At 64.5% G+C, this 57244-nt stretch carries 50 protein-coding genes (1 of these 50 running past the window's edge); 19 read left to right on the top strand and 31 right to left on the bottom strand.

All coding sequences use genetic code 11. The annotated features are described in order from the left end of the window. The 4 genes from KMZ68_RS03500 to KMZ68_RS03485 form a co-directional block, all read right to left on the bottom strand. A protein-coding gene (locus tag KMZ68_RS03500) for an ATP-binding protein (RefSeq protein ID WP_215614512.1) crosses the window boundary here: on the bottom strand, window positions 1-766 show its 5' portion. The gene continues 536 nt to the left of window position 1, outside the view; only the first 766 of its 1302 coding nucleotides appear in the window; its start codon is at window positions 764-766; its stop codon lies beyond the left edge, outside the window. 29 nt (window positions 767-795) lie between these two features. After that, complete coding sequence (locus tag KMZ68_RS03495) at window positions 796-1854, bottom strand: lysylphosphatidylglycerol synthase domain-containing protein (RefSeq protein WP_215614511.1); 1059 nt, start codon at window positions 1852-1854, stop codon at window positions 796-798. A gap of 257 nt (window positions 1855-2111) precedes the next feature. After that, on the bottom strand, window positions 2112-2408 hold the full coding sequence (locus tag KMZ68_RS03490; protein WP_215614510.1) for a hypothetical protein: 297 nt from the start codon (window positions 2406-2408) through the stop codon (window positions 2112-2114). A 5-nt stretch (window positions 2409-2413) separates the two neighbouring features. Next, window positions 2414-3808 carry an OmpA family protein gene (locus KMZ68_RS03485; RefSeq protein ID WP_215614509.1) on the bottom strand — a complete coding sequence of 465 codons (1395 nt, stop codon included), beginning with the start codon at window positions 3806-3808 and terminating at the stop codon, window positions 2414-2416. Between the two features lie 251 nt (window positions 3809-4059). Here KMZ68_RS03485 and KMZ68_RS03480 point away from each other — a divergent pair, with 251 nt between their 5' ends. Both KMZ68_RS03480 and KMZ68_RS03475 read left to right on the top strand, forming a co-directional pair. Further along, entirely contained in the window at window positions 4060-5118 is a 1059-nt protein-coding gene (locus KMZ68_RS03480) for a polysaccharide deacetylase family protein (RefSeq protein ID WP_215614508.1), read from the top strand. 206 nt (window positions 5119-5324) lie between these two features. Further along, window positions 5325-6131: an SDR family oxidoreductase gene (locus KMZ68_RS03475; protein WP_215614507.1), complete on the top strand. Its 807-nt coding sequence runs from the start codon at window positions 5325-5327 to the stop codon at window positions 6129-6131. 80 nt (window positions 6132-6211) lie between these two features. On the opposite strand, the gene boxB (KMZ68_RS03470) is transcribed toward KMZ68_RS03475, so the two are convergent. From boxB (KMZ68_RS03470) to KMZ68_RS03440, 7 genes are all read right to left on the bottom strand, one after another. Then, window positions 6212-7663, bottom strand: a complete 1452-nt coding sequence (gene boxB / locus KMZ68_RS03470; RefSeq protein ID WP_215614506.1) for a benzoyl-CoA 2,3-epoxidase subunit BoxB — start codon at window positions 7661-7663, stop codon at window positions 6212-6214. 65 nt (window positions 7664-7728) lie between these two features. Then, window positions 7729-8934: a benzoyl-CoA 2,3-epoxidase subunit BoxA gene (boxA, locus tag KMZ68_RS03465; protein ID WP_215614505.1), complete on the bottom strand. Its 1206-nt coding sequence runs from the start codon at window positions 8932-8934 to the stop codon at window positions 7729-7731. Window positions 8935-8953: 19 nt separating this feature from the next. Further along, window positions 8954-10408, bottom strand: a complete 1455-nt coding sequence (gene boxB, locus KMZ68_RS03460) for a benzoyl-CoA 2,3-epoxidase subunit BoxB (protein ID WP_215614504.1) — start codon at window positions 10406-10408, stop codon at window positions 8954-8956. Between the two features lie 83 nt (window positions 10409-10491). Continuing rightward, the gene (gene boxC, locus KMZ68_RS03455; protein WP_215614503.1) at window positions 10492-12180 is read right to left on the bottom strand and encodes a 2,3-epoxybenzoyl-CoA dihydrolase; all 1689 of its coding nucleotides are present in this window, start codon (window positions 12178-12180) and stop codon (window positions 10492-10494) included. Between the two features lie 107 nt (window positions 12181-12287). After that, on the bottom strand, window positions 12288-12812 hold the full coding sequence (locus tag KMZ68_RS03450) for a DUF309 domain-containing protein (RefSeq protein WP_215614502.1): 525 nt from the start codon (window positions 12810-12812) through the stop codon (window positions 12288-12290). 24 nt (window positions 12813-12836) lie between these two features. Further along, complete coding sequence (locus tag KMZ68_RS03445) at window positions 12837-13655, bottom strand: alpha/beta fold hydrolase (RefSeq protein ID WP_215614501.1); 819 nt, start codon at window positions 13653-13655, stop codon at window positions 12837-12839. A 189-nt stretch (window positions 13656-13844) separates the two neighbouring features. Next, complete coding sequence (locus KMZ68_RS03440; RefSeq protein ID WP_215614500.1) at window positions 13845-15389, bottom strand: benzoate-CoA ligase family protein; 1545 nt, start codon at window positions 15387-15389, stop codon at window positions 13845-13847. Between the two features lie 159 nt (window positions 15390-15548). On the opposite strand from KMZ68_RS03440, the gene KMZ68_RS03435 reads away from it, so the two are divergent. After that, on the top strand, window positions 15549-16448 hold the full coding sequence (locus tag KMZ68_RS03435; protein WP_215614499.1) for a helix-turn-helix transcriptional regulator: 900 nt from the start codon (window positions 15549-15551) through the stop codon (window positions 16446-16448). Between the two features lie 217 nt (window positions 16449-16665). Here the strand turns inward: KMZ68_RS03435 and KMZ68_RS03430 are convergent, their stop codons facing one another. Together KMZ68_RS03430 and KMZ68_RS03425 are read right to left on the bottom strand one after the other, a co-directional pair. Continuing rightward, complete coding sequence (locus tag KMZ68_RS03430; protein ID WP_215614498.1) at window positions 16666-17010, bottom strand: 5-carboxymethyl-2-hydroxymuconate Delta-isomerase; 345 nt, start codon at window positions 17008-17010, stop codon at window positions 16666-16668. A 43-nt stretch (window positions 17011-17053) separates the two neighbouring features. Continuing rightward, window positions 17054-17839 (bottom strand): IclR family transcriptional regulator domain-containing protein, encoded by a 786-nt coding sequence (locus KMZ68_RS03425; protein WP_215614497.1) that lies wholly within the window; start codon window positions 17837-17839, stop codon window positions 17054-17056. A 118-nt stretch (window positions 17840-17957) separates the two neighbouring features. On the opposite strand from KMZ68_RS03425, the gene KMZ68_RS03420 reads away from it, so the two are divergent. The 3 genes from KMZ68_RS03420 (at window position 17958) to KMZ68_RS03410 (ending at window position 22201) form a co-directional block, all read left to right on the top strand. Continuing rightward, window positions 17958-19313, top strand: coding sequence for an aromatic ring-hydroxylating dioxygenase subunit alpha (locus KMZ68_RS03420; protein ID WP_215614496.1), 1356 nt, complete (start codon window positions 17958-17960; stop codon window positions 19311-19313). A gap of 159 nt (window positions 19314-19472) precedes the next feature. Next, on the top strand, window positions 19473-20909 hold the full coding sequence (locus tag KMZ68_RS03415) for a glutamine synthetase family protein (RefSeq protein ID WP_215614495.1): 1437 nt from the start codon (window positions 19473-19475) through the stop codon (window positions 20907-20909). Window positions 20910-21076: 167 nt separating this feature from the next. After that, entirely contained in the window at window positions 21077-22201 is a 1125-nt protein-coding gene (locus KMZ68_RS03410) for a hypothetical protein (protein ID WP_215614494.1), read from the top strand. A 67-nt stretch (window positions 22202-22268) separates the two neighbouring features. On the opposite strand, the gene KMZ68_RS03405 is transcribed toward KMZ68_RS03410, so the two are convergent. The 5 genes from KMZ68_RS03405 to KMZ68_RS03385 all read right to left on the bottom strand — a co-directional run bounded on the left by KMZ68_RS03405 (window position 22269) and on the right by KMZ68_RS03385 (window position 27083). Then, window positions 22269-22988 carry an ABC transporter ATP-binding protein gene (locus tag KMZ68_RS03405; RefSeq protein ID WP_215614493.1) on the bottom strand — a complete coding sequence of 240 codons (720 nt, stop codon included), beginning with the start codon at window positions 22986-22988 and terminating at the stop codon, window positions 22269-22271. Next, complete coding sequence (locus KMZ68_RS03400) at window positions 22981-23748, bottom strand: ABC transporter ATP-binding protein (protein WP_215614492.1); 768 nt, start codon at window positions 23746-23748, stop codon at window positions 22981-22983. Before KMZ68_RS03400 ends, KMZ68_RS03405 begins: the two co-directional genes overlap by 8 nt. Further along, on the bottom strand, window positions 23741-24688 hold the full coding sequence (locus tag KMZ68_RS03395) for a branched-chain amino acid ABC transporter permease (RefSeq protein WP_215614491.1): 948 nt from the start codon (window positions 24686-24688) through the stop codon (window positions 23741-23743). The genes KMZ68_RS03400 and KMZ68_RS03395 overlap by 8 nt, the downstream gene beginning before the upstream one ends. Beyond that, a complete protein-coding gene (locus KMZ68_RS03390; RefSeq protein ID WP_215614490.1) occupies window positions 24685-25602 on the bottom strand; it encodes a branched-chain amino acid ABC transporter permease in 918 nt (305 codons plus the stop codon). Before KMZ68_RS03390 ends, KMZ68_RS03395 begins: the two co-directional genes overlap by 4 nt. A 308-nt stretch (window positions 25603-25910) precedes the next feature. Next, the gene (locus KMZ68_RS03385; RefSeq protein WP_215614489.1) at window positions 25911-27083 is read right to left on the bottom strand and encodes an ABC transporter substrate-binding protein; all 1173 of its coding nucleotides are present in this window, start codon (window positions 27081-27083) and stop codon (window positions 25911-25913) included. A gap of 375 nt (window positions 27084-27458) precedes the next feature. Here KMZ68_RS03385 and KMZ68_RS03380 point away from each other — a divergent pair, with 375 nt between their 5' ends. Together KMZ68_RS03380 and KMZ68_RS03375 are read left to right on the top strand one after the other, a co-directional pair. Beyond that, complete coding sequence (locus KMZ68_RS03380) at window positions 27459-27698, top strand: hypothetical protein (protein WP_215614488.1); 240 nt, start codon at window positions 27459-27461, stop codon at window positions 27696-27698. A gap of 179 nt (window positions 27699-27877) precedes the next feature. After that, window positions 27878-29161, top strand: coding sequence for an NAD(P)/FAD-dependent oxidoreductase (locus tag KMZ68_RS03375; protein WP_215614487.1), 1284 nt, complete (start codon window positions 27878-27880; stop codon window positions 29159-29161). A gap of 137 nt (window positions 29162-29298) precedes the next feature. Here KMZ68_RS03375 and KMZ68_RS03370 read toward each other — a convergent pair whose 3' ends face one another. Together KMZ68_RS03370 and KMZ68_RS03365 are read right to left on the bottom strand one after the other, a co-directional pair. Beyond that, window positions 29299-31164, bottom strand: a complete 1866-nt coding sequence (locus KMZ68_RS03370) for a feruloyl-CoA synthase (RefSeq protein ID WP_249779511.1) — start codon at window positions 31162-31164, stop codon at window positions 29299-29301. Between the two features lie 130 nt (window positions 31165-31294). After that, entirely contained in the window at window positions 31295-32506 is a 1212-nt protein-coding gene (locus tag KMZ68_RS03365; RefSeq protein WP_215616176.1) for an ABC transporter substrate-binding protein, read from the bottom strand. Between the two features lie 126 nt (window positions 32507-32632). Here KMZ68_RS03365 and KMZ68_RS03360 point away from each other — a divergent pair, with 126 nt between their 5' ends. Then, window positions 32633-33262 carry a MarR family winged helix-turn-helix transcriptional regulator gene (locus KMZ68_RS03360; RefSeq protein ID WP_249779510.1) on the top strand — a complete coding sequence of 210 codons (630 nt, stop codon included), beginning with the start codon at window positions 32633-32635 and terminating at the stop codon, window positions 33260-33262. A 54-nt stretch (window positions 33263-33316) separates the two neighbouring features. Here KMZ68_RS03360 and KMZ68_RS03355 read toward each other — a convergent pair whose 3' ends face one another. Then, entirely contained in the window at window positions 33317-33796 is a 480-nt protein-coding gene (locus tag KMZ68_RS03355) for an SRPBCC family protein (protein ID WP_215614486.1), read from the bottom strand. 277 nt (window positions 33797-34073) lie between these two features. Here KMZ68_RS03355 and KMZ68_RS03350 point away from each other — a divergent pair, with 277 nt between their 5' ends. The 3 genes from KMZ68_RS03350 (at window position 34074) to atzF (ending at window position 38263) form a co-directional block, all read left to right on the top strand. Beyond that, window positions 34074-34793: a cysteine hydrolase family protein gene (locus KMZ68_RS03350; protein ID WP_215614485.1), complete on the top strand. Its 720-nt coding sequence runs from the start codon at window positions 34074-34076 to the stop codon at window positions 34791-34793. After that, window positions 34790-36442 (top strand): regulator, encoded by a 1653-nt coding sequence (locus KMZ68_RS03345; protein ID WP_215614484.1) that lies wholly within the window; start codon window positions 34790-34792, stop codon window positions 36440-36442. The genes KMZ68_RS03350 and KMZ68_RS03345 overlap by 4 nt, the downstream gene beginning before the upstream one ends. Window positions 36443-36514: 72 nt before the next feature. After that, a complete protein-coding gene (gene atzF, locus KMZ68_RS03340) occupies window positions 36515-38263 on the top strand; it encodes an allophanate hydrolase (protein ID WP_249779608.1) in 1749 nt (582 codons plus the stop codon). Window positions 38264-38331: 68 nt separating this feature from the next. Here the strand turns inward: atzF and KMZ68_RS03335 are convergent, their stop codons facing one another. From KMZ68_RS03335 to ugpB, 10 genes are all read right to left on the bottom strand, one after another. Then, window positions 38332-39069 (bottom strand): GntR family transcriptional regulator, encoded by a 738-nt coding sequence (locus KMZ68_RS03335; RefSeq protein ID WP_215614482.1) that lies wholly within the window; start codon window positions 39067-39069, stop codon window positions 38332-38334. Continuing rightward, the gene (hpxZ, locus tag KMZ68_RS03330; RefSeq protein ID WP_215614481.1) at window positions 39066-39470 is read right to left on the bottom strand and encodes an oxalurate catabolism protein HpxZ; all 405 of its coding nucleotides are present in this window, start codon (window positions 39468-39470) and stop codon (window positions 39066-39068) included. Before hpxZ ends, KMZ68_RS03335 begins: the two co-directional genes overlap by 4 nt. A gap of 1 nt (window position 39471) precedes the next feature. Then, the gene (locus KMZ68_RS03325) at window positions 39472-40869 is read right to left on the bottom strand and encodes an AtzE family amidohydrolase (protein ID WP_215614480.1); all 1398 of its coding nucleotides are present in this window, start codon (window positions 40867-40869) and stop codon (window positions 39472-39474) included. A 7-nt stretch (window positions 40870-40876) separates the two neighbouring features. Further along, the gene (locus KMZ68_RS03320) at window positions 40877-41059 is read right to left on the bottom strand and encodes a DUF4089 domain-containing protein (RefSeq protein ID WP_215614479.1); all 183 of its coding nucleotides are present in this window, start codon (window positions 41057-41059) and stop codon (window positions 40877-40879) included. Window positions 41060-41077: 18 nt separating this feature from the next. Next, window positions 41078-42928: a dipeptide ABC transporter ATP-binding protein gene (locus KMZ68_RS03315; RefSeq protein WP_215614478.1), complete on the bottom strand. Its 1851-nt coding sequence runs from the start codon at window positions 42926-42928 to the stop codon at window positions 41078-41080. Between the two features lie 93 nt (window positions 42929-43021). Next, the gene (locus tag KMZ68_RS03310; RefSeq protein ID WP_215614477.1) at window positions 43022-43921 is read right to left on the bottom strand and encodes an ABC transporter permease; all 900 of its coding nucleotides are present in this window, start codon (window positions 43919-43921) and stop codon (window positions 43022-43024) included. A 10-nt stretch (window positions 43922-43931) separates the two neighbouring features. After that, the gene (locus tag KMZ68_RS03305; protein ID WP_215614476.1) at window positions 43932-44945 is read right to left on the bottom strand and encodes an ABC transporter permease; all 1014 of its coding nucleotides are present in this window, start codon (window positions 44943-44945) and stop codon (window positions 43932-43934) included. 94 nt (window positions 44946-45039) lie between these two features. Next, the gene (locus KMZ68_RS03300) at window positions 45040-46659 is read right to left on the bottom strand and encodes an ABC transporter substrate-binding protein (RefSeq protein WP_215614475.1); all 1620 of its coding nucleotides are present in this window, start codon (window positions 46657-46659) and stop codon (window positions 45040-45042) included. Between the two features lie 259 nt (window positions 46660-46918). Further along, window positions 46919-47869 carry an aminoglycoside phosphotransferase family protein gene (locus KMZ68_RS03295; protein ID WP_215614474.1) on the bottom strand — a complete coding sequence of 317 codons (951 nt, stop codon included), beginning with the start codon at window positions 47867-47869 and terminating at the stop codon, window positions 46919-46921. A gap of 150 nt (window positions 47870-48019) precedes the next feature. Continuing rightward, window positions 48020-49348 carry a sn-glycerol-3-phosphate ABC transporter substrate-binding protein UgpB gene (ugpB, locus tag KMZ68_RS03290; RefSeq protein ID WP_215614473.1) on the bottom strand — a complete coding sequence of 443 codons (1329 nt, stop codon included), beginning with the start codon at window positions 49346-49348 and terminating at the stop codon, window positions 48020-48022. A gap of 217 nt (window positions 49349-49565) precedes the next feature. Here ugpB and KMZ68_RS03285 point away from each other — a divergent pair, with 217 nt between their 5' ends. The 7 genes from KMZ68_RS03285 (at window position 49566) to KMZ68_RS03255 (ending at window position 57145) form a co-directional block, all read left to right on the top strand. Then, window positions 49566-50561 (top strand): TRAP transporter substrate-binding protein, encoded by a 996-nt coding sequence (locus KMZ68_RS03285; protein ID WP_215616173.1) that lies wholly within the window; start codon window positions 49566-49568, stop codon window positions 50559-50561. 97 nt (window positions 50562-50658) lie between these two features. Beyond that, entirely contained in the window at window positions 50659-52653 is a 1995-nt protein-coding gene (locus KMZ68_RS03280) for a sensor histidine kinase (RefSeq protein WP_215616174.1), read from the top strand. After that, on the top strand, window positions 52623-54368 hold the full coding sequence (locus KMZ68_RS03275; RefSeq protein WP_215604658.1) for an ATP-binding response regulator: 1746 nt from the start codon (window positions 52623-52625) through the stop codon (window positions 54366-54368). The genes KMZ68_RS03280 and KMZ68_RS03275 overlap by 31 nt, the downstream gene beginning before the upstream one ends. Then, the gene (locus KMZ68_RS03270) at window positions 54365-55108 is read left to right on the top strand and encodes a response regulator (RefSeq protein WP_215614472.1); all 744 of its coding nucleotides are present in this window, start codon (window positions 54365-54367) and stop codon (window positions 55106-55108) included. The genes KMZ68_RS03275 and KMZ68_RS03270 overlap by 4 nt, the downstream gene beginning before the upstream one ends. Before the next feature lie 381 nt (window positions 55109-55489). After that, window positions 55490-56101, top strand: coding sequence for a sigma-70 family RNA polymerase sigma factor (locus KMZ68_RS03265; protein ID WP_215606538.1), 612 nt, complete (start codon window positions 55490-55492; stop codon window positions 56099-56101). A 177-nt stretch (window positions 56102-56278) separates the two neighbouring features. Next, window positions 56279-56482: a hypothetical protein gene (locus KMZ68_RS03260; protein ID WP_215614471.1), complete on the top strand. Its 204-nt coding sequence runs from the start codon at window positions 56279-56281 to the stop codon at window positions 56480-56482. A gap of 183 nt (window positions 56483-56665) precedes the next feature. Then, entirely contained in the window at window positions 56666-57145 is a 480-nt protein-coding gene (locus tag KMZ68_RS03255; RefSeq protein ID WP_215614470.1) for a hypothetical protein, read from the top strand. Window positions 57146-57244 lie beyond the last annotated feature (99 nt).

Here is a 57244-nt window from a genome sequence, read left to right as displayed (position 1 = left end):
GGTCGTCGATCAGCCGCGCCATCCGCGTGGCCTGGGCGTGCATGATGCCGAGAAAGCGCTCGCGCGCCTTGGCGTCGTCCCTGGCCGGGCCCTGCAGCGTGTCGATGAAGCCCGACAGCGCCGCCAGCGGCGTGCGCAGTTCATGGCTGGCATTGGCGACGAAATCGGCGCGCATCTCCTCGACCCGGCGCAGCGGCGTCTGGTCGTGGAACGTCATCAGCATGCATTTTTCGGTGCCGCCGAACAGCGTCGGCACCGGCACCGGGGTGATGATCAGCTCCATCCAGCGGTCGACCGGCACATGATCGAGATAGGTCGCGCGCCTGGATTCCGTGGTGGCGATGGCCTCGCGCAATGCGGTGATGATCTCGGGCGAGCGCAGCGCGAATTGCGCGAGCTCGTTCTTGCGCAGCGCCGGCGCAAGCTGCGCCGCCGCCGCATTGAGGTGGAGGACGCGGCCGGCGCGGTCGAGCAGCACGGCCGGATCCGGCATGCCGGCGACGACGGCGCTGACGGCTGCGGCTTCGACCGGATTGGCCGCGCGGACATCTTCCCGGGACGCCACGTCGCCATGCAGCCGCCACGGCACCAGCGCAGCCGCGCCGATGCAGAAGAAAACCGCCGCGGCACGCAACGGCGCCAGGTCGCCGAATACGACCAGCACCGTCAGAGCGAGAGCCGCGGCCAGCAGGATGATGGCTGAATGCCGCAGCCGGTCCGGCCACGGCGAGAAAAAGGAAGCAGGAGAAGAATCGTGCAACGCCATCGGGCCGGCTCTCTTCCCGTTCGGGTAGGTCACGTGGTTCCGGTTTCCCCGCGCTCGCGCGCGTATACCGCCCCGTGTTTCGGCGTCACCTCGGGGCCGGGCTCCGCCCGGCGCAGCCGCTTCATCCGCGCGCCGAGGACGACTTCCCGGAACGTCAGCAGGATTACAGATATGACGAACGGCGCAAGGTAATAGAGAACGCGAAACAGCAGCATCCCCGCCAGCAGTTGTTCACGGTCCATCTGCCACAGGCCGACCAGCATGGCCGCGTCGAACACCCCGAGCCCGCCGGGGGAATGGCTGGCGAAGCCCAGAAGCGTCGCCGACACGAAGATCACCGCGACCACGACGAAGCCGACATTGGGTTCATCCGGCACCAGCACGTACATCGCCAGCGCGCAAAAGCTGAGATCGACGATGCCGATCGCGATCTGCAGCAGCGTCAGCGGCCCGCCCGGCAGCGTCACGGTCCAGGGCCCGCGGCCGACCCCCCTCGGTTGCACCCAGACCCAGGCCACATAGGACACCAGCCCGATGATGACGGCGAACGCGGCCAGCCGGTTCAGCCAGGGCGGCAGCTGGTCGATCGAGGCTGCGGCTTCCGGATGATAGGCGATGCCGAGCCCGAGCACCGCGGCATTGCCCAGCCAGAATGTCAGGCCGGCCAGGAAGCAGATCTTGGCGACGTCGATCGCATTCAATCCCCATGCGGAATAGATCCGGTAGCGCACCGCGCCGCCGGTAAAGACGCTGGCGCCGACATTATGCCCGATCGAATAGGAGGTAAACGCGGCGAGCGCGTTGACGCGGTAGGGAACCTCGCAATGGCCGATCGCGCGGACCGCGAACAGGTCATAGAATGTCAGGGTGAAATATCCCGCCGCCACGAACAGCGCCGCCAGCACGATCTGGCGCGGCTCGGTGGCCTTGATGGCGCCGATCACCTCGTTGGTGTCGATGCCGCGCAGCATGTGATAGAGCACGTAGCAAGCGATGCCGATCACCGTGATGCTGATCACAACACCTAGCTTGTGCAGGATTTGCTTCTGGCGCAGAAACGAGATCGCCCTGCGTATTGCTTCCAGCATCTCCACCTCTAACTGCGATCCCACGACGGCGGCTGCCTGACGATCTCTGCCGCCCCGGCGCCACGCCTGCTCCCTGAATTGGAGTGGTAGCGCGTTTTGAGCCGGAGTGGAATTCGCGCAAGCCGAAATAAAACGCGTTCCTTCAATATATTAGGGGGAATTCGTGACACCAGATGGACAGTTTTTGCGGTATTCGCTCCGGCCGGCCGATCCGGTGGCCTGCGAGACTGCGCGGCGGCAATGAAATTTTCGTGACATCATGCCGCTGGCTTGGGCCGCGAGACCACCCAGTCGCGCAGCCAGGATCCCACCGCGCAGCCGGCCAGATACACGGCAAACATGACCAGGCCGAGGTCGAGCCAATAGCCGGGGCGGCCGGGGATCACGCGCGCGACCGCCGCGGCGACCAGCGCCGCCGCCAATCCCGCCAGCCATCGCGCCAGCACCTTCGACACGCCCTGGCCGCGCTGGACCACCGCAATCCAGCCCATGGCAAAGCCCAGCAGCAGCGACGCCAACAGCCAGCCCCAGTGGAATGTCACGAGATAGGCCATCCGCGTTACCTCACCACGAATTCGATGCGGCGGTTCTGCGCCTTGCCGTCTTCGGTATCGTTCGACGCCACCGGCTGGGTGCTGCCGTAGCCGACCGGGGTGAACCGGTTGGCGGGCAGGCCCGCCTTGACCAGAAAATCCATCACCGCCTGCGCGCGCTTTTCGGACAGCGTCTGGTTGGCGGCCGTCTCGCCGGCGCCGTCGGTATGCCCTGCAATCTCGATATTGGCGGTCGGACAGCGCTGCGCGGTTTCGACCAGGCGGTCGAGCAGTCCCGCCGAATCCGCATTGATGGCGTCGCTGCCGGATTCGAAGCGGATTTTCGCCTTGGCCAGCAAGTTCGCAAACAGCTGCTGGCAGACGGTGGCATCCACCGGCGCCGCCGCGGGCTTGACCGAAATTTCAGGCTTGAACTGCCAGCCTTGCGGGAAATCCTTGCCCAGGCCGGCGCGGATCTGGACCGCGGCGGCTTCGTAGAGGGCGTCGCCGGAAAGCTTCACTTCCCGGTCGGACACCACCAGCGTGCCGGTCGACAGCCGTGACAGCGCCCCCAGCGCCGGCACCACCGCGCTGGTGAAGCCCGAGGGTGCGCCGACGCTGGCCTTGAGGTTGTCGACCACCTTTTCGTTGAAGAACTTGCGCCCGGCCGCGACCGCGATCGCCGCATGGACGTTGTTGTCGGGCACATAGCCGGTCAGCGTCACCGTCACCGCGACCGGGTCCTTGTAGGCCTGGAACACATAGGGCGGCGCCTTGATCTCGTTGGCGGCGACCGAAAACCCCTCGGGGAGATTTTTCAGCGCCGCGGCGATGGCTTCCCGGCCGCCGAGGTCGCGCGCCATGCCGGAAAGGCTGACCTTGTCGTCCGAAATCGTGATCTTGCCGTCCTTCAATTTCCCGATCTGATCGAGCAGCAGCAGCGCAGCATTGTCGAAACGCGGCGGCGCGCCCCGCGACAAATTCATCCGGTCGACCACCTCGACCCCGCCGAGCGCCGTTCGGGCGGCCTCGAACAACCTGGCCTTACTGGCCGGCAGGGGCGAACTGCCGCCCAATGTGACCCGGACGACGTCCCGTTCGGCCGACCAGACGAACGGCTTGGCCTCGGGGACCAGCCGGGTTTCGTCATTGACCTGCCGCACACCCGGCACGGCTTCGACCGACGCCACCGCGCTCTGACGGCCTTGTTCGGAAAATGCGTCGGCCGCAAAGGTGACGTCGCGGCCGGCTACCGCGATCCGCCGCTTGTCGAGCACGGTATCCTTGAGTGCGGCATTAGAGCGCGCCGCCAGATCGGCTTCCAACGGCGGGGTGCTGGTCCAGGCCGCGATGGCCCAAAAGACGACCAGTGGAATTGTGCCCGGCCACCATTTGCTGCTCCACCTGAAAAGTCCGTGCATTGGCGTCCTGCGGGGCCTGGCGCCCCATTTTCCGAAATTCGTGAGCTATCGCGGCAACCCCATGACACGAACTTCGGAAACAAAGAAGGGGCACCGGCACACCGGAGAACAGAGAGAAAACAAACCCTTGCGAGGCTGTCAAACTGGAAATAACACGAAAATTGTACGGTGTCGGGGCGCACGCCGGCTAACAGTTTCTTCAGCGGTCACCCGCTAGCTTCAGGCGCACGTCCCAACAGGCCCGACCTGGAATGAAGCAGCTACGCAACAACGTGATCCGGGCTGGCCTGGAAGCACTGTATTTTACCGGCGCGCATTATCTGATGCGGCCGATCTTCGCGGGCGTCGGCGCCATCTTCATGCTGCACCACGTCCGCCCGGCTCGCGACGGCGATTTCCAGCCCAACCACCACCTCGAGGTCACCCCCGACTTCCTGCGCACGATGCTGATGCACCTGCAGTCGCATGACGTCGACGTCATCACCATGGACGAAGTGCACCGGCGGCTGATCGAACGCAATTTTTCGCGGCGTTTCGCCTGCTTCACCCTCGACGACGGCTATCGGGACAACCGGGATTTCGCGCTGCCCGTGATGCGCGAGTTTGACGCACCCCTTGCCGTCTATGTCGCCAGCGATTTCGCCGAAGGCGCCGGGCGGCTATGGTGGGTGGCGCTGGAGCGGGTGATCGCCAAGGCCGCCTCGATCGAGGCCAGGATCGGCGACGTTGCGACCCGCCTCGATACTTCCACCCCGGCCGCCAAGCAGGCGGCGTTCGACCGCATGCACGACTGGCTGCGCTCGCTGCCCGGCGAGATCGACGTTGCGCGCGAGATCACGGCATTGTGCGCGCATCACGGCGTCGACGAGAGCGCGATTTGCCGCGAGCTCTGCATGTCCTGGGATGAATTGAAGCCGTTCGCCGACGAGCCGCTGGTCACGATCGGCGCACACACCATCACCCATTGCAATCTGGCGCGGCAGACCGAGGAAACGGCGGGCCGTGAAATGGCGGTAAGCCGCGCGCGGATCGAAGACGCGCTGCAGCGTCCCGTGCTGCATCTCGCCTATCCCTATGGCGACCGGATCGCGGCCGGCCCGCGCGAATTCGCGCTGGCGCGCGCGGCCGGTTTCAAGACCGCGGTGACGACGCGGCCGGGCATGATCTTTCCCGAAAGCGCCGATCACCTGACCGCGCTGCAGCGGGTCTCGCTCAACGGCAACTACCAGGACGCGCGGATTCTTCCCGTGCTGACCTCAGGCGCGGCCACCGCGGTGTGGAACGGCTTTCGGCGCATCGACGCGGCGTGATTTGGTCCTACGCACCTCTCCCAGCATGCTCCGACCTCATCCTGAGGAGCGCGCCCTGGCGCGCGTCTCGAAGGATGGGCCGCCCTCGTCCTTCGAGACGCCGCGCAAGAGCGCGGCTCCTCAGGATGAGGTCGGAGCTAAGCACCCTTTCTTGACACATAATCACCTTCCGCCCAGAACCATGGCCAAACCGAAGGGAGGGCATCATGTTCAAGGATCTGTTTTCGCTGAAGGGCCGCATTGCGCTGGTGACCGGGGGATCGCGCGGCATCGGCAAGATGATCGCGGCCGGGTTTCTCGCGCAGGGCGCCGCCAAGGTCTACATCACCGCGCGCAAGGCCGCAGCCTGCGAAGCGACGGCGAAGCAGCTTTCGGCCGAATATGGCGGCGAATGCATCGCGCTGCCGATCGATATTTCTACCATGGCCGGCATCGACATGCTGGCGGCGGAGATCAGGAAGCGCGAACCGAAGCTCGACATCCTCGTCAACAATGCGGGTGCGGCCTGGGGGGCCGATTTCGACGAATTTCCGGAGAGCGGCTGGGACAAGGTGATGAACCTCAACGTCAAGACGCCGTTCTTTCTCACCAAGGCGCTGGCCGCACCCTTGCGCGCCGCCGCCACCGCGGACAAGCCCGGCAAGGTGATCAATATCGCTTCCATCGACGGCATCTTCGTCAACCCGATGGAGACCTATTCCTACGCCGCGAGCAAAGCGGGCCTGATTCACCTGACCCGGCGGATGGCGGTGAAACTGATCCGCGACCACATCGTGGTGACCGCGATCGCGCCGGGGCCGTTCAAGTCCGACATGAACAAGGCGGCGCGCGACAATGCCGACGAGGTGTCGACGCGGGTGCCGTCGGGCCGCATCGGCACCGACGAGGACATGGCGGGGGCGGCGATCTATCTCGCCTCGCGCGCCGGCGATTACGTGGTCGGCGCCACCATCGCGGTCGACGGCGGCATCGTCTACGCCAATCCGGGGATCAAGGGCGAGGGCTGGGACTGAGGGGCGACGACGGGTGAATGGCGGGTAACGAATGGCGAATGGAAGTTCCTCCATTCGCTACTCGCCATGCGCCAACTCACTCACGTCTCGATCTTCACATACTCGAAATCGCCGGGCTTGTTGTCGATGCCGACCTTGGGCGGCGAGATCCAGGGCGCGAAGCCGCCGATCTCGGTCACCGGCTGCATCAGCGAGGCGATGAAGTCGCCGTCGTCGGGCGAAGGCAGCCAATCGTTGCGGCGCTTGTTCCAGGTGGCGTCGTCGATCAGGAGGCCGTCGGGCGTGGCATGGACGTCCTTGAACTCGCCGATCTGGCGATGGAACGCGACGTTCGGCAGCGTCAGCTTGAAGTCGTAGCCTGATGTCGAGATGATCTTGTTCCAGCGCAGCAGGCCCTTGACGCAGTCCTGGCTGTAGTCGTCGCGCAGCCGCATGTTGAGCGCGGTGAGCGCCGGCTCGTCGACGCGCTTGATCTCGCCGTTGACCAGCTTGAGCACCGGATAGGTGTCGTTCTTGAGTTGGTGATCGTCCTTGATCTGGGTCTCGTGATAGCGGCCCTTGATGCCGGCATTGAAGGCGTTGGCCGCGTTGGTCGACACCTCCGAGCCGAACAGGTCGAGCGACAGCGTGTAATGCAGGTTGAGCTTCTTCTGGATGGTCGGAAGATCGATCACCCCGAGCGCGCGGACCCGGGCGATGTCGGTAGGGTCGCCGATCCCGGCGGCCTTCATGGCTTCGCAGGTCCGCTGCACCACGCGGCTGATGCCGGTCTCGCCGACGAACATGTGATGCGCCTCTTCGGTCAGCATGAAGCGGCAGGTGCGCGACAACGGATCGAAGCCGGACTGCGCCAGCGAATGCAACTGCATCTTGCCGTCGCGGTCGGTGAAATAGGTGAACATGAAGAACGACAGCCAGTCCGGCGTCGCCTCGTTGAAGGCGCCCAGCATGCGCGGCGCGTCGGCGTCGCCGGAGCGCCGGCGCAACAGATCGTCGGCCTCCTCGCGGCCGTCGCGGCCGAAATATTTCTGCAGCAGATAGACCATGGCCCAGAGATGGCGGCCTTCCTCGACATTGACCTGGAACAGGTTGCGCAGATCGTAGAGCGAGGGCGCGGTCTTGCCGAGATGGCGCTGCTGCTCGACCGAAGCCGGCTCGGTGTCGCCCTGGATCACGATCAGGCGGCGCAGCATGGCGCGATGCTCGCCGGGGACTTCCTGCCAGGCCGGCTCGCCATAATGTTCCCCGAACGGGATGACGCGATTCTCTTCCTGTGGCGCAAGCAGGATGCCCCAGCGGTAATCCGGCATCTTGACGTAGTCGAACTTGGCCCAGCCGCGCGGATCGACCGAATAGGCGGTGCGCAGATAGACCAGCGACTGCTGGAAGCCTTCCGGGCCCATGTCGCCCCACCAGTTCATGTAACCGGGGTGCCAGCCCTCCAGCGCCTTGAGCACCTGCCGGTCCTCGCTGAGATTCACGTTGTTGGGAATCTTGGTGGAGTAGTCGACGTTCATGATGTTGACGTTCATGGCAAGCTCTCCCGTGTCGGGCGGTGTTGTATGGCGCAACCCGCGGCTTCCATCACCAACAGATGCTAATATGTCTCGACATGATAGCGCCCGCTCTCGCGCATGGCGGGTTTCAGCGCCGACCAGTCGAGCGATGCGGCACGGCAGGCATCGGCGAAAGCTTCGTCGACGCCGCTTTCCATGCCCCTGAGCCCGCAAATATAGACGTGTGTATTGGAATCGGCGAGCAGTTTCGCGATTTCCCCGGCCTCGGAGCGGATACGATCCTGCACATAGACGCGAGGCTCGTTCGGCACGCGTGAATAGCAGAAGAATTTTCCGAGCAGTTTCTCCGGCACCTTCTGCAACGGCCCGAAATACGGCAATTCTTCGGGCCGCCGCGCGCCAAAGAACAGCAGCAGCCTGCCCGCGGCGTCCGGCATCGCACGGCGGCGCCGCTCGGTGAAGCCGCGGAACGGTGCGGAACCGGTACCCGTACAGATCATGATGATATTCGCGGCGGGATCGTCCGGCATCAGGAAGGTCGCGCCAAAGGGACCGGTGACCTGGATCTTCGCGCCGCGCGGCAGGTCGCAGAGATAATTCGAGCACAAGCCGCCGTCTACCCGCTTCACGGTAAGCGCGAGGTTGTTGGCGTTCCGCTTCTCGCCGTCGCGCGAACTGGCGACGGAATACAGCCGCGGATGATGGGCATTGCCGCCGGCGTCGACGCCGGGCACCACGATACCGATGCTTTGGCCTTCCAGAACCGGAAACGGCTGATTGCCAAAATCCAGGATGATGTGCCGAATGTCGGAATCCGAGGCCGCATCGGTCAACCGGAAGTTCCCGGTCACGGTCGCGGTTGCAGGCTTGCCGCGGTTGTAGAGATTGACGGTCGGCTTGCCGGCGGAATGCGGGGCAACCGGCTTGCCGCCCAACCCCTTGCGCGCCTCCTCCAGCAGCTTGCTGACGTCGTCCTCCAGCGCATCGATGGCGGCGGCGCCGCCGGCATTGACGGCGACATCCTCCTGCGTCGGCAGTTCGCTCCAGGAAAACTGCTCCTGCAGCGAATAGGGCCTGGTGACCACGCGCCAGTTGTCGATCGACCCGGTGGGACAGGGCGAAATGCAGTCCATGCAGTGATTGCAGATGCCGGCGTCAACGACATAGTTGTTGCCGTCATGCGTCACCGCATCGACCGGACATGTTTCTTCGCAGGTATTGCAGCGAATACATATTTCGGGGTCGATGAGATGCTGCTTGATCACCTCCTGAACAGGCGCGTCCATTTCGTTCAGCCCGGCCCGGTCACGCCGCCTCGATCTTCACATATTCGAAATCGCCCGGCTTGTTGTCGATGCCCATCTTCGGCGGGGCAATCCATTTCGCGTATTGGCCCGGTTCGCTGACAGGCTCCATCAACGAGGCGATGAAATCGCCATCGGAGGGCGAGGGCAGATAGTCGTTTTTGACCTTGGCCCATTCGGCGGCGCTGACGATGACGCCCTTGGGTGTCGCGTTGACGTCCCTGAATTCGCCGATCTGGCGGTGGAACGCGGTATGCGGCAACTCGAGACGGAAGTTGACGCCGGCCTTTTCGATGATCTTGTTCCAGCGCTCGACGCCCTTTTCGCAGTCGGCCGAGTAGTCATCGCGCAGCCGCATGTTCAACGCCGTCAGCGCCGGCTCGTCGACCAGCGCGATCTTGCCGTCGACCAGCTTCAGGACCTTGTAGAAGTCGTTGGTCAGGCGGTGATCGTCGTCGATCTTGGTTTCCTGAAAGCGGCCCTTCAGGCCCGCATTGTAGAAATTCGCGGCATTGGTCGAGACTTCCGAGCCGAACAGGTCGAGCGAAAGCGTATAGTGCAGGTTCAGCTTCTTCTGGATGGTCGGCAGGTCGATCACGCCGAGCGCACGCACCTTCTCGATCGCATAGGGATCGTCGATGCCCGCCTCCTTCATGGCCTCGCAGGTGCGCTGCAGGACGCGGCCGACGCCGGTCTCGCCGACGAACATGTGGTGAGCCTCCTCGGTCAGCATGAAGCGGCAGCTGCGCGACAGCGGATCGAAGCCGGATTGCGCAAGGCTCTCGAGCTGCATCTTGCCGTCACGGTCGGTAAAGAAGGTGAACATGAAGAACGACAGCCAGTCCGGCGTGGCCTCATTGAAGGCGCCCAGCATGCGCGGCGCGTCGGCATCGCCGGAACGGCGGCGCAACAATTCGTCGGCTTCCTCGCGGCCGTCGCGGCCGAAATATTTCTGCAGCAGGTAGACCATGGCCCAGAGATGGCGGCCTTCCTCGACGTTGACCTGGAACAGGTTGCGCATGTCGTAAAGCGACGGCGCGGTTTTCCCGAGATGGCGCTGCTGTTCGACGGATGCAGGCTCGGTGTCGCCCTGGACCACGACGAGACGGCGCAACATGGCACGATACTCGCCGGGCACTTCCTGCCAGGCCTTTTCTCCCAGGTGCTGACCGAAATTCACCCTTCGGTCCGGGTCTTGCGGAGCAAGCAGGATGCCCCAGCGGTATTCCGGCATGCGCACGTAATCGAACTTGGCCCAGCCTTTGGGATCGACGCTGACGGCCGTGCGCAGGTACACTAGCGATTCCTGGAAACCTTCCGGCCCCATGTCGTTCCACCAGTCGAGATAGCCGGGATGCCAGCCTTCCAGGGCCTTCAGCACCTGGCGGTCCTCCGCGAGATTCACGTTGTTGGGAATCTTGGTGGAGTAGTCGACGTTCATGATGTTGACGTTCATGGCAGGGCCTCCTGTGTTGGAGCGATCTTGTTTGGCGAATGGCGAGTAGCGAATGGAAAGGAACAGCTATTCGCTATTCGCCGCTAAACTCTCGTCATATCGAACTGCGCCTTCTGGCCGGTGCCGTAGCGGCGCAGCGCGCCCTCTTCGCCGACCGCGTTGGGCCGCTGAAAGATCCAGTTCTGCCAAGCAGTCAGGCGCGAGAAGATTTTCGATTCCATGGTCTCAGGGCCCACGAAGCGCAGATTCGCTTCCATGCCGGTGAGACTGTCGGGCGAGAAGCTGGCGCGCTCCTCGAAGAACACCCTGACTTCGTCGTCCCAGTCGATATCGTCGAGCGCGAAGGTGACGAGGCCGAGCGCCTCGGCCTCCTCGGCGTCGAGCGCCTCGCCGATCTTCGCCTTGGCACGATCGAGATCGGAAGGATCGGCCAGGAAACGCGACTGCAGGCGCGTCAGGCCGTGGCTCATCGGATAGGGCCCGAAATTCATCGCCGAGAGCTTGATGGCCGGGGGGCTGCGGTTATCGCCCTGCCGCGAACCGATCAGCATGTAGGAGCGGTCGGCCGCGAACACGAGTTCGGCCAGCGTGCCGGCGAAGCAGGAGCCGGGCTCGACCAGCGTCACCAGCGTGCGCGAGGTGACGTCGACGCGCTTCAGCACCCGCTTCCAGTACTGCCTGATCTCGTTGACCAGCCAGTGTGCCTTGTTGGCTTCCAGGAAGGCGTCGCAGGCCAGCACATTGGCGGCATCGCCATGCGATTTGAACACCAGCATCGCGATCTCGAGTTCGTTGATGCGAAGATGCAGGATCGCATCGTCGAGTTCGCGCGCTACCTGCAGCGGCCAGAACGAGGCGCCCTTGGCGATCATGCCGTCGATATCGGCGGGCGGGGCCTCCTCCGGCGCCTTGATCGAGATGGTGGCGATGCGCGCCGCGCGATCGATGTCGACGCTGACAAAGCCGTAGCGGATGCTGTTTTCGTCGATGGTGCGGTTGAGTTTCGTCAGCGCAATGCCCTTGCCGGTGCCGTTGCGCTTCGAGGCGGCGGCGAATTCCCTGGCGCGCTCGGCGACCTTGGCTTCCAGCTTGCTGTTCGGCACGATCTCGTCGACCAGGCGCCACTGCACCGCGCGCTTGCCCTTGATGCCTTCCTCGATGGTGCAGAAGAAGTCGGCGTGGTCGCGGCGCACCTTGCGCTTGTCGACCACCCGCGTCAGGCCGCCGGTGCCCGGCAAGACCGCCAGCAGCGGCACTTCCGGCAGCGCCACGGCGGCGGCGCCGTCGTCGGCCATGATGATGTGATCGGTCGCCAGCGCCAGTTCATAACCGCCGCCGGCCGCGGTGCCGTTGACGACGGTGATGAAGCGCTGGCCGGAATTCTCGGATGAGTCCTCCAGCCCGTTGCGGGTCTCGTTGGTGAACTTGCAGAAATTGACCTTGTGGGCGTGGGTGGAGCCCGCCAGCATGCGGATATTGGCGCCGGCGCAGAACACGCGGTTCTTGCCCGAGCGCATCACCACGACCTTGACCTCGGGATGCTCGAAGCGCAGCCGCTGCACGGCGTCCGCGAGCTCGATGTCGACGCCGAGATCGTAGGAATTGAGCTTGAGCTGGTAGCCTTCGAACAGGCCTCCGTTCTCGTCGACATCCATGGTCAGCGTCGCGACGTCGCCTGCGACGTCCAGCTTCCAGTGCCGGTAACGCGACGGATCGGTCTGAAAATCGATGTATTTCGCGCCGCCTGAAAGGACGCGATCTTCACCGGCCATGGGCCACCCTTGGGTTTCTTGAGGTATGAGCTATCTGACGTTAGATGCACAATAGTGCATGTTTTTTTGGTTTGTCTACCAAAAAATACAAAAAGATGCATTTTGCTTCATGTGCGGCCGGCGGCGCCGATATTCACCCAATCCGCCTTGGATAACGCCGGCTGCGCCAATCTCCCCTTCAACAGCGCCGCCAGCACGGCGGTCGGGAAGGTGTCGGCAAAGCCGTCGCCGCCGGCGACCGCCTGGCGAAGACCGAGCGTGGTGAGTTCTCGCAGCGCGTCGCCGAACAGCCGCACGGCGGCGTGCGGCTTCAGCATCCGCAGCTTGAGATTGGCACCGGCGATCTGGATGCAGGCGCGCAGCAGAATGCGCTCGCGGCCGCCTTGCGGCGCTGCCGCCCATACCGCTTCGAGGATCTGCTGCGACTCCCAGAAGAAGCCGTGATCGTTGAGCGCCAGCCCGTAGCGCAGCGCCGGATGCCGCGCCGGGACGAAATCGCGGAACCGGGAGGGCACCAGCGCCTTGGCCTGCCACAGCGTATCGTGATCGGCGTCGGCGTCCGCGGTCTCGCCGGGGACATAGGCCCATTGCGGCAGCGGAAGCTGGTTCGCGGCTGACGGAGGCGGGCTCATCGCGGCCTCGCCCCGACCGACGCCTCAGGCGGCCCGCCCCTGCGAGCCTTCGTGGGTGTGCAGAATGCGTCCTGCGAAATCCGAGATCGCATGCAGCGTCGCCTCCGGCGCTTCGCGATGCGGCGAGTGTCCGGCGCCCGGGATGATCGTCACATCGACCGGACAATAGCACTCTTCCTCGGCAATCTCGACCTGCCGTAATGTCCCATACTGGTCGTCGGCGCCCTGCAGGATCGCCACCGGCACGCGGATATAGGCGAGATATTCGCAGATATCCCAGTTGCGGAATCTCGGGTCGAGCCAGGCGGCGTTCCAGCCGTAGAAGGCGTTGTCGACATCCTTGTGCCAGCGGGCGAGCTTCGACTTCAGCTCCGTCGTCTCGTAGGTCTTCTTGATTTCCGCGATCGAGGCCACCGAAATATCCTCAACGATGAAATGCGGCGCGATCATCGCGACCCCGCGCACGCGGTAATCCTGAACGCCACCGGCGTAGATCGCGGCGATCGAGGCGCCGTCGGAATGGCCGACCAGAAGGCCGCGGCGAAAGCCGATGGTCTCGAGCAGCTTCGGCAGGGTCTCGCGCGCCTCGATGTGCATGTAGTCGAGCGGGCGCGGCAGCTGCACCGGGCTCGAGGCGCCGTAGCCGGCGCGCGAATAGACGAACACGCCGGCCCCGGTTGCCGCCTGCAGCCGGTCCGGAAAATCGCCCCACAGCCCGGCCGAGCCGAGACCTTCGTGCAGCATGACGAGGGTCGGCGCGTCGTCCGGCATCGGACCGATCATGCGGTATTCGAGATCGGACGCACCGATGCGGAGGAAGCCGGCAGGGGAGAGCGCGGTCATGAAATTGGCTTTCCGAAGGTGATCGAGACGCTTCAATCCACTCGCTCGTCGTCCCGGCGCACGCCGGGACCCATACTCCGCGGCCTCTCGTATGGGCAGACCGGCCAACACCTTCCGCAACAATGAACGGCGGTGGTTATGGGTCCCGGCGTGCGCCGGGACGACGCGTGGAGACGATCGTGCTCCCTTCTATTTTGCCTTCGCATCCCTTAGCTTGAACCGCTGGATCTTTCCGGTCGCGGTTTTCGGCAAGCTATCGACGACCTCGACCCAGCGCGGATATTTCCACGGGCCGATCTTCTGCTTGACGTGATCCTTCAGCGCCTCGTGCAGGCCGGCCGCGCTGGCGCCCGGCCGCAGCACCACGAATGCCTTCGGCTTCAAAAGACCTTCCGGATCGGCCTCGGGCACCACTGCGGCTTCCAGCACCGCGGGATGGGTGATCAGCGCGCTCTCGACCTCGAACGGCGACACCCAGATGCCGGACACCTTGAACATGTCGTCGCCGCGGCCGCAGAAGGTGTAACGGCCGTCGGCGTCGCGAACGTATTTGTCGCCGGTGCGGGTCCAGTGGCCGGCAAAGGTCTGGCGGGTCTTGCTGCGCTGGTTCCAGTAGCCCTCGCCGGCGGAAGGCGCGTCGACCAGGAGTTCGCCGACCTCGCCGTCGGGCACGTCGTCGCCGGCGTCGTTCACCAGCCGCACCTTGTAGCCCGGCACCGGACGGCCCGAGGTGCCGTATTTGATGTCGCCCGGCGCGTTCGAGAGAAAGATATGCAGGAGTTCGGTCGAGCCGACGCCGTCGAGAATGTCGACGCCGAAGCGCGCCTTCCAGGCATTGCCGACCGATTCCGGCAGCGCCTCGCCGGCGGAAGTGCAGATGCGCAGGCGCGAGCCGGCGGGTTCGTTCTTCAACGTCTCGTCGTTGAGCATCGAGGAATACAGCGTCGGCACGCCGAAGAAGATGGTGGGATTGTACTTGTTCATCAGCGCGAACATCAGCGCCGGCGTCGGCCGCTCGGAATTGAGCACGGTGGTGGCGCCGACCGACATCGGGAAGGTCAGCGCATTGCCGAGGCCGTAGGCGAAGAACAGTTTCGCCGCCGACAGGCAGACGTCGTCCTCGCGGATGCCGAGCACCTGCCTGGCGTAGGTATCCGCGGTCGCGGCGAGATTGGAATGCAGATGCCGCACGCCCTTGGGCATGCCGGTCGAGCCGGACGAATACAGCCAGAACGCCGGCTCGTCGGGATGGGTGGCGGCGGTCGCAAACACGTCGCTTTCGCCGGCGAGTTCGTCGGACAGCTTCTTGTGACCGAGCGCATCCTTGCCGGAGACCACGACATGCTCGAGATCCGGCAGCCGCCCGACCATGTCCTTCACGACCGGCAGCAGCGCTTCGGAGATGAACAGCACCCGCGCGCGGCAATCCGCCAGCACGTAGGCATATTGATCCGACGTCAACAGCGTGTTGAGCGGCACCGGCACGATGCCGGCGCGGATCGCGCCGAGAAACACGACCGGGAAATCGACGGTGTCGAGCATGATCATCGCGACCCGCTCTTCGCGGCGGACGCCGAGGCGGCGCAGCATGTTGGCGACGCGCCGGCTCTGCCGCTGCAGGCCGCCATAGGTCAGCTCGGAAACGGTGTCGGTAAAGGCGAGTTTTGCGCCGCGGCCTTCGTCGACGTTGCGGTCGAGCAGCCAGGTCACCGCGTTGTAGGAACCGCCGCTCATGCCGCGCTCCTGAGCCCTAAGCCTGTCACGACGTCTTCTCCCCCTCAGGATTTTAAGAATTATAATTCATATAAATGCAGGCAGATGCGCTTGCTGTCAATCCTTGTCGGCATTATGTTTCCAACAGCGGCGCATTCGCTGCCCGATTCGAACGGGGACATGACCGAAAATCTCGATCCCGAAACCGGCTTTCTCGAACAGCTGGGCCAGCGTGTCCGCACCATGCGCGCGCTTCGCGGCATGTCGCGAAAGGTGCTGGCCAAAGTCTCCGGCATTTCCGAACGCTATATCGCCCAGCTCGAAAGCGGCAAGGGCAACGTCTCGATCGTGTTGTTGCGCCGGGTGTCGGATGCGATGGGCGCGCATCTAGAGGATCTCATTCCCGCGGACGAACCGGCGCCGGACTGGCCGGTGATCCGCGACCTCCTGCGCAAGGCGACGCCGAACCAGGTCGCGCAGGCCAGGGAAATTCTCGCCGGCCACGCGGGCGGCGCCTCGGCGCAGCGCGCGTCGTTTTCCGGCATCGCGCTGATCGGGCTGCGCGGCGCCGGCAAGTCCACCCTCGGCAGGATGCTGGCGAAGAAGATCGGCTGGAGCTTCGTCGAGTTGAACAAGGAGATCGAGCGGCAGAACGGATTGTCGGTCGCCGAGATCATCGCGCTCTACGGCCAGGAAGGTTTTCGCCGGATGGAGCAGACCGCGCTGAACCAGTTGCTGGCGCGCAAGGAGCTGATGGTGCTGGCGACCGGCGGCGGCATCGTCTCCGAGCCCCTGACCTTCGACCTGATCCTGCAGTCGTTCTACACGATCTGGCTGAAGGCCGAGCCGGAAGAACACATGACGCGGGTGCGCGGCCAGGGCGACCTGCGCCCGATGGCCGACGACCGCTCGGCAATGGCCGAACTGCGCACCATTTTGCTCAGCCGCGAGCCGCTCTATGCGCGCGCCAACGCCGTGGTCGATACCGCCGGGCTGTCCGTCGATGCCGCAGCCGCGCGCCTGATCGACGCGGTATCGCCGGTGCTGCAGAACGAAGCGCGAAGGTTCGCGCGGGGGTAGCTTCGCGCTCCGGTTGCGGCGCAGAATTCCCGCTCTCCGCACCTCGCGCTCTTGCGTCATTCGCGATATCGATCGGCCATGAAGCTGCTGTTCCTCCATGGCGCGCCCGCGGCCGTCAAACTGACGGTGGCCAAAGCGCTGCTGCAGAAATTCGGCACCGTCAGCGGCTCGGCGCTCAACGATCCGGCGCACGCCGTCAGCGCGGCGCTCGTTCCGCTTAGAGGTCCATGTTCAGCCGCTTCTTGTAGGCCGATGCGTCCATGTCGCGGATATCGACGCTGAGGCTTTTCGCGTCCGGCAGCAAGGTCGCCATCGCGGTGCGCAGCGTCTCGCTCAGGGTCAGCTTCTGCTGGGGCGTGCGGCCCTCGAGCAGATAGACAAAGACGTGGCAGAAGCTGTCCCGTTTGCCCGCCACCAGATAATCCGCATAGGGCAGCGCGCGGACCTTGATATCCGCCGCCTGCATCACGCCGGTCGATGCGGCGGCGTTGTGCAAGGCCTGCATCAAACCGGTGATGTCGAAGCCGGCATCGGCGGAATATTCGACGACGATATGGGGCATCTGTTCCAAACCGATGGTGGAGACGAACTGGATCCGGACAGGATCACAGCAGCATGGATTTTACCGAGTCCGCGCCCTCGCGAAGCAGCGGCAGAAAGCGATCGATCATTTCGGAGGTGGAGACGCGATCGACATGGGCGCCCATATTGATCGCGGCGATGATGGCGCCGTCGTAACGGCGGATCGGCACCGAGATCGAGCGAAACCCCGGCTCGGCCTCGCGGTCGACCAGCGAATAGCCCTTTTCGCGGTCGGCGACGATGGCGGCGAGCAGCCGTTCCGGATCCGTCACCGTGTGCGCGGTCATCGGCTCGCGGCGCATCTTCGCCAGCCTCGTCGCGAGCTCGGCATCGTCGAACTGGCCGAGCATGGCGCGGCCGACCGAGGTGCAAAACGCCGGCAGGCGATAGCCGATGTCGAGGCCGGTCGAGAACACCCGCGCCGGGCTGCCGCGGGCGATGAACACGACCTCCTCGCCGTCCAGCACCGCCAGCGAACTGATCTCCTGCGCGGCCGTCGCGATCCGGTCGAGCACCGGCTGCAGCACCGCCACCACCTGGCTCGAACGCAGATAGGACGTCGCCAGCGTCAGGACGTGCGGGGTGAGGCTGAACAGCTTGCCGTCGGTCGCGACGAAACCGCCGCGCTCGAGCGTGAACAGGATGCGGCGCGCGGTGGCGCGCGGCAGTTCGGCGGCGCGCGCCAGATCGCTGAGCGTCGCCGGGCCGCTGACGGCGCCGAACTTCTGCAGCAGGCGCAGGCCGCGGTCGAGGCTCTCGACGAAATCGGTGGCGCGCGCTTCGCGATCCCCGCGCTTTGGCTTTGGCATTGGAGCGTTCCGCCGACGTCGTTGAAAGATTGTGCTTGCCGCTTTCCCAATGCATGTCATAATTCGCCCATTAGTTCAATAGACGAACAAATCGCGCGACAAGAGGATTTATGCCGCCATGATGAGCCAGGAGCAGAACGACCTGATCACGCGGACGGGACCGAAGGACCCGTGCGGGAAACTGATGCGGATGTACTGGCAGCCGGCCGCGCTGGTCGACGAGCTGCAGGGACCGCGCCCGGTGCGACCGGTCAAATTGCTCGGCGAGGACCTCGTGCTGTTCCGCGACGAAGAGGGCCGTTACGGCCTGGTCGACCGGCAGTGCGCGCATCGCGGCGCCGACCTCGCCTTCGGCCGGCTGGAAAACGGCGGCCTGCGCTGCGCCTTCCATGGCTGGCTGTTCGACGCGTCGGGCCAATGCCTCGAGACGCCGGCCGAACCCAAGGATTCGCAGCTGTGCAAGGGCATCCGGCAGCGCGCCTATCCGGTGGTCGAAAGAAGCGGCATCCTCTGGGCCTGGCTCGGCGAAGGCGAGCCGCCGGCCTTTCCCGAGATCGACTGCTTCGTCGCGCCGGACAGCCACACCTTTGCATTCAAGGGCCACATCAACTGCAACTGGCTGCAGGCGCTCGAAGTCGGCATCGACCCGTCGCATGCTTCCTTCCTGCACCGCTTCTTCGAGGACGAGGACACCTCGACCGCCTATGGCAAGCAGTTCCGCGGCGCTTCCGCCGGCAGCGACCTGCCGATGACCAAGATCCTGCGCGAATACGACCGCCCCATCATCAATGTCGAACACACCGAATATGGACTTCGCCTGATCACGCTGCGCGAGATCGACGACGAGCGCACCCATGTCCGCGTCACCAACCAGCTGTTCCCGCACGGCTTCGTCATACCGATGAGCACCGAGATGACGATCACGCAGTGGCACGTGCCGGTCGACGACGAAAACTGCTACTGGTACGCGGTCTTCACCTCCTATTCGACGCCGGTCGACAAGAACAAGATGCGCGACCAGCGCCTCGAACTCTACGAATTGCCCGACTACAAGTCGCGCAAGAACAAGACCAACGATTACGGCTTCGATCCGCAGGAACAGCTGACGGCGACCTACACCGGCATGGGCAACGACATCAACGTGCACGACCAGTGGGCGGTGGAATCGATGGGCGCGATCCAGGACCGCACCAGGGAACATCTCGGCCAGGCCGACAAGGCGATCGTGCAGTATCGCCGGCTGCTGCGGCAGCAGATCGAGACGGTCACCGGCGGCGGCCAGCCGATGCTGTTCCTCGACGCCGGCCGCGCGCGCAGCATCCAGGGTCCCGCCACCATGGACGGCATCGGGCCGACGCGGGGCTGGGAAACCTTCTGGATGGAGGTCGACGTCAAGCGCCGCCGCAGCGCGCCATGGGCAGCGCCGGTGCCGAGCGAGATTGCCGAAAAGATTCGCCATCTGAAGGCGGTTTGACAATTCTGGCACCGTCATTCCGGGGCGGCTCGCAGAGCCGAACTATGGTGCGCAGTTGCGCACCTGAGAATCTCGAGATTCTCCGATGTGCAATTGCACATCTGAGGTTCGATGCTGGCGCATCGCCCGGAATGAAAGAACGAGGACTGGGGGGACGCGTTGAGTTTTGTCTGTAGTCACGGGCTCTGGTCGAAAGAGCAGAAGGAGGCGGCAAGCCGCCTGCGCCGAATCGTCGAGGAGCAGAAGCTGGAGGTGATCCGGCTGTCGTTCCCCGACCAGCACGGCATTCTCAGGGGCAAGACGCTGGTCGCCGGCGAGGCGCTGGCCTCGCTGGAGAGCGGCTGCTCGATCACCACCACCATGCTCGCCAAGGACACCTCGCACCGCACGGTGTTTCCGGTGTTCACGTCCGGCGGCGGCTTCGGCATGAAGGAGATGGAAGGCGCCGCCGACGTGCTGATGGTAGCCGATCCCACCACCTTCCGCGCGCTGCCGTGGGCTCCGGGCACGGGATGGCTGATGTGCGATCTCCATTTCGCCGACGGTCGCCCGGTGCCGTTCGCGACGCGGAACCTGTACCGGTCGGTTCTCGACGGGCTCGGCAAACGCGGCTACGACTTCGTCGCCGGGCTCGAAGTCGAATTCCACATCTTCAAGCTCGAAGATTCGAAAATGTCGCCGGAGCATGCCGGCCAGCCGGGCACGCCGCCCGATGTAAGCCTGCTGTCGCACGGCTACCAATATCTCACCGAGCAGCGCTACGACCAGATGGAGCCGGTGCTCGAAATCATCCGGCGCGACGTGCTGGCGCTCGGCCTGCCGCTGCGCTCGGTCGAGGTCGAGTTCGGCCCGAGCCAGTGCGAATTCACCTTTGCGCCCAAAGCCGGGCTCGAGCCCGCCGACAACATGGTGCTGTTCCGCAGCGCCGTGAAGCAGATCGCCCGCCGCCACGGCTACCACGCCACCTTCATGTGCCGGCCGAGACTGCCGAACGTGTTCGCCTCCGGCTGGCATCTGCATCAGTCGCTGGTGTCGCGCGCGGGCGGCGAGAACGCCTTCATGGCCAAGGACGGCGGCGAGGCGCTGAGCCCGTTCGGCCGCGCCTATCTTGCAGGGCTGCTGCAGCACGCCCGCGCCTCGACGGTGTTCACGACGCCGACCATCAACGGCTACAAGCGCTACCGTTCCTATTCGCTGGCGCCGGATCGCGCGATCTGGGGACGCGACAACCGCGGCGTCATGATCCGCGTGCTCGGCGGCGCGGGCGATGCCGCTACCCGGCTGGAGAACCGCATCGGCGAGCCCGCCGCCAATCCCTATCTCTACATGGCCTCGCAGATTCTCTCAGGCCTCGACGGCGTCGACCGCAAGCTCGATCCCGGCCCGTCGGCGGATACGCCCTACGAGACCAAGGCCGAACTGCTGCCGAAGACGCTGCGCGAAGCGGTGTTCGCGCTGAAGGACGATCCGTTCTTCCGCGACGCGCTGGGTGCGGAATTCGTCGACTACTACGTCCACATCAAGAACGCCGAGATCGAGCGCTTCCAGGCGGAAGTGTCGGACTGGGAGCAGCGCGAATATTTCGAGATGTTTTGAGAAACGAAGCTCAAGGTCGGGCATGAACTCCAGCGCCGCTTTCACGCTGTAGTCGGACCGACTACCTCCCTTTGTTGCTATTGCGCTCAAATGGCCGCTTCTTGTAGATTGCCAGAATTCTACCTAAGCGATCATTCCCCAAGCGTTTTATGGAGCAAAGAATAGAAATGAGCGACAGTATTCAAGCAGAAGAAGCAGAAGCGCTTGTAATTCCCAAAGCTCTTTCCGTCGAGCTTGACAAGGTCGCCTTCGAAGAAGGCGGCGTTCGTTTGTATGCCGAACCTGTCAGCACCATTATCCTTCTGCTGAAGGCCGCTGCTGCGATCGTTGGACTCATCAGGGCATTTTCGAAGGATAGCGCGGAACTTAATGTTATCAAACCTCTGGAAGAAATTATCCGAGGCGTCGAGAACATCCTCAAGGAGCTTCAAGCCCTGCGAGACTATATCCCTGTCGCGCTGGATGATGCTTTCCGCAAGCGAATTACAATTTCCGTTGCAACAGCAATGGATGAGTTTACTCACGCACTGGCGGGCCTATCAGACGATCAAATACGGCGCTTGGACAAAAACAGTGCTGAGTACAAGGCGGTCGAGGCAATTGCAGGTAAGCAACTGTCCAATGCTTACGATTTGCGCGGTTACGACTTCCCTGGATATTTCGCGGTTTGCACCGCAAGCCTATCGTATATTTCAATGTGCATCGTCTTGCGCTCGTCAAAAGCCAAGGTGAAGGACTTCGCAACCAAGATCACGAATTGGCTGGCTTTTGTGATTGACCCGAAAAACGCCGGTTCAGCAGCCGCTGCCAGGGACAGGATGGTCAACGATGCCAACCAAGCTCGTGCAGTTGTCGATGGCTACCCCAGACAGGTGTTTCTTGGCTACTACACTAGAAGCGCAATGGTCTTCGCTGGCCGCGACCCGGGAGACCGCCCTGGACCTGGCGACCGGGAGCGTCGAACAGTGTACTATAATTGGTATGCTACGCAGGCCGGAAGCTTTGACGCCGGGCTTCAATGGAGTCCCCAGCAACAAATCAGTGATGCTGAGAATCCGAGGGGATGGCCACTCATTCCCAGTGAAGGTAACTCAAACCTCCACGACGGAGATGAATCGGCGTATGCACGGTGCAATAACAATTTGAACGGTATCAATGGTCAAGGCGGGCTCAACCCCCATGTGTCGCGGGGCAAGAACCTGTATTCGCGGGCGAAGGAGTTGGATGCGATAATCGCAGGCATCAAGGAACTCTCTGCGAAAATTGCGCGAGCTGCGGACGAATTCAAGTAATCTGCCTAGCGACGCCGTTGCGAACAAGGCGTGGATGGCCGGGTCAAGCCCGGCCATGACGGAAAAGTCAAATCCCGAGATACCGGTGCTGCAGCTCCGGCTCGGCGATCAACTGCTCCGAGCTGCCGCTCCACACCGCCCGGCCGCGCTCGATGATGTAGTGGCGGTCGCAGATCCGGGTCAGGTTCTCGACGTTCTTGTCGATCACCAGGATCGATTGTCCGCGCGCCTTCAGCAGCGACAGGCAGCTCCAGATCTCGTCGCGGATCAGGGGCGCGAGGCCCTCGGTGGCTTCGTCCAGAATCAGAAGGCGCGGATTGGTCATCAGCGCGCGGCCGATCGCCAGCATCTGCTGCTCGCCGCCCGACAGCGTGCCGCCCATATTGGCGCCGCGTTCGGCCAGCCGCGGGAACAGCGCGTGGATCTTTTCCAGCGTCCAGGGATCGGCGGCACCGAGGCGATTGCCGGAGGCGGCGACGAGATTCTCGTACACGGTCAGATTGGGAAAGATCTGCCGCCCCTCGGGGACGAGGCCGATGCCGAGCTGCGCGATCCGGAACGACGGCAGCTGGCGCGCCTCATGTCCGGCAAAGCGGATCGCGCCCGCGCGCGCCGGCGTCAGGCCCATGATCGAGCGGATGGTCGTGGTCTTGCCCATGCCGTTGCGGCCGAGCAGCGCCACCATCTCGCCCGTCCGCACCGACAGCGACATGCCGAACAGCACCTGGCTGAGGCCGTAGCAGGTCTCTATTTCCTCGACTTCGAGCAGCGGCGCCAGTTCAGACATGGCGGGTCACCACATGCTGATCGCCGAGATAGGCGCGCTTGACCTCTTCATGCTTGCGAATCGCGGCCGGCACGTCGGAGGCGATGACGCGGCCGTACACCAGCACGCTGATGCGGTCGGCCAGCGCGAACACCGCGTCCATGTCATGCTCGACCAGCACGATGGCGACTTCGCGCCGCAATTCCTGCAGCAGCTTCACCATGCGCGCGGATTCGGTGGGGCCGAGGCCGGCCATCGGCTCGTCGAGCAGCAGCAGTTGCGGCTTGGTGGCGAGCGCGACCGCGAGTTCGAGCTCGCGCTGCTCGCCATGGCTCAATTCCGATACCACGGTGTCGGCGCGGTGACTGAGCCCCACCCGCTCCAGTGCGGCGCGCGCGGCCTCGCGGAGCTGCGGCTCCTTGCGGGCATTGCCCCAGAAGCGGAAGGAGTGCCCGGCATGCGCCTGCGCCGCCAGCGCGACATTGTCCGCGGCGGTGAAGTCGGGCAGCAGCGAGGTGATCTGGAACGAGCGCGCCAGCCCGAGCCGGCTGCGGCGGTAGGCCGGCAGCCAGGTGATGTCCTGGCCGGCAAAGCGGATGGCGCCGGAATGCGGCAGCAACTGCCCGGTGAGCTGGCTGATCAGCGTGGTCTTGCCGGCGCCGTTCGGGCCGATGATGGCGTGCAGTTCGCCGCTTCTGACCTCGAGCGTGACGTTGTCGGTCGCGATCACGCCGCCGAACCGGCGGACCAGGTTTTCGACGTGCAGCAGAGGTTCAGCCACGGCGCAGCCTCCCGAGCAGCCCGTCGATGCCGCCGCGTCCGAACAGCACAATCAGGAGCAGCAGCGGACCCATGATCAGCGCCCAGTATTCCGTGATCTGCGACAGGAATTCCTCCAGCATCAGAAACACGATCGTGCCCAGCACCGGGCCGAACAGCGAGCCCATGCCGCCGAGCACCACCATGACCATGAGGTCGCCGGAGCGGGTCCAGTACATCGCCGCCGGGCTGACGAAATCGGTGTTGTTGGCGAGCAGCGCGCCGGCGAGGCCGCAGATGGTGCCCGAGATCACGAAACAGACCAGCCGGTAGCGGTTCACGGAAAAGCCGATCGCCTGCATGCGCCGCTCGTTGGAGCGCAGGCCCTGCACCACGAGGCCGAAGCGCGAATTGACGATGCGCCAGATCAGGTAGATGCCGCCGAACAGGCAGCCGACGCAGAGATAATAGAACTGCACGCGGTCCGACAGGTTGATGAGGCCGCCGAAATCGCTGCGCTTGTAGATCGTCAAGCCGTCGTCACCGCCGTAGCGGGCGAGCCCGGAGGCGACGTAATAGGCCATCTGCGCGAACGCCAGCGTGATCATGATGAAATAGACGCCGCGGGTGCGCAACGAAAGCGCACCGATCACCAGCGCGAACAGCGCCGATGCCAATAGCGCCACCGGCCACTGGATGAAGCCGGAGCCGATACCTTCATGGGCGAGAATGCCGACCGCGTAGCCGCCGATGCCGAGATAGGCGGCATGCCCGAAGCTCATCATGCCGCCATAGCCCATGATGAGATTGAGGCTTGCCGCGGCCAGCGCGTAGATCACGATGCGGGTGAACAGCGTCAGCGCGAAGACGTTGCCGCTGAGCGAGGTATAGAGCGGCAGCAGCAACAGGCCGGCAACCGCCAGCGTCACCACCACGTTGCGGGCGTTGAGCGAAATGGTCATCGGCGGCTGGCTGGAAACAGCCCCTCCGGCCGCACCACCAGCACGATGGCCATCAACAGATAGATGAGCATCGAGGAGAGCGCGGGGGCTGCGGTGGAGGCGGCGGTCGAACTCAGGACCTGCCGCAGCAGATCGGGCAGGAAGGCGCGGCCGAGCGTATCGATGATGCCGACGAAGATCGCCGCCAGGAAGGCGCCGCGGATCGAACCGATGCCGCCGATGACGATGATGACGAAGGCGAGGATCAGGATGTTCTCGCCCATTCCGATCTGCACCGTGAGGATCGGCGCCTGCATCAGCCCGGCGAGCCCGGCCAATGCGGCGCCGAGCCCGAACACCAGGGTGTAGAGCAGCTTGATGTTGATGCCGAGCGCGCCGATCATTTCCCGGTTCGATGCGCCGGCGCGGATCAGCATGCCGATGCGGGTGCGCATCACGACGAGATAGAGCAACAGGGCGACCACCAGCGCCACCACGATGATCGCCAGCCGGTAGGCGGGATAATAGACGCCGGGCATGATCGCGATCGGCACCGTCAGCCAGCCCGGCAGCGGCAGCGCCAGGCCCGCCGGACCCCAAATCAGCCGCACCGCGTCATTGAAGAACAGGATCAGCCCGAACGTCGCCAGCACGTGATCGAGATGGTCGCGGCCGTAGAGGTGCCGCAGCGCGACGAATTCCAGGACGATGCCGAGCAAGAGGGTCGCACCGAGCGCCAGCAGCGCGCCGAGCACGAAGCTCCCGGTCCACGCCACGAAGGTGGCCGCGAAATAGGCGCCCATCATGTAGAGCGAGCCGTGCGCCAGGTTGACGAAGTCCATGATGCCGAACACCAGCGTCAATCCCGCCGCCAGCAGGAACAACAGCAGCCCGAACTGCAGCCCATTCAGGAATTGTTCGACGACAAGCAGCATGCGCGTTCTAGATCATCTTCCGGTTGCGTGGCATCGTAGGCAGGCATCCAGCGGGCTTCATGGTTCGCGGCGCGCGGCGTTGCCGCGCTCCCCGCCATGAGGGCTTAGTAACCTCATCCTGAGCAGACGCCAACAGGTCCGCGCCGGGCGGCCCGACGATAGACTGCGCGCCGTCGCGGACGAAGCCACCGATCTGGAAGTCATCGAGTTACAAATCAGGTTGCAAGGAGTGTTTGCAAGACACGTGCCGGATGGAAACACAGCGGCAGCGCGCGAGCGCCGCCGCCGTGTTGGAGAGGATCGTCAGATCACTTCATCGGGCATTTGTCGTGGAACTTGTCCTGACTGTCCTTGATGATGGTGGCGACGGTTTTCAGCGAAAGCTGGCCGTCGGCGTCCTTGACCACGTCCTGCAGATAGAAGTTCTGGATCGGGATGTGGTTGTTGCCGAACTTGAATGCACCGCGCACCGATTTGAAATTGGCCTTCTCCATCGCCGCCTTCATCTCGTCCTTCTTGCTGGTGTCGCCCTTCACGGCTTCCACCGCGCTGGCGATCAGCTGCGCGGCGTCATAGGACTGCGCGCCGTAGAAGGTCGGACGCAGGCCGGTGTACTTCTTGCGGTAGTCGGCGACGTACTTCTTGTTCTGCTCGTTGGGCAGATCGTTGACCCATTGCTGCGCGCCGGGAACGCCGAGCGCGTTCTCCTTCTGCAGCACCAGCGTCAGTTCGTCGATGGTGAACGCCGTGTAGAGCGGCATCTGCGCCTTCAGGCCGGCCTGCGTGTATTGATTGAGGAACTGCACGCCGGCGGCACCCGGATAGAACACGAAGATCGATGCCGCGCCGGACGCGCGCGCCTTCGACAGCTCGGCGGAAAAGTCGAGCTGGCTCGGCCAGACCGTGTATTCCTCGCCCTTGATCTCGCCCTTGAACGTGCTCTTGACGCCGGCCAGCATGTCCTTGCCGGCGGCATAGTTCGGGCCGATCAGAAACACCGACTTGACGCCCTTCTGGTTCATGTATTCGCCCATCGCCTGCGGGGTCTGGTCGTTCTGCCACGAGGTCGAAAACACGTAAGGCGAACACAGCTCGCCGGCGACCTGCGACGGGCCGGCATTGGCGATGACCAGCATCGTCTTCGAATCCACGATCGGCTTCAGCGAGGCAAGGAGCACGTTCGACCAGATGTAGCCGGCGATGAAGTCGACCTTGTCGGACTGGATCAGCTTCTCGGTCTTCTGCTTGCCGACATCCGGCTTGAAGGTGTCGTCCTCGTAGATCACCTCGACCGGCTTGCCGCCCATCTTGCGGCCCATGTGATCGAGCGCGAGCTCGAACGAATTGCGCATGTCGTTGCCGATCGCAGCGGTCGGACCGCTGAACGTGGAGACAAACCCGATCTTGATGGTATCTCCCGCGACAGCAGGGTTTGCCAGCGCCAGAACCGTAGCGCCCGCCAGCCAGAATGCCGTTTTCATGTTCATTCCCTCCTCACTAAGACGTTGCCGTCAGTCAAATGCCCTTCCCCGTTCGAACAGCCCACTTTGCTCCGTTCCCGGGTCACTCTTTTGCAGGTGACGTGGTTTGTGCGCGAAATCGCGGGTCTGCAGCAAGCACGAACCGGAGGTCCCGCCCAAGAACCTTCGGCCCGATGCAAGCCTTTGTGCACCATAATTCGTATTCGTCCGTTATGGCAAGAATTATAGTTCAGGTAGCGGCGCCCGCGGACGCCGCAGGCGCGGGGCGGGTCCGGCCGGTCCCGGCCTGCATCCGCGCCGCTTGCGCGAGTCCCGGCCATTTTAACCCCACTTGACCCATTTGCCGCCGGACTCGCGCATCGATGGAGGACCGCCATGTCAGTCAGCGAAAGCGTCGCGCGCACCAGGTGGTGTCCCCTGGTGCGCATCGACAACAGCAACCGCCTGCACAACACCATGACCGACGGCTTTCAGAACTCGGAGAAGATGTATCACTGCATTGCCAGCGACTGCATGGGTTGGCGCCAATACCACCTGTCGCACACCAAGGGCAGCGAGCAGGAGATGCAGGGCCACGGCTATTGCGGTCTTGCGGGCAGGCCCGAGCTCGACTGATGGACCCGGGCGGACGGCCCGTGCGACGATTTGCCCGGGCCTGATGCCGGCCGGCCATGCGATCGAGCAGCTGCTGACGATGCGCCCGAGCTATCGATCGACAAACCGGGCTTGGCCCGAAGGTCCAAATGCCTGCATAATCCGGCCTGCGGAGAAACCTGAAACCGAAGGCTTGGCCCATGCCCCCCGAACAGGCGCGATCGTCGGACCGTCATCACGTGGTGATCGTCGGCGCCGGCTTCGGCGGGTTGGAGGCGACCTATCGGCTGGCGGGCGCACCGGTCCGCATTACGCTGCTCGACCGCCGCAACCACCATCTGTTCCAGCCGCTGCTCTATCAGGTCGCGACCGCTTCGCTGGCGACCTCGGAGATCGCCTGGCCGATCCGCTATCTCTTGCGCGGTCGGCCTGAAGTGACGACCCTGTTCGCCAACGTGAGCGGCATCGACGTGCAAGGCAAGCGCGTGCTGCTCGACGACGGCGACAGCCTGCCCTACGACACGCTCGTTCTCGCCACTGGCGTGCGGCACGCCTATTTCGGCCACGACGAATGGGAGCCGTTCGCGCCCGGCCTGAAGACGCTGGAGGACGCCACCACGCTGCGGCGGCGGATTCTGGTGGCGTTCGAGCGCGCCGAACGCGAGACCGATCCGCAGCGGCGCGCGGCGCTGCTCACTTTCGTCATCATCGGCGCCGGCCCGACCGGCGTCGAACTCGCCGGCACCATCGCCGAGCTGGCAAAGGACACGCTGCCGCCCGACTTCCGCAACATCGACACCCACAGCACGCGCGTCGTGCTGATCGAGGCGGGGCCGCGCGTGCTGGCGGGCTTTCCCGACGATCTCTCCGCCTACGCGCAGCGCTCGCTCGAAAGCCTCGGCGTCGAAGTGAGGTTGAACGAAGCCGTCACCGAATGCTCGGCCGACGGCGTCGTCTACGGCGGCAAGACGCTGCAGGCGAGGACGTTGATCTGGGCCGCCGGCGTGCGCGCCTCGTCCGCCGCCGAATGGCTCGGCGCGCCTCATGACCGCGCCTTTCGCCTGCAGGTCAACCCCGACCTCACTGTGCCGGGCCATCCCGATATCTTCGCCATCGGCGATACCGTCACCATCAACGGCCCCGACGGCAAACCGGTCCCCGGCATTGCACCGGCGGCCAAGCAACAGGGGCGCTACGTCGCCCAAACCATCAAGGCGCGGTTGCGCGGCGAGACGCTCGGTCCGTTCCACTACAAGCACGCCGGCAGCCTCGCGCAGATCGGCAAGCACAAGGCGGTGATCGATTTCGGCCGCTTCAAGCTGCGCGGGGCGATCGCGTGGTGGATCTGGGGCATCGCCCACATCTATTTCCTGATCGGGCTGCGCAACCGGCTCAGCGTCGCGATCTCCTGGCTGTGGATCCACGCCCGCGACCAGCGCGCTGCGCGCCTGATCACGCAGGGCAGCAGCAAGGTGGCGCGGTGAGGGCTCGGTGCGGTGGCTTCATCCTTCGAGACGCGGCTGCGCCGCTCCTCACATGATGAGGTCCTCCATCTCCTCGTGGCGAGCGCGGCAACGCCGCGCATCTCGAAGGATGAGCGGGCGGCACGCTGGAAAATACGCTAGCCCGCGCACCCGATCCATTCGCCCGACGCATCGTCTTCCAGAACTGCCACCGCCGCCGCGCGGCGCGTCAGCACCGCGCGCTGGTTGATGTAGCCCTTGTCGGTGATCTCGCCGCCGTCGACCGAGGCGGGTTCGGCGAGCAGCAGCGCGCGGGTCGCATGCGCGGAGGAGCCGCCGCCGCTCTGCGCTTTCAGCTTTGCGAGGCCTTGCGCGATGGGGGCACGCACCTTCTCGTTCGCGATCACCTCATGGACGTCGGCGCTGTCGGGCAGGCCGGCATGAGCGCGGCAGGCGGCGATATTGGGAAACACCAGGAAGCGCACGTGATCGCCGCCATGGCCGGTCACGACGATGTCCTGCGCCAGGGGCGCCAGCGCGGCAATGCCGGCGACGCGCAGGGTGCCGACGCTGACCCAGGTGCCGGAATTGAGCTTGAAGTCCTCGGCGACGCGGCCGTCGAAGAAAAGTCCGAGTTCGGGGCGGTCCGGATCGGCAAATGTCACGGCGTCACCGATCAGATAGAAGCCTTCCGCGTCGAACGCCTGCGCGGTCAGCTCCGGCGCCTTCCAGTAGCCCGGCGTGACATTGGGTCCGCGCACGCGCACCTCGAGCTTGTCACCGGACGGCACCAGTTTCAGTTCGGTGCCGGGTATAGGAACGCCGATATTGCCGGATCGCTTCGCCTGGAAATGACAATCGGTGGCGAGCGGCGAGGTCTCGGTGGAGCCCCAGGCCGACACCATCGGCAACGCCCGGCCGGTGGTCTTGATCGACAGCTCCTCCATCGCGTCCCAGAGATTCTGCGGCAACGCCGCGCCGGCATAGAAGGCGAACTTCACCTCGCCGAAGAATTTCCGGCGCAACTCGTCGTCGCCGCGCAATGCCGCGATCAGCATGTCGAAGCCGCGCGGCACGTTGAAGTACACCGTCGGCATCACGCTGCGCAGATTGGCGAGCGAGGTCGCAAACAGGCCCGGCGCCGGCTTGCCGCCGTCGATATAGAGCGTGCCGCCGTTGCGCAGCACCAGGTTGAAATTGTGGTTGGCCCCGAAGGTGTGGCTCCAGGGCAGCCAGTCCAGGATCACCAGATCCTCGCGCGCGCTTTCCAGAAACGTCCAGGTCTGCGCCTTGGCCTGCTGGCTCGAGGTCAGCATGCGCTGGGTGTTGATCACGGCTTTCGGCGTGCCGGTCGAGCCCGAGGTGAACAGGAATTTGGCGATCGTGTCCGGCCCGACCGCCGCGAAGGCTTTTGCGACCGCATCGGTTTCCGGAGTCGCGGCAATGGACCGGAACGAAATCGCGCCGCTGCCGTCAGCGTCGCCGCTGACGATCTCGGCCGTGTGCAGCGGCCTGATCGCCGCCAGCGCCGCGGCGAACGGTTTTGTGCCGGAAACATAGATCGCGCCGGGGTCGAGCAGCTTGATCATGCTCTTGAGCTTGTCGAAATCCTTCGACACCAGCGAATAGGCCGGCGAGATCGCCGCCGCCGGCACGCCGACATGCATGGCGGCGAGCGCGAACAGCGCGTGATCGACGCTGTTGTCGGAGAGAATGACCAGCGGGCGCTCGGCGCTCAAGCCCCGCGCCAGGATCCAGGCGGCTGTGTTGCGCACCCGCCGCAGCGCGTCGCCATAGGTGACGGTCGCCCACGGCGCATCGACACTGGCGCGTTCGCCGAGAAAAATCTTATCGGGCGTTTGCCGCGCCCAGTGCTCGAGCCAGTCGCCGACGCAGCGCGCGTGCGGCTGCAGCAGCATGGACGATTTCACGATGATGCTGCCGTCGGCGCGGCGATCGGCCACGACCGCGGGCGTTGCAAACAGCGTTTCGGAATTCTCGCGACTGGCGGCGGCGATCGTCATGGGTTTCCTCAAGATGCCCTCGTTGGATCAGGGGCTGACATTTACTTTATGCGAGAACGGCGCATCGCGCGCCGTCCCTCGAACGGCCTGACGGTACGCCCGTTCAATGTACACCACCTGATCGAAATCTTCACTTCGCCGCCAGGCGGCAATTGCCTTCGCTTTCCTTGCGGAAAGCATCTTCGCCCGGAAGGGACGAGACCACCTTCAGAAGATCCCATTTGTCCTTGGATTCCTCGGGCTTCTTGACCTCCAGCAGGTACATGGGATGGATCTTCCGCCCGTCGCTGCGGATATGTCCCTTGCCGAACAACGGGTCATCGGTCGGCAGGGCTTTCATGGCCGCGACCACGGATTTTCCATCGGCTGCCGACCCTACCTTGTCGACGGCCTTCAGATAGTGAATGACGGACGCATAGACGCCAGCCTGCATGTCGTTCGGGACGTTGTGCTGCGGGTGCCTCTCGACATACCTCCTGGTGAACGCGCGCGTTCCCTCGTTGAGGTCCCAGTAGAACGGATTCAGGAACTGGGCGCCTTGCGCCAGCTTGAGCGTCAGCGCGGGGATGCTGTTGATGCCAAGGATCAGGCCGACGATTTTCTGCTTGCTGGTCAGGCCGAATTCGGCCGCCTGCTTGATCGAGACGGTCGTATCGTCGCCGGCATTGGCCAGCGCAACGATCTGGGCTCCGGAAGACTGCGCCTGCAGCAGGAACGATGCGTAGTCGGCATTGCCGAGGGGATGGCGGACCGCGCCCAGCACCTGCCCGCCTCCGGCCTTCACCGCTTCGGATCCCTGCTTTTCCAGATCGGCTCCGAACGCATAATCCGCCGTCAGGAAGAACCACGTCTTGCCGCCCTGCGCGAGAACGGCTTTCCCCAGTCCGCGGCCATAGGCGTAGGTATCGTAGGTCCAGTGCACGGTATTCGGCGTGCATTTCTCGCCGGTGAGCAGGGCCGTGCCGGCGCCGGATCCGACGAAGACCTTGTTCTTCTGTTCCGTCATGTTGGCAACGGCCAGGGCGATGGCCGAATTCGGCAAGTCGAAGATCGCGTCGATGTTTTCGGTCTCGTACCAGCGCCGCGCGATATTGACGCCGATGTCGGTCTTGTTCTGGTGGTCGGCGGATATCACCTCGACCTTCTTGCCGGCGGCCTTGCCGCCGTAATCCTCCACGGCCATCTGCGCCGCGACCACCGAGCCGACGCCCTGGAACGAGGCAAATGCCCCCGACTGATCGTTGAGGACGCCTATTCGAATGGTTTCCTGGGCAGATGCGGGCGCCAGGCCGACCGCCGACAGCGCACCCGCAATCGTCAAGGCCCTGCAACAGGCGCGCATCGAGGCGCTGCCCAACAGGCAGCGCAAGCCGGTCCCGAGATCTGATCTCATGGCGTCCCTCCTGGTTTATCGGAGCCGCTCTATCGACGGCTTGACCAATGGCGCCGGCTGTTCGCCGGATGCATTATGTTGCTATCGACAATTGTTGTTGTCAACAACAATACTCGAACCTTGCTTCTGTTTCGCAAAGCCATAAGAAGAAGGGAACCGATGCGGAGAAACCAGGTGTCGACCAGAGCAGCCCGATCCAGGACCGCTATTCCCGCGCGCCCCGCACGGAAGAGCCCAAGGAAAAGCCCAGGCCGGGGCGCGGCCCGCCTTGATGAAGCCGGTTTTGAAGTCGGTCTCGATGCGCTGGTCGGCCACGTCGGCTATTCGATCCGACGCTTCCAGATGTGGATTTTTCAGGACTTCATCAAGACGCTTTCGGCCGTCAATATCCGCCCGGCGCAGTATTCTGTCATGACGGTGATCGGCGCGAACCCGGGCATGACCCAGATGGCCGTCGCCAAGCGGCTCGGCATCGAGCGCGCCCGGCTGGTGCACCTCTTGGACAGTCTCGAGGAGCGCAATCTGGTGAAGCGCGTCCCTTCACGGACCGACCGGCGGTCGCACGCGCTGCATCTGACCCCCGGCGGGCAGGCATCGTTGCGGCAGTTCAAGCTGCTCGCCGCTGAACATGAGCGGCACGTCGACGAAAAGATCGGGCCGGAGAACCGCAGGCGGCTGCTGGAAATTCTCTCCGCATTCCATTGACCGCGGCGCCGGACGCGCGCCACGCCTTCATGCGTCACGGCACGTCGCGCGCACTCATGCGCGCTTGCCTGCCGATGGAGGCGCGCACCGCGCAGCCCAACGCTGCTCGACCTGCCGCTTGATGTTGGCTAGCCCGATCTGCGCCTCCTCGTCGACGCGCTGGATCTGCTCGGCGCTTGCCGCCGTGGGACGGCGGGGGTTGCGGAGGTGCCTCGTATACCGGGTGGCGTCGCCAACGCGTTCGAAAGTATAGCGGACCACGATCGGGCCGATGAAATCGGTATCGGCCTGCACGGTCCAGGCGTTCGGCCGGTCGCTCTCCAGGACCTTCCAGTCCAGCACCACTTCGCCGCGGCGGATGTGCCATTGCTCGCGGAAGGTCTCGCCCGTGCCCAGCGCACGATCGGCACTGTCGATGCGGTGCGACGCCGCCAGCCATTCCGGCCAGGAATTCGGATTGCAGACGTAGTCGTAGACTGCCTCGGGTGGAGCCTCGATCAGGATATCGTGGCGGCGTTCGAAGGAATTCGACATCGGGTACTCCGGGTCAGGCAAGAAAGGAGGTCGCGCCGCTGAGGCTTGTCACCCAAGCTAGTAGACGATTGCAGCCGCGCATCGCAAACGGCACTGCCCACAAATTAATCAAACGCATCACCTGGAAGCGCGCTTGCGGGTCCGGCCACGGCTGCAAGAATAAGCCAAGCATCTGGAAAGATGGATTAATTTGTCGAACTCGATGCCTCTGATCGGCTGTACACAATGGCACACCGCTTGCTTCGATCAGGGAGGGCTTCCCGGAGCGCAGTCAGCCATGGCGACATCAGCAACCACCAGCCTGCTTGCCGCGGAGCCCGATCCGATCGCGCTCGACTGGACGGCGACGGCACTGGTCATCATCGACATGCAGCGCGACTTCCTCGAACCCGGCGGGTTCGGCGAGACGCTCGGCAACGACGTCTCGCAACTGGCGCGCGCGGTGGCACCCTGCGCCGCCGTGCTCGGCGCCGCGCGGGAGGCCGGCATCCTGGTGGTGCACACCCGCGAGGGCCATCTGCCTGATCTGTCCGACGCGCCACCGGCGAAGGTCGAGCGCGGCGCGCCGAGCAAGCGCATCGGCGATCCCGGCCCGATGGGGCGGATCCTGATCCGCGGCGAGGCCGGCCACGACATCATCCCCACGCTCTATCCGCTCGACGACGAGATCGTGATCGACAAGCCCGGCAAGGGCGCGTTCTACGCCACCGAGCTGGGCGACACCCTGCAGAAATATGGCGTCGAGAATTTGCTGGTTTGCGGCGTCACCACCGAGGTCTGCGTCAACACCACCGTGCGCGAGGCCAACGACCGCGGCTACCGCTGCGTCGTGCTGGCGGATTGCTGTGCCTCCTATTTCCCCGAATTCCACGAGATGGGCCTGAGGATGATCAAGGCCCAGGGCGGCATCTTCGGCTGGGTCTCGGACTCCGCCGCGGTTCTCAAGGCAATGGCAGCGGAGACTTCTAACCAACCAACGATGGGGGCATCGCGATGAGCACGACCATGACGGCGAGCAAAGGCGAATTCAAACCTGCATTATGGACGCCGGGCGACTGGAACGCGTTGTTCGGCTTCGGCACCAACATTCTCGTCAATATGCTGGTGCTGACGGGGCTGTTGCGCTTCGTGCTGAAGATGCCGGACTCACTCGTGTTCGGCCGCATCCTGCCGGCGCTCGGCCTCATGATGTGCCTCTCGACATTCTACTATGCGTGGCTGGCCTACCGGCTGGCGCAGAAGACCGGCCGCAGCGACGTCTGCGCGCTGCCCTCGGGCGTCAGCGTGCCGCACATGTTCATCGTCACCTTCGTGATCATGCTGCCGATCACGCTGAAGACCGGGGACCCCATCAAGGGCTGGTCGGCCGGCCTGGTCTGGGTGTTCTTCCAGAGTTTCATCCTGATGATCGGCGGCTTCATCGCGCCGTATATTCGCAGGACCACGCCGCGCGCGGCGCTGCTCGGCACGCTCGCCGGCGTTTCCGTGACCTTCATTTCGATGCGGCCGGCGCTGGAAATGTACATGACGCCGCAGATCGGCCTGGTCTGCTTCGCCATCATCATGGCGAGCTGGTTCGGCGGCGTGAAATATCCGAAGGCGATTCCGGCCGGCCTGGTGGCAATCGCCGCCGGCATGCTGATCGCGTGGGGCTCCAATTTGTTCGGCCTCGGCCTCGGCGGCCTCAGCGTCAAGGGCCTCGGCGATGCCTTCTCGAACTTCGGCTTCTCGGTGCCGCTGCCGGCGTTCGGCCAGCTGTTTTCCGGCTTCGAATTCCTCGGCATCATCCTGGTCACCGCGATTCCGTTCGGCATCTACGACCTGGTCGAAGCCATGGACAATGTCGAGAGCGCGGAAGCCGCGGGCGACGAATATCCGACCACGCGGGTGTTGACCGCCGACGGCGTCGTCAGCCTGATCGGCTGCCTGATGGGCAATCCCTTCATCAACGCGGTCTATATCGGCCATCCCGGCTGGAAGGCGATGGGCGGCCGGATCGGCTATTCGGCGGCGACCGGCATCATGGTGGTGGTGCTGTCCTGGTTCGGCATCATCTCGGTGCTGCTGGCGCTGGTGCCTGTGGTCGCGATCTCGCCGATCCTGCTCTACATCGGCATGCTGATCGGCGCCCAGGCGTTCCAGACCACGCCGGTCAAGCATGCGCCCGCAATCGTACTGGCGCTGACGCCGCATCTGGCGGCCTGGGCCAAGCTGCAGATCGACACCATGCTGGCGTCGACCCTCAGTGCCGCGCAGGCGGTGGGCGGGCTGGCGGCCGACAAGACCAGTGCAGTCAAGACCGCGGCGATTGCGGCGCTGCCGCAACAGGGCGTACTCTATCACGGGCTCGACGTGATGGGCGGCGGCTCGATCCTCACCGGCCTCGTGCTCGGCGCCATCGGCGTCTTCGTCATCGAGCGCGACTTCGTCAAGGCATCGGCGTTCGCGCTGGCCGGCGCGGTGCTGACCTATTTCGGCTTCATGCACGGCGAGGCCGTCGGTATCGGCGGCGGATTGGGGGTAACCCCCGCCGTCGCGCTGGCCTATGTGCTGGTGGCTGCAGTATTCTTCGCGCTGGCGAAACTCGGCACCTCTTCCCTTCCCGTTTCGCAACCGGAGATGCCCCTTGCCGCACCCGCAGAATGAGTTCGTTTCCAACCGGGGCAGCACGTGACTGAAACCGTAGCCGGAATCGTCGCCGCGCATCGCAGCGGCGCCATGTCGCCTGCGCAAACCGTCGCGCGCAGTTTCCAGCGGATCCGCGATCACAACGATCCCGCGGTATTCATCAGCCTGCGCGACGAGAGGCAGGCGCTGGCGGAGGCCGAGGCATTGTCGAACAGGGATGCCGCGCAGTTGCCGCTGTACGGCGTCCCGGTGGCGGTGAAGGACAACATCGACGCAGCCGGCCTGCCCACCACCGCCGCCTGTCCGGCGTTTTCCTACCTGCCGGCCCATGATGCAACGGCTGTCGCCAGGCTGCGCGCGGCCGGCGCCATCGTCATCGGCAAGACCAACCTCGACCAGTTCGCTACCGGCCTGGTCGGCGTGCGCTCGCCCTACGGCATTCCGACCAATCCGGTGCGAGGCGGTCTGATTCCGGGTGGATCGAGTTCGGGCTCGGCAGTCGCCGTGTCGGCAGGACTGGTGCCGCTTTCGCTCGGCACCGACACCGCCGGAAGCGGCCGCGTGCCGGCGATGCTCAACAATATCGTCGGGCTGAAGCCGAGCCTCGGATTGATCTCGGTGTCGGGCGTGGTGCCGGCATGCCGCACGCTGGATTGCGTGTCGATCTTCGCGCTCGGCGTCGACGACGCGATGACCGCGCTTGGCGCCATCGCCGGACCCGACGCGGCCGATCCCTATTCGCGCAACCGGCCACTGGCGCCGATGACGGCGTTTCCGAACCGACTCCGGCTCGGCGTGGCGCGCAACGGCCAGTTGATCTATTTCGGCGACAAGGCTTCCGAACAGGCTTACGGCGAGGCGTTGGAACGCTGGACGGCGCTCGGCGCCACGCTGGTCGAGTTCGACCTCGAACCGTTCTACGAGACCGCGCGGCTGCTCTATGAAGGACCGTGGGTGGCGGAACGCTATCTGGTGATCCGCGACCTCCTGGCGTCATCGCCGGATGCGATCCATCCGGTGACGCGCGAAATCACCATTGCCGGCGCGCGGCTTTCCGCCGCCGACACCTTTGCCGCGCTGTACCGCCTGCAGACGCTGCGCCGGGTCGCCGAGCGCGCCTTCGTCAATATCGATGCGCTGGTGTTGCCGACGGCGCCGACCGCCTACACGACCGCGCAGGTGCTGGCCAATCCGATCGAACTCAACTCCAGGCTCGGCACCTACACCAATTTCGTCAATCTGCTCGACCTCTGCGGCCTGGCGCTGCCGGCGGCGATCCGGCCCGACGGCATTCCGTTCGGCATTACACTGCTGGCGCCCGCCGGGCAGGACGCACGGCTTGCCTCGATCGGCCGGGTGTTTCATGCCGACACGGGCCTTACAATGGGCGCCAAAGGCCTGCCGCAACTGCCGCTCGCGGCGTTGGCCGCGGGCGCGAGCAACGATGAAATCGCCATCGCCGTGGTCGGCGCGCATCTGTCGGGCATGGCGCTGAACGGCGAATTGAAGGCGCTCGGCGGACGCCTGATCGAGGCCACGCTGACCGCGCCCGACTACAAGCTCTATGCGCTTCCCACCACGCCACCGAAGCCGGGCATGCTGCGGGTCGCGGCGGGCGCGGGAACCTCGATCGAGCTGGAACTGTGGGCGCTGTCGGCGGCGAGTTTCGGAAAATTCGTCGCCGCGATCCCGCCGCCGCTGTCGATCGGCACCGTGCGCCTCGCCGACGGCCGCGGCGTGAAAGGCTTTCTCGTCGAGCCCGCCGATATCGGCGCCGCGCGCGACATTTCCGGCTTCGGCGGCTGGCGCGCGTTCATGGCGGAGAAGGTGGCGGTGTGATCAGGGGCGAATGGGGAGTGGCGAGTAGCAAAGAAACCTTCCCTATTCGCTACTCGCCATTCGCCTGCTCACACCGACACCGCGTAGATCTCGTATTCACCACGCACCAGTTCGATATGCGCGCGCATCGCCGCCGCCGCGCCTATCTTGTCGCCGCGCATGATCGCGACCACGACGCGGTCGTGCTCGGCGTGCGATTTCGCCAGCCGCCCGAGATTGCGGAACTGGGCGCGACGGAACGGCTGCACCCGCACCCTGGTGGCCAGCGTCATCTCGGCGATGTAGCCGTTCTGCGAGCCGGCATAGATCGCGTTGTGAAAGCGCTCGTTTACCTCGTGGAAGCGGTCGGGATTGCCGGCATGGCTCAGCACCCGCAACTCCTCGTGGATCGCCTCCAGCCGCTGCCGCTCCGCCGGCGGCATCCGTTCGGCGGCAAGCCCGGCGCACAACGCCTCGAGCTCCGCCATCGCCTCGAACATTCCGGTCAGCCGTTCAAGCGAAGGCCGCGCCACCACGGCGCCGCGATGCGCCCGCGCATCGACCAGACCGCTGGCAGCCAGCTGCCGCAGCGCCTCGCGCACCGGGGTGCGCGAAACGTTGAAACGCCGCGCGATCTCGGTCTCGTCGAGCGAAGCTCCCGGCGGCAGCGCGCCGCGCACAATTTCATCGGCGAGTTGCAGCCGCAATTCCTCCGCGCGCGTGATCTTGTCCGGAATCGGCGAAGGCCGGTCGACGCGGCGAACCACCGTCTCCGCCTCGTGGAGCGGGCGCTGCGACGCGCTGGTCGGGGGATCTTCGAGGCTCATGGCTTTTGACCCGCGTCCTTGGGTTCATCGATGATGCTGACATGGGCGGCGACGATCTTCCAGCCTTCGGGAAACCGCACCCAAGTCTGCATCTGCCGGCCGACGCGGCCGGGCATCGAATCGCGATAGAACAAGGTCGAGGCCACGGCGGCGTCGCGGCCATAGGCGGTGATCACCGTCTGCGCCGTCCGGCGCATCAGCCCGACCGGCGAGCGCGCCGCGCGGAACGCCATGATCGCATCGATGCCGTAGAGATTCTCGCCGATGCCGTAGCGCAGCGTGCGGGAATCGGCACGGAACAATTCGTCGAGCACGGCGACGTCGTTCGACACCAGCGCCTTTTCATAGCGCGCGAACTGCTCGGTCACCTCGGCGAGCACGTCGGGAAGATCGACGTCCATTCTACAACCCTCTCGGCGGCGGCGCGGCAACCACGCCGGCGCGCTCCAGCGCGAAGGCTGCGCGCAGCGCGATATCCTCGCGCCATGGCGCGGCGATGATCTGCACCCCGACCGGCATCGGCTCAAGCGGAACCGGCACCGCCACCACCGGCAGGCCGATGAATGAGATCGGCTGGGTGTGGATGCCGATATTGGCGCGCACCGGCAGCTCGACGCCGTCGAGCACGAAGGTCGCCTGCCCCAGTTTCGGCGCGACGCAGGGCGTCGCCGGCGCGATGATCACGTCGACCGTCCTGAACAACTCCAGCACCTGGGCGCGATACCAGCGGCGGAATTTCTGCGCGCGGTCGACCAAAGGCGCCGGAACCATGGCGCCCGCCAGCAGGCGGTCGCGCACCGCCGGATCGAAATCGTTCGGCCGGCGGCGCAGCCGGTCGAGATGCAGCGAGGCGCCTTCGGTGGTCGAGATGACGTAGGCGGCGGCGCGGGCGCGCGCGGCCTCGGGAATTTCGATGGTTCGCGTGGCGCCCAGCCCCGTGGCGACGCGGGCGACGGCCTCAACCGCTTCGGGGAAAACGTTGTTCTGGAAATATCCGCCGGCAATGGCGATACGAAGCCCGCCGACGTCCTGCGAAAGCAGCGGCGCGACCGGCTCGACGGGACGCGTGCTGCACGCCGCATCGTCGGCGTCCGGCCCCTGCATCGCGTCATAGGCCAGCGCGAGATCGCCGACATTGCGCGCGAACGGGCCGAGATGATCGAAGCTCGCCACGAACGGGAACGAGCGCGCGCGCGACAGCCGGCCATAGGTCGGCTTCAGTCCAAAGATGCCGCAGAACGACGACGGCACCCGGATCGAGCCGTTGGTGTCGGAGCCGAGCGCCAGCGGCACCAACCGGCCGCCGACCGCGCTGCCGGAGCCGCCCGACGAGCCGCCGCTCATCCGCGTCGGATCGTGCGGATTGCGCGACGGGCCATCATGTACGTTTTCGCCGGTGAAGTCGTAGGCGTATTCGCCCATATTGAGCGCGCCGACCAGCACCGCACCGGCCGCTTCCATGCGCTCGATCAGCGTAGCATCGCGCCGTGACGGCGCAAGATCGCGATTGATCTTCGATCCGGCGCGGGTGGAGAGTCCCTCAACGTCGAACAGGTTCTTGACCGCGAACGGCACGCCGGCGAGCGGGCCGACGCTCTTGCCGGCCGCAAGCGCATCATCGACCGCCCGCGCCCTTTTGCGCGCGCGCTCGGCCGTGACGTCGGTGAAGGCATTCAGGATAGAATCGTGCCTTGCTATGCGCGCCAGCGCCGATTCGGTGACGCTGACGGCGGACATCTTGCCACCAGAGACGCCCCGCGCGATTGCCGAGGCCGACAGCTCATCGGAGTTTGCGGTCATGGCGATTTCAGGCTGCGAAGACACTGGCCGGCTCGGTTTCATCAGGCAGCGGGAATTCGTCGACCAGCCGGGCCAGTCGCAGCGACACCTCGAGATTGGCCCTGACCGCCGGCCGCCAGGCATCGTCGATCGGCAGCGCCAGCGCCTTGGCTACGGCGTCCATGTAAGCATCGAGCGGATCGGCGGTCATTCATTCTCCCAATCGGGTTCAGTGAGCCGGCAACGGCGGATGCGGAATCGCCGTCAGCAGTTCCTTGGTATAGCCATCCTGCGGATCGCCCAGCACGCGCTCGGACGTGCCCTGCTCGACGATTCGCCCCGACCGCATCACAATGACACGATCGCACAACAGCCGCACCACATTCAAATCGTGCGACACGAACAGATAGCTCATCCCCATCGACGCCTTGAGATCCTGCAGCAGGTTCAGCACCACCGCCTGAACAGAGACGTCGAGCGCTGCGGTCGGCTCGTCGAGGATCACGAGCTTCGGGTGCAGCGCGATGGCGCGGGCGATGCCGACGCGGGCCTTCTGGCCGCCGGACAATTGATGCGGAAAACGATCGAGCAGATTGAGCGGCAGGCCGACCAGTCCGGCCAGTTCCTCGCAGCGGGCGCGCAGCGCGTCGCGCCCCCTGAGATCGCCGAGCTGCATGATCGGATCGACGATGGCGCGCGCGGCGGTAAAGCGCGGGTTGAGGCTGTCGGTCGGATCCTGGAACACCATCTGGATACTCTTGCGCAACGGCAGCCGCGCGAAGGCATTGGGCAGGATGGCGCCGATCTCGTCGTCGTCGAACATGATGCGGCCCGAGGTCTGGTCCAGGAGCCGCATCACCATCATCGACGTGGTGGATTTGCCGCAGCCGGATTCGCCGACCAGCCCGACGCTCTCGCCATGGCCGACGCTGAACGAGATGCCGTCGACGGCGCGGAATTGTTCGGTTTCGACCGGCGGCTTGCGCGAGAACAGTTTTGACAGTACCGCGGTCGCGCCCTGGCGCGGGTATTCCTTGACCAGTTTTTCGACGAGGAGAAGGGGCTTTGCAGCATCGTCACCCCCGGGCTTGACCCGGGGGTCCATCACCTTTGAAGAAGAGTCTGCCGAAGAAAGATGGATGGCCGGGCATAGGCGAGCGGAAGCGACGCCGTCCTTCGGACGGCTATGCCCGGCCATGACGGCCGGAATGCGGGGCGAGGTTGAAGAAGGCGTAGTTGGCGCCAGCTTCGCCGCCTCCTCCTCCGGCAACAGGTCGCGCAGGGAGACGCCGAGCCGCGGCGTCGCCCGCATCAGCTTCTTGGTATAGGCGTGTTGCGGATTGGCAAAAATATCCGCCGACAGCGCGGTCTCGACTACGCGGCCCTTCTCCATCACCACCACCCGGTCGCAATAGGCCGCGGCGAGGCCGAGATCGTGCGTGATCAGGATCGTCGACATGCCCCGGCTCCTGGTCAGTTCGACGATCAGGTCCATCACCGCCTTCTGGGTGGTGACGTCGAGGCCGGTGGTCGGCTCGTCCGCGATCAGAAGCTGCGGATTGCAGGCCAGCGCCAGCGCGATCACCACGCGCTGGCACATGCCGCCGGAAAGTTCGAACGGATAGGCGTGGTAGCGCTCGCGCGGCCGGGCGATCTTGACCGCTTCCAGCGCCTCGATCGCCTTCTCGCCACGGTCGCTGGCGGCAGCCTGCACATGCTGGCGCAGCACGTCCTCGATCTGGTCGCCGACTTTCCGGATCGGGTTCAGCGCGGCGCGCGGGTTCTGGAAGATCATCGAGATTTCGCGGCCGCGCAGGTCGCGCATCTGGTCCTCGGTCGCGGTCCTGACGTCGATGCCGGAAAACATCACCGATCCCTCGGCGATCTTGCCGGCGCGATCGAGGATCCGCATCACAGCGTAGGAGGTGACTGACTTGCCGGAGCCGGATTCACCGACGATCCCGAGCGTCTCGCCCTTGGCGACCGTGATATTGACGTGCTGCACCGCCTTCACTATGCCGCGCCTTGTGGCGAATTCCACCGTGAGGTCGTTGACGTCGAGCAGCGGCCGCGCGGTCATTTCAATGCCTCCACACGATCGGTGTGCTCGCTCGCCCCGTTCTTGCGGGGAGAGGTAAGGGAAACACCGCGTTGGAATTTGCTGCCCATCGCCTCAGGTCCTTCGCTGCGGGTCGACGATGTCGCGCAGGCCGTCGCCGAGCAGATTGAAGCAGAACACCGCGGTCATCAGTGCGAGGCCCGGGAACAGCGCGATCCACCACTCGCCCGAGACCATGAAGCCGGCGCCCTCCGCGACCATGATGCCCCATTCGGCGGTTGGCGGCCGCACCCCGAGGCCGATGAACGACAGCCCGGCGGCGTTGAGGATCGCGTAGCCCATGGTCAGCGACATCTGCACGATCATGATCGGCATGATGTTCGGCAAGATGTGCACCAGCAGAATCCGGAACTCGCCATTGCCCGACAACCGCGCCGCCTGCACGAAGCCGGCTTCGCGGCGCACGTTGGCTTCGGCGCGGGCAACGCGCGCGTAAAGCGGGAAATTCACGATCGCGGTCGCGATGATGATGTTCTGCACCGTATTGCCGAGCGCCGCCACGATGCCCATCGCGAGGACGAACAGCGGAAACGCCATGATGGTGTCGGCGATGCGGCCGACGATACGGTCGGTCCAGCCGCCGAAATAGCCGGCGGCGATGCCGGCAAGACCGCCCATCAGGAACACCAGCGCCACCGACGCCACCGCGATGAAGGTGTCGAGCCGGGTCGCCACGATGACCCGGCTGAAGATGTCGCGGCCGAGCTGGTCGGTGCCGAACCAGTGCGCCGCCGAGGGCGGCTTCAGCGCGGATGCGGTGTCGGACGCCAGCGGATCGTAGGGAACGACATAGGGACCGAACAACGCCGCAAGCAGGATCACGACCAGGAGGCCGAACGCGAACGCGGTGACGCGGTTCTCTCCGAGCACATAGCGGGTGTGTTCGAACATCGCCGCCAGCCCGGAAATGCGTGCTGGACCGGCAGGTTCGGCGGCAGGCGCCACGCTGCTCATGCTTCCACCCCTACCCTTCGAGCCTTACCCTGGGATCGATCACGCCGTAGAGGATGTCGATCAGGAGATTGAGCAGCACGTACATCACCGCCATGGTGAGCACGAAGCCCTGCACCGGCGCAAAATCCGACGAGATCAGGGCTTCCACCGCGTAGGAGCCGATGCCGGGCCAGGCGAAAACCTTTTCCACCAGCACGTTGGCTCCCAGCAGGAACGAGAACACCATGCTGAGCGTGGTGATGACCGGCAACATGGCGTTGCGGAAGGCGTAGGTGACGATCACGGTGCCCGGCGACAGGCCGCTGGCGCGCGCGGTGCGCACGAAGTCCGACGACAGCACCGCCAGCATCGAGGCCCGCGTCATGCGCGCGATCGGCGCCAGCGAGAACACGGCGAGCGTCATCGCGGGCAGGATCAGCTGGCTCAGGGCCGAACGAAAGGTCTCGAGGTCGCGCGCGATCAGCGCGTCGATCAGATAGAAGCCGGTCACTGCATTCGGCGCGCTGTAGAACACATCGAGCCGCCCCAGCGGCGCCGGCGACCATCCGAGCCGGAAATAGAAGACATAGACCAGCACCAGTCCGGTGAAGAACACCGGCAGCGACACGCCGGCCGTCGTTGTCACCCGGCAGAGATGATCGATCCATGAGCCCGGCCGGGTCGCCGCCATGACGCCGAGCGGAATCGCGATCATGATCGAGACCACGAGACCGAGCAAAGTGAGTTCGGCGGAAGCCGGCAGGCGGTTCTTGATTTCGGTTGCGACCGGCTGGCCGGTGGTGAGCGAATTGCCGAAATCGCCGTGAGCAAGATCGTTGGTGTAGCGGAAGAACTGCTCGATCAGCGGCTTGTCGAGGCCGAGCTTCTTGCGGATCTGCTCGACCGCCTCCTTGGTCGCCGCGGGCCCTGCGAAATATGCCGCGGGGTCGCCGGGCAGCGCGCGGGTCAGCAGGAAGGTGACGATCACGACCCCGATCAGGCTCGGGATCGCAAACATCAGCCGCTTGCCGATCATGGTCAGCATGGCGCACTCGCGAATAGCGAATGGCGAATGGCGAATGAATGATGGCGGCCGTACTCTGTCACTATTCGCTACTCCCTATTCGCCATTCGCCCCCTTACGCCTTCACCAGTGCGCGGTAGTCGAGACGGCGGTGGAACCAGTACTGATAGCCCGAGACGTTCTTCTGCATCGCGACGTTGACATAGGGCTGATACAGCGGAATACGCGGAATATCCTTGAACGCCAGGTCGACGAAGCCCCTGACGTCCTTGTCGTAGGTCGCCTTGTCGCCGACCGCGGCGGCGTCGACGGCGCCATGGATGAAATCGTCCATCGTCTTCGACTGGTAGCTCATGGTGTTGAAGATCGAATTCTTGCCGTCGTAACACCAGATGAAGAAGTATTCGGGGTAATCGAGCCAGCCGGAGAATACGTTGGTGTAGAGCGGCAGCACCTTCTTGTTGAGCTCGGTGCGCCAGTTGGCGCCCGGGATCTTGTTGATGGTGGTCTTGATTCCGATCTGCGCCAGGCTCTCCTGCACCAGCACGCAGAGCGGCTCGTTGACCCCGGCAAATCCGAGATCGAACGACAGCGTGGTCTCGAAGCCGTTGGGATAACCGGCTTCCGCCAGCAACGCCTTGGCCTTCGCGATGTCGGTGACGAATTTGGTCGGCTGCGGCCACGCCACCTCGGTCGGCGCATTGGCAGCGGCGCCGAACATCGGCTTGGCGAGGCCGAACAGCACCGCATCCATGATCTTCTGATAGGGGATCGCGCAGGCAACCGCCTCGCGTACCTTCGGATTGTCGAACGGCGGGATCTTGACGTTCATGCCGATGTACTGGACACCGTTCGAATACGGCACCGACACGATATTGAGCTTGCCGTCGCCCTTGAGCTCGACGAAGTCCTTGTTCGGCAGATCGTAGGAGATGTCGGCGTCGCCGCGCTCCAGGAGCGCGCGGCGGTTGCCGGCCTGCGGCACCATGCGCCAGATCACGCGCTTGACCTTGGGCAAGGATCCGCCGACCCAGGCGTCGTTGCGCTCCATGATCACTTCGGTGCCGGCAGTCCACTTCGTCACCTTGTAGGCGCCGCCGCCCGCGGTCTGCTGCTTGGTGTATTCGAGACCCCACGGGTCCTTCTCGCTGGCGTTCTTCTTCACCAGTTCGGAATTGATCACGCAGGGTACGATCACCGCGAGATCGGGAATCGTCAGGCGGTCCTTCCTGGCGAAATCGATCCGCACCGTGTTGTCGTCGACGACGACGAATTGCTCGGTCTTGGTCAGCGAGCCCGCGCCCATCTGGAAGGTCGGGAAGCCGCCGACCGAGACCGCGCGGTCTAGCGACCATTTGACGTCCTTCGCCGTCACCGGCGCGCCGTCGTGGAATTTCGCGTTCTTCTTCAGCTTGAAGGTCACCGACATGTCGCCGACCTTCATGTCTTCGGCGAGTTCGGGCTTGAACTTGTCGCGGTCGTAATACGGCACGCCGCCGGGACCGCTCTTCATCTCGTGGCTGATCAGGCGGTCGTAGCAATTCCACGATACCTCATAGCCCGGCACATTGGTGCCGACGCCGTGAATGTCGAGATTGTTGGGGCCGCTTTCCGAGACGATCAGCAGCGTTTCGGAACGGGCGTCAGCCTTGGCGGCGGACCAGATCGCCGGCGCCGGCACCATCGTGCCTGCCGCAACCCCGGTGACAGATTTCAGAAAATCGCGACGCTTCATGTGATGCTCCAACGCACGAGGGGAATCGGCTTTGGAACTGACTTCGCAAGGTTTGTGCCAGAACTTAACGAAGGCCTAATATCCAGGTAATCCATTGATTCTATAAATGAATGTTGAGACTTCCGGGCCCGCGAACGCCTCGCGCCAGCGCCTGGCATTGCATACAAAGAGGCTTCTTTGCCTGTTTTAAATGCATATTTTGGTGATCGCTATTTTCTTGTGCGGCGGCGGACGGCCCGCACGGCGGTCATCTTCGCGGTCAGACAGGCCAGAGCAATTCCTGCAGTTCGTAGAGGTTACCGGCGTTCCGCTGCCAACCCTCGATACAGATGTGCCTGTTGGGATCGCTGGCGCGGTGCAGGAGAAGGAGGGCCATCAGCCGGCGCTTCAAGGTGAAATCGATATCCGCACTGGAATAGCCGAATCCCGCGAACAGGCTTCGAACGCGACGCGGCATCCCGGCGGTCATGAAGGCGCTCGGGCCCAGCAGGTCGTATTCGCCCCTTCCCGTCATCACGTCGCCGAAGTCGATCAGCCCCGAAAGCCGCCAGCTTCCGCCTTCGCAGCTCAGCAGAAAGTTCTCCGGAATGTATTCCCCGGTCAGGATCACCGGCGGCGCCTCCAGCGCAACCAGCGCTTCCGCATCGGAAAGCAGATCGTCCAGCCCGTCCAGAAATTGTTGCGGCAATCCGAGGCGCCGGTGTCTTGCCCGGCATCCTTCGATCTGCCCGCGCATGAACCGGTCCCAGCCCGGCTCGATGCGGCTTAGCTCACCGCACGGAATACGCTGCACTTCCGCGATGGCCGCACCGATCTGGGCGAGGACGCGCTCCTTCTCCTCCTCCGGCAAGGCAGGCCACGATTCGCTGCCCGCGATGCCGGGCAATCGCGTGATGACGAGATACGGCCAATCGTCGCGCTCGCCCTCCAGCACGATTTCGGGAACCGGAACACTGAGCCGTCCGCGAAGCTGCGCCAGCGAAATCTGCTCCGAGACGAACTGGCTGCGCAGGAATGGAGGAAAGATCTTCAGGATCAGCCTACTGTCGAGACCGACGACGAGATTGGTGCCATTGCTGAATGGCTGAGGTGTCGTGCACGGAAGGCCGTGGCCGCGCGCAATATCGAGCGCCGCCGGCAACCATAGCGACGCGTCGGCGCGCCACGACCGGAAAGTCTCAGGGTTCGTCAGAACCGGCAGTGAGTGCATGACTGGCAGAGGCCGCGCCCTTCCTGTTTCGATGCCGGCGATATGCGCCTGGAGCCTTTTCCGTTCCGGTTGAATCGGAACGGTGCTCCATCTTCTTGCTTTCACGCGCTTTCTTCACGCAAACCGGTATCCACTTCGCTTGAAAACGCTCTACCGGTCCGGATTGGCGCGCTCGAACTGGCGCAGCAGCCGGTTGCCGCGCTCGACGGCGGAATCGAGTGCTCCTTGCGCGGCTTTCTTGCCGCTGAAGGCCTGCTCCAGTTCGTCGTCGATCGCATCGCGGATCAGCACGAAGGAGCCGAGCCGGAGCCCCCGCGAATTTTCGGTCGGCGCCTTCTGGGTGATCTGCTCGATCGAGATCGCCGCCCCCGGGTTGCGGTCGTAAAATCCCTGCGCGCGGGTCAGATCGAACGCCGCCCGGGTCACTGGCAGGTAACCGGTGTTCTGGTGCCAGGCCGCCTGAACCTCCGGCCTCGACAGGAATCCGAAGAATTTCGCCACGCCCTTGTATTCGTCGCGCGGCCGGTCGCGCAGCACCCACAAGGTCGCACCGCCGATGATGGTGTTCTGCGGCGCGCCGGCGACATCGGGCCAGTACGGCAGCATCCCGTAGCCGACCTCGAATTTCGAATTGGCCTTGATGTCGGCGCGCGTCGCCGAGGAGCCGATGAAGATTCCGCATTCGCCCTTCTGAAACCGTGGCTCCGCAGTCTGCGCCCGGCCGCTGTAGTCGAACACCTTGGTGGTCTGCCATTCCGCCAGTTGCGCGATATGGCGCACCATCACCGGGTTGTTGAAATTGAGTTCGGCGTCGAGGCCGCCGAAGCCGTTGACCCTGGTCGAGATCGGCAGATTGTGGAACGCGGAAAAATTCTCGACGTTGATCCATGACGGCCAGGAAGTGGTCAAGCCGCAGGCCGCGCCCGACGCCCGCAGCCGCTGCGCCGCAGCGCCGACCTCGGGCCAGGTCTTCGGCGCCGCTTCGGGGTCGAGGCCGGCGGCACGGAACAGGTCTTTGTTATAATAAAGGATCGGCGTCGAGGCGTTGAACGGGAACGACAGCATGTTGCCGGCGAGATCGGCGTAATAGCCGGCCACCGCCGGAAGATAGGCGGCCGGCGAAAACGCCTCGGCTTCGTTGCGCATCAATTCGAACACCGGATAGATCGCGCCTTTCGCCGCCATCATGGTCGCGGTCGCGATCTCGTTGACCTGGACGATGGCGGGCTGGCTGCGCGAGCGGAACGCAAAAATCGATGCCGTCACGGTTTCGGTGTAGTTGCCCTTGTAGCTCGGCATGATCCGGTATTCGGATTGCGATGCGTTGAAATCCGCAGCCAGCCTCTCCAGCTGCCGGCCGAGTTCACCCGACATCGCGTGCCACCACCTGATCTCGGTCACCGCCCACGCCGGCGACGCCAGGGTCACCGCGGCGGCGATGGCGGCGAGTTGCGAAAACCTGAGAGCCGAATTCACCATAAAGCCATTCTGATCCGTCGCGGCCGATACGTGTTTTGCGTGTGATGCGCCCTGATAAGGCCCTGCGCCGGCGGTTTCAATCGGCAAAAGGCGAGAAGCCGCAGCGCACCATTGACGCCCCCCGCGACGTTGGCAGGATAGCCATCTCTCGCCGGCTTCTGTTAAATGGGGTTGAACCTTTTTTCCGGCCCATCGACATCATCATAAGGGGATGAGTTTGCCTGTGTACAGCCGCGCCGACCTTTCGCGGACGGTAGCATTCGTTGTCGCGTTGTCCTTGACGGCGGTTTCGACGAGTGCGGTCGCGCGCGAATTCCGCGCCGCCGATACCCAGAGCGAAGACTATCCGACCGTGCAGGCGCTGCGCTACATGGGCCGCATGATCGCGGAGAAAAGCGGCGGCCGGCACCAGATCCGGGTGTTTCACTCGCGCCAGCTCGGCGAGGAAAAGGAAACCATCGAGCAGACCCGCGTCGGCGCCATCGATCTCAATCGCAGCAACGTGGCGCTGATCGGAACCTTCGTGCCGGCCATGAACGTGCTGGCGATGCCGTTCCTGTTTCGCTCCGTCGAACATCTGCAGAAGGTGCTGGATGGACCGATCGGCAATGAAATTCTCGGCAGCTTCGACGCCTACGGATTTGTCGGGCTGGCGTTCTACGATTCCGGGGCGCGTTCGATCTACAACAGCGTCCGGCCGGTCCGCTCGACCGCCGACATGAAAGGCTTGCGGCTTCGCGTGCAACAGTCCGAATTGATGTCCAGCATGATGAAGGGTCTCGGCGCCGAACCGGTCGAACTGCCCTATGGACAGGTCCTGACCGGGCTTGCCACGAAGCTGGTCGACGGCGCGGAGAACAACTGGCCGTCCTTCGTCACCACGGGTCATTACAAATACGCCGGCTATTACACCCTCACCGAACACACGATGTCGCCGGAAGTGCTGATGATGTCGCAGAAAGCCTGGGAAAGCCTGTCGGCCGAAGATCGCAAGATCTTTCGCGAGGCGGCACTGCGGTCGAGCCAGTTCATGCGCGAGAAATGGCGCGATCTCGAGCAGCAGTCGCGCCGGCAGGCGGAAGCCGCGGGGGTGACGATCGTGACCGATTTCGACCGCAAGCCCTTCGAAGCCGCGATGACCGGCATCTACGCCAAGGCGCGGCGCGATCCCGCGGCGGCGCAGTTGATCGAACGAATTCGCAAGGTGGAGTGAATTGGCTTTGGCGACACCGCGGCAGGACGAAGCTGTGGAACGGCCGGCGAGCCTCGCCGCGCGGACCCGCGCCCGCATCGTCGGGCTGGTCCGCGCAGTGCCGATCCGCTGGCGCATCCTGTCGATCGCTGCGCTGAACTCGGCGGTCGTCATGGTGCTTGCCGCCATGATCTGGAACGGCGCCCAGGTGCTTCGCTCGGCCTGGGACGACGTACGGCAGGTGCGCGAATCCGACAAGGTCCTGGCGCTGCTGGAAAGCGAAACCGGCCGCCTGCAGAACCTGATCCACCGTTACATCAACCAGCCGAGCCCCGAATTGTTCGCCGAGATCCTGCTGCTGCGCGAGGCGGTGCTGGGCACGCTGACCACCCGCGCCTCGACCGACCCGATGCTGTCGGGATCGGTGGCGGAGCTGGAGCGCGTCACCGAGAAATTCCTCAACGGCTTCGGCGAGTTGCGCGCGGTCCAGGCCACAATCACGAAGACCTACCAGGACCAGGTGCTGGCCCCCGCCAAGGACATGGCCGGGCTGTATTCGATCATCGAGGGCGCCACCGGGCACCGCGAGGCGCTGATCTGGCCGGCGCTCGGCAAATCCCGCGAGGCGTTTACCGCGATGCTGGTCGCCGCCAACTCCTATTATCTGTCGCTGGCGAGCGCCTCCGCCGAGGACGCCCGCAGGAATACCGAGACCATCGAGAAGACCATCCCTGTGATGTCCGATCTCGCCGACAACGACCTGCAGCGGCTGGCGCTGCAGCGGCTGCAGGCCAGAACGGCCGCGCTGCGCGCGGGCTTTGCCAAATTGTCGGAGCAGCTGGCGAACCGGACCGAGCTATTGCGCAACACCATCGACGCCAGCCAGGCCGAGGCCATCGGCGCCATCGACGATCTGTCGGTGAAGATGCGCCAGCGCGAGCAGAAGGCGCAGGCAACCTTCGACCGCACGCTGAACAACATCTCCCGCAAGGTGCTGTCGATCGCCGTGATCTTCCTCGGCATCATCCTCAGCGCCGGCGTCATCATCGCGCTTTCGATCCGGCTGCCGCTGCAGCAGATCATGGCGGCGATGCATGCCATCACCACCGGCGACTACAATCGGCGGGTGCAGGGCACCAACGCCAGGGACGAGGTCGGCGCGATGGCGCGCGCGGTGGAGGTGTTCCGCGAGAACGCCATCGCCAAGCGCGAGACCGAAGACGAGTTGCGCACCTCGAAGGAGAAGGCCGAGGGCGCGCTGCTCGAGCTGAACGCCGCCCAGCAGAACCTGATCGACGCCGAGCGGCTCGCCGCGCTCGGCGGACTGGTCGCGGGCGTCGCCCATGAGGTCAACAACCCGATCGGCATCAGCCTCACCGTGGCGTCGAGTTTCGCGCGGCGGGCGGAGATGTTCGAGGCCGAGCTGAAATCCGACGGCGCGCTGCGGCGCTCCCAGCTCGAGGAATTCGTCCGCTCCTCGCGCGACGCAGCGGGGCAGCTGGTGGCCAACCTGCATCGCGCCGGCGAACTGATCCAGTCGTTCAAGCAGGTCGCGGTGGACCGCTCGCATGCCGAACGCCGGCAATTCAGCCTGAGCGAGGCCACCGACCAGATCATCGCCAGCCTGCGGCCGGTGCTGAAGCGGGCGCCGATCTCGCTCTCGGTCGACGTGCCGGAAGGCCTCATCATCGACGGCTATCCGGGCTCCTACGGCCAAATTCTGACCAATTTGTTCCTCAACGCGGCCAATCATGCGTTTGCCGACGGCCGCAGCGGGGCGATCTCGATTTCGGCGCGACCGCGCGGCAGCGACGATGTCGAGATCATTTTTGCCGATAACGGGGCCGGAATGACGCCGGACGTGCAGCGGCAGGCCTTCGACCCGTTCTTTACCACCCGCCGCAACGAGGGCGGCACCGGGCTCGGCCTGCACATTGTTTATAATCTGGTTACCCAGCAGCTCGGCGGCCGGATGATGCTGGATTCAAGACTGGGACAAGGCACCACATTTCGCATTATCATGCCGCGGACCGCCAGGGGCGGTTCCGACACCGCAGAACAAGCTAGCGACGGGATTCCTCAATGGCCGAACAGGACGATGTCCTCCACCTGATCGACGATTCCGGAACCGCTCCGGAGAAGTCGACGGCGCGCAAATGGAAGGTCGCCGTCATCGACGACGACCAGGCCGTGCATGAAGGCACCAGGTTTGCGCTGAGCGACTACAATCTCAACGGCCAGACGCTCGAAATCCTGTCGGCCTATTCGGCGGCCGAGGGCCGCAAATTGATGCGCGCGCATCCCGACATCGCCGCCGTGCTGCTCGACGTCATCATGGAGACCGACGCCGCGGGCCTCGATCTCGTCGAATACATCCGCAACGAGATCAAGAACGAGACCGTCCGCATCATCCTGCGCACCGGGCAGCCCGGACAGGCGCCCGAGCGCCGCGTCATCGTCCAGTACGACATCAACGATTACAAGGCCAAGACCGAACTCACCGCCGACAAGCTGTTCACCTCGCTGACGGCGGCGCTGCGCAGCTACCAGCAGCTCGAGCGCATGGTGCAGACAAGGCGCGGGCTCGAGATCATCATCGACGCCGCCTCCACGCTGTACGATTTCAAATCGATGCAGCGGCTCGCCGAGGGCGTGCTGACGCAGCTCGCCTCGCTGCTCAATGTCGATTGCGCCGGCATCCTGGTGTTGCGCGACGATGGCGGCGCCGGCACCGATTTTTCGGTGCTCGCGGGCTCCGGCTGCTACAGCCGCTTCATCGGCTCGGCCGGATCGCGATCGCTCGATCCGGATTTGCGCCAGATGGTCGAAGCCGCGTTCCAGCGCCGCAAGAACGAGTTCGCCGATCACCGCACCGTGCTCTATCTGCGCACCGGCAGCGGCCGCGAGGTGGTGGTGCTGCTGCAGGCGGAGCGCCCGCTGTCGGATACCGACCGCGCGCTGGTCGAGATTTTCTCCAGCCGGCTGTCGATCGCCTTCGACAACGTGATCCTCTATCAGCAGCTGCACGAGGCCAACACCCAGCTCGAGGACCGCGTCGCCCAGCGCACCCGCGCGCTGATGCAGGCCAACCGCCGGCTGTCGTCGCAGTGGATGCGGCTGCAGCGCGCCAACGGCTTCAAGAACGAGATTCTCGGCACCGTCGCCCACGACCTCAAAAATCCGCTCGGCGTCATCCTCGGCCGCACCGAAATGCTGACCGAACTGATCGGCGCCGGCGCCTCCAGGGAGAGCGTCACCGCCCAGGTCGAGCATATCCGCGACGCCACCAAGCGCCTGACCTCGATGGTCGACCACCTGATTTCGGATGCGATGGCCGACGCCTTCGACATCTCGATCCGCCGCGAACCGGTCGATATCGCAGGGCTCGTCAGCGAGGTCGCCGACGCCAACCAGCCCCTGGCGGTCAACAAGCAGCAGACCATCATGGTGTCGGCGCCGCCGAATATCGTCACCATGTGCGACGCCGACCGGATGCGCGAGGCGATCGACAATCTCGTCAGCAACGCCATCAAATATTCACCGATCGGCGGCAAGATCACGGTGCTGGTGACCCACGACCAGGACAACACCATCATCCGCATCGCCGACGAGGGCGCAGGCCTCTCTCCGGAAGATCTCGGCAGGCTGTTCGGCCGCTTCCAGCGGCTGTCCGCGAAACCCACCGCCGGCGAAAGCTCGACCGGCCTCGGCCTGTCGATCGTCAAGCGCATCATCGACATGCATGGCGGCGAAGTCACCGCCGACAGCGACGGGCCCGGGCAGGGCTCGACCTTCACCGTGACCTTGCCCGCGACCGAGATGTCATGACCCAAAGTCAGCAACACATCGTCATCGTCGACGACGAGGCGCCGGCCCGCGAGATGGTCGGCGAATACCTCAAGATGCACGGCTTCAACGTGACGCTGTGCGACGGCGGCAAGACCCTGCGCGAGGCGATCGATGTCTCGGTGCCCGATCTCGTCGTGCTCGATCTCAACATGCCCGAGGAAGACGGTCTTTCCATCATCCGCGATCTCAAGAGCCGCACCAACGTCCCGGTCATCATGCTGACGGCGACCGCGAGCCCGATCGACCGAGTGGTCGGGCTCGAGCTCGGCGCCGACGACTACGTCGCAAAACCGTGCGAGCTGCGCGAATTGATGGCGCGGATCCGCTCGGTGCTGCGGCGCTCCTCGCCGGCCAAGGCGCCGGCGGCCGCACCGGAAGCCGCCGGCGCCAAAGCCAAGGATCAGCTGGTGCGGTTCGGCACCAAATGGCTCGATCTCGAGGCGCAGGCGCTGCGCGACGACGACGGCAACGAGCATCCGCTGACCGCGTCCGAATTCGGCCTGCTCAAGGTGTTCGCGGCCAATCCGAAGCGGGTGCTGTCGCGCGAGCGGCTGCTGGAATTGGCCAACGCCCGCGACGCCGAAGCCTTCGACCGTGCCGTCGATCTCCGCATCATGCGGATCCGGCGCAAGATCGAGATCGACCCGACCAAGCCGGCCGTGATCCGCACTATCCGCGGCGGCGGCTATTTGTTTTCGCCGATCGGCGACAAGGCGTGATTTCCCGATAGCGAGTCCCTCATGGTGAGGAGCGCATCGGAGTTTATCATCGGGCCGCGCTTCGCGTGGACCCGTTGGCGCGTCTCCGGACGATGCTCGCATCGCCGGGAGAACCATGAGGCCCCACTCATCCTTCGAGACGCGGCCAAGCGGCCGCTCCTCAGGATGAGGAACCTCTCCGCTGCGGGCAGCCGTCCTATTTTCGCCCCGTTGAAATTACAGGATTTTTTGTGCCGAATGTTTCGTCGCTGACCTCGCGACGAAACAATTCTCCTGCGCACGAAACCATTTTCCCCTTGGCGTGCAGACGTCCCGAAACTTTCGTTAATTATCAATCGGCTCCAACGAAACGCCGCCAATGGCGAATACCGGGAGCTTGTCATGCAGAACGTCGTCGCTATCAACGCCGCAGCCCGCCAAGGCATCATCGCTGCCCAGGCGACTTCGGATGAAATGCTGCTGGAAAGCATTGCCGATGGCGGCCGGACCGCGATGCATATCCTTTATTCCCGTCACAACGTCCGGGTTTACCGGTTCATCCTGCGCATCGTGCGCGATACCAGCATGGCCGAAGACCTCGTCAGCCAGGTCTTCCTCGACGTGTGGCGCACCGCCAAGCAGTTCGAGGGCCGTTCGCAGGTTTCCACCTGGCTGTTGTCGATCGCCCGTTTCAAGGCGCTGACCGCGCTGCGCCAGCGCCGGCATGAGGATATCGACCAGGAAGACGTGCTTGAAATCGCCGATGATGCCGACACGCCGGAGGCTTCGCTTGACCGCAGCAACACCTCGGCGATCCTGCGCGCCTGCGTGGCCAAGCTGTCGCCGGCGCATCGCGAGATCATCAACCTCGTCTACTACCACGAGAAGTCGGTGGAGGAGGCCGGCGCGATCATCGGCATCCCCCAGAGCACCGTGAAGACGAGAATGTTCTATGCCCGCAAGCAGCTTGCCGACTTGCTTAAGGGCGCGGGCGTGGACAGCCTCGCCGCATAAGATGACGCATTTTCAATTGGTTACGCCATAGTTCGGGCAGCCGAACCGTCGATTTCCGGGGGCCAAATCGTTACCGCCCACGAAACAAATGAAACAATTGACGACATCGCCCGGAAAAACTCTGCCGTTACACCCATACTTACGAACGCAACGCCAACGCCGGACAGGAGAACGAAAATGCTGAAGCCTTCCTTCCGCCTCTTCATTATCCCGCTCGGCGCCGTCTGCACCCTGGCCTCGCTGTCCGCCCAGAACACCGCCCCCCGCGCCCAGCGCGACACCGGTTCGATGTTCGTCCGCGAGCAAGTGGTCGATTGCAGCAACAAGAATCCCAGCGAGGTCTGCGTGATCTCCTACGACAGCGAGACCATCACCCGCTGAACCTGTTTTCTAGCCTTCTTTCCTCCCAAGTTACTCTCACCTCCAACGACCCGGCCGGGATGCCCCCCAGCCGGGTCGCTCTGCATTTGCGGGCTGGCCAGGCATATTTGCAACTCATTCTCATTTGCATTAGCTTGAACGCCAGAGTTATTCGCAAATTCAAATCATCAGGGGGAGACCACGATGTTCATCTCGTATCGCGTCGCGATTGGCGCTTCTGTCGTGCTCGGCCTCGTCTCGGGCGCGGCGATCGCAGCAGGGGATTTGTCGAAGCAGACCCCGATCGAACTGACGGTCGCGCTGGGCTCGCCCGGCAAGTACGAATTCACGCCGAAACAACTGCGCTTCGAGACCGGCAAGCTCTACAAACTGATCCTTCGCAATGACAGCAACGAACCGCATTACTTCACTTCGCACGCGTTCTCGCAGATGGTGTGGACGCGAAAGGTGCAGGTCACGCAACAGCGCGACGGCAAGGCCGTGACGCTCGCCGAGTTCAAGGGCGCGATGCGCGAGATCGAGGTCTATCCGGGGCAATCCGCCGAATGGTGGCTGGTGCCGGTCGCGGCCGGCCGCGCCACCGATCTGCGCTGCGATATCAAGGCCGCCGACGGCAAGACCCACGCCGAACTCGGCATGACCGGCGAGATCGTCATCGAGTAACGGCGCGCGCTGCCGGCAATCATCGCGCGAGCGGCCTCACAAACACGTGACGCGGCCGACGTAACGCACCACCCTGCCGGCTCGAAGAACCCAGCGAGA

The sequence above is a fragment of the Bradyrhizobium sediminis genome (assembly GCF_018736105.1).
Taxonomy (GTDB): Bacteria; Pseudomonadota; Alphaproteobacteria; order Rhizobiales; family Xanthobacteraceae; genus Bradyrhizobium.
The sequence above is the reverse complement of the archived record's forward strand: the minus strand, read 5'-3'. Positions and strand labels throughout refer to the sequence as shown.

Excerpts from the sequence above, each read along its gene's own strand:
- KMZ68_RS03270 (WP_215614472.1), top strand. The coding sequence starts at position 54,365 with ATGACCCAAAGTCAGCAACACATCGTCATCGTCGACGACGAGGCGCCG.
- KMZ68_RS03310 (WP_215614477.1), bottom strand. The coding sequence starts at position 43,921 with ATGAGCAGCGTGGCGCCTGCCGCCGAACCTGCCGGTCCAGCACGCATT.
- boxB (WP_215614504.1), bottom strand. The coding sequence starts at position 10,408 with ATGAACGTCAACATCATGAACGTCGACTACTCCACCAAGATTCCCAAC.
- KMZ68_RS03300 (WP_215614475.1), bottom strand. The coding sequence starts at position 46,659 with ATGAAGCGTCGCGATTTTCTGAAATCTGTCACCGGGGTTGCGGCAGGC.
- KMZ68_RS03480 (WP_215614508.1), top strand. The coding sequence starts at position 4,060 with ATGAAGCAGCTACGCAACAACGTGATCCGGGCTGGCCTGGAAGCACTG.
- KMZ68_RS03390 (WP_215614490.1), bottom strand. The coding sequence starts at position 25,602 with ATGCTGCTTGTCGTCGAACAATTCCTGAATGGGCTGCAGTTCGGGCTG.
- KMZ68_RS03450 (WP_215614502.1), bottom strand. The coding sequence starts at position 12,812 with ATGAGCCCGCCTCCGTCAGCCGCGAACCAGCTTCCGCTGCCGCAATGG.
- KMZ68_RS03380 (WP_215614488.1), top strand. The coding sequence starts at position 27,459 with ATGTCAGTCAGCGAAAGCGTCGCGCGCACCAGGTGGTGTCCCCTGGTG.
- KMZ68_RS03485 (WP_215614509.1), bottom strand. The coding sequence starts at position 3,808 with ATGCACGGACTTTTCAGGTGGAGCAGCAAATGGTGGCCGGGCACAATT.
- KMZ68_RS03420 (WP_215614496.1), top strand. The coding sequence starts at position 17,958 with ATGATGAGCCAGGAGCAGAACGACCTGATCACGCGGACGGGACCGAAG.
- boxA (WP_215614505.1), bottom strand. The coding sequence starts at position 8,934 with ATGGACGCGCCTGTTCAGGAGGTGATCAAGCAGCATCTCATCGACCCC.
- KMZ68_RS03305 (WP_215614476.1), bottom strand. The coding sequence starts at position 44,945 with ATGCTGACCATGATCGGCAAGCGGCTGATGTTTGCGATCCCGAGCCTG.
- KMZ68_RS03490 (WP_215614510.1), bottom strand. The coding sequence starts at position 2,408 with ATGGCCTATCTCGTGACATTCCACTGGGGCTGGCTGTTGGCGTCGCTG.
- atzF (WP_249779608.1), top strand. The coding sequence starts at position 36,515 with ATGTCGCCTGCGCAAACCGTCGCGCGCAGTTTCCAGCGGATCCGCGAT.
- KMZ68_RS03370 (WP_249779511.1), bottom strand. The coding sequence starts at position 31,164 with ATGACGATCGCCGCCGCCAGTCGCGAGAATTCCGAAACGCTGTTTGCA.
- KMZ68_RS03360 (WP_249779510.1), top strand. The coding sequence starts at position 32,633 with ATGTTGCTATCGACAATTGTTGTTGTCAACAACAATACTCGAACCTTG.
- KMZ68_RS03275 (WP_215604658.1), top strand. The coding sequence starts at position 52,623 with ATGGCCGAACAGGACGATGTCCTCCACCTGATCGACGATTCCGGAACC.
- KMZ68_RS03365 (WP_215616176.1), bottom strand. The coding sequence starts at position 32,506 with ATGCGCGCCTGTTGCAGGGCCTTGACGATTGCGGGTGCGCTGTCGGCG.
- boxB (WP_215614506.1), bottom strand. The coding sequence starts at position 7,663 with ATGAACGTCAACATCATGAACGTCGACTACTCCACCAAGATTCCCAAC.
- KMZ68_RS03405 (WP_215614493.1), bottom strand. The coding sequence starts at position 22,988 with ATGTCTGAACTGGCGCCGCTGCTCGAAGTCGAGGAAATAGAGACCTGC.
- KMZ68_RS03325 (WP_215614480.1), bottom strand. The coding sequence starts at position 40,869 with ATGACCGCAAACTCCGATGAGCTGTCGGCCTCGGCAATCGCGCGGGGC.
- KMZ68_RS03385 (WP_215614489.1), bottom strand. The coding sequence starts at position 27,083 with ATGAAAACGGCATTCTGGCTGGCGGGCGCTACGGTTCTGGCGCTGGCA.
- KMZ68_RS03255 (WP_215614470.1), top strand. The coding sequence starts at position 56,666 with ATGTTCATCTCGTATCGCGTCGCGATTGGCGCTTCTGTCGTGCTCGGC.
- KMZ68_RS03375 (WP_215614487.1), top strand. The coding sequence starts at position 27,878 with ATGCCCCCCGAACAGGCGCGATCGTCGGACCGTCATCACGTGGTGATC.
- KMZ68_RS03440 (WP_215614500.1), bottom strand. The coding sequence starts at position 15,389 with ATGAGCGGCGGTTCCTACAACGCGGTGACCTGGCTGCTCGACCGCAAC.
- boxC (WP_215614503.1), bottom strand. The coding sequence starts at position 12,180 with ATGGCCGGTGAAGATCGCGTCCTTTCAGGCGGCGCGAAATACATCGAT.
- KMZ68_RS03295 (WP_215614474.1), bottom strand. The coding sequence starts at position 47,869 with ATGCACTCACTGCCGGTTCTGACGAACCCTGAGACTTTCCGGTCGTGG.
- KMZ68_RS03345 (WP_215614484.1), top strand. The coding sequence starts at position 34,790 with ATGAGCACGACCATGACGGCGAGCAAAGGCGAATTCAAACCTGCATTA.
- KMZ68_RS03355 (WP_215614486.1), bottom strand. The coding sequence starts at position 33,796 with ATGTCGAATTCCTTCGAACGCCGCCACGATATCCTGATCGAGGCTCCA.
- KMZ68_RS03260 (WP_215614471.1), top strand. The coding sequence starts at position 56,279 with ATGCTGAAGCCTTCCTTCCGCCTCTTCATTATCCCGCTCGGCGCCGTC.
- KMZ68_RS03425 (WP_215614497.1), bottom strand. The coding sequence starts at position 17,839 with ATGCCAAAGCCAAAGCGCGGGGATCGCGAAGCGCGCGCCACCGATTTC.
- KMZ68_RS03320 (WP_215614479.1), bottom strand. The coding sequence starts at position 41,059 with ATGACCGCCGATCCGCTCGATGCTTACATGGACGCCGTAGCCAAGGCG.
- KMZ68_RS03315 (WP_215614478.1), bottom strand. The coding sequence starts at position 42,928 with ATGACCGCGCGGCCGCTGCTCGACGTCAACGACCTCACGGTGGAATTC.
- ugpB (WP_215614473.1), bottom strand. The coding sequence starts at position 49,348 with ATGGTGAATTCGGCTCTCAGGTTTTCGCAACTCGCCGCCATCGCCGCC.
- KMZ68_RS03335 (WP_215614482.1), bottom strand. The coding sequence starts at position 39,069 with ATGAGCCTCGAAGATCCCCCGACCAGCGCGTCGCAGCGCCCGCTCCAC.
- KMZ68_RS03435 (WP_215614499.1), top strand. The coding sequence starts at position 15,549 with ATGACCGAAAATCTCGATCCCGAAACCGGCTTTCTCGAACAGCTGGGC.
- KMZ68_RS03410 (WP_215614494.1), top strand. The coding sequence starts at position 21,077 with ATGAGCGACAGTATTCAAGCAGAAGAAGCAGAAGCGCTTGTAATTCCC.
- KMZ68_RS03350 (WP_215614485.1), top strand. The coding sequence starts at position 34,074 with ATGGCGACATCAGCAACCACCAGCCTGCTTGCCGCGGAGCCCGATCCG.
- KMZ68_RS03430 (WP_215614498.1), bottom strand. The coding sequence starts at position 17,010 with ATGCCCCATATCGTCGTCGAATATTCCGCCGATGCCGGCTTCGACATC.
- KMZ68_RS03445 (WP_215614501.1), bottom strand. The coding sequence starts at position 13,655 with ATGACCGCGCTCTCCCCTGCCGGCTTCCTCCGCATCGGTGCGTCCGAT.
- KMZ68_RS03495 (WP_215614511.1), bottom strand. The coding sequence starts at position 1,854 with ATGCTGGAAGCAATACGCAGGGCGATCTCGTTTCTGCGCCAGAAGCAA.
- hpxZ (WP_215614481.1), bottom strand. The coding sequence starts at position 39,470 with ATGGACGTCGATCTTCCCGACGTGCTCGCCGAGGTGACCGAGCAGTTC.
- KMZ68_RS03395 (WP_215614491.1), bottom strand. The coding sequence starts at position 24,688 with ATGACCATTTCGCTCAACGCCCGCAACGTGGTGGTGACGCTGGCGGTT.
- KMZ68_RS03265 (WP_215606538.1), top strand. The coding sequence starts at position 55,490 with ATGCAGAACGTCGTCGCTATCAACGCCGCAGCCCGCCAAGGCATCATC.
- KMZ68_RS03475 (WP_215614507.1), top strand. The coding sequence starts at position 5,325 with ATGTTCAAGGATCTGTTTTCGCTGAAGGGCCGCATTGCGCTGGTGACC.